Genomic DNA, 41,718 nt, shown 5'->3' with positions numbered 1-41,718 from the left:
CCACCCGCCCTACTCCCAGCACCTCCGCCCAGACCTCCGCGATCGTCCTCTCCAGGTCCGTCCGCGGCGCCCGATAACCCCGCGCACCCCCACTCCTGGGTACGTCGTCTCGTGGCGGGCCTCCGGAGCCGTTCCCCGGCGGGTTCTTGGAGTCGGTTGTTCGATCAACCGAAATATCAACCGGAATATCAACCGGAATGTCCGGTAATGGCAGTTCGGAGATTCGCGCGTCCGGCTCTGCCGCCATCGCCTCCAGCGCCTGGATCAGCGCGTCGGCCAGCCACTCCATCACGCGACTGTCGAAGGAGGCCAGGCGGTACTCGACGGTGACGGCGATCCCGGCCGGACCGCCGCCGGGCGTGTAGTCGTCCGTCACATCGACCAGCAGCTCGAACCTGGCCGCCCCGGTCCTGACCACCTCGACCCGCGACTCGACGCCGGGGAGCGCCAGCTCTGCCCGCGCGTTGTTCTGCAGTGCCAGGACGACGTCGGTCAGCGGATGCCGTCCGGGACGGCGTACCGGATCGAGGTCGTGCACCACCCGCTCGAACGGCACCTCCTGGTGCGCGAACGCGTCCAGGTCCGTCTCCCGCACCCGCGACACCAGCTCACCGGCGCGGGGATCGCCCGACAGGTCGGTACGCAGCACCACCAGGTTGACGAAGAACCCCACCAGGTCGCCCACCGCGTCCGAGGACCGCCCGGCGACCGGCGCCCCGATCGGCAGGTCGTGCCCCGCCCCCGCCCGGTCGAGCACCACGGCCAGCGCGGCCTGCAACACCATGAACAACGTCGCCCCACGCCGCCGCCCCAGGCTCACCAGCCGCCCATGCAGCTCAGGCCCGATCCTCCTCACCGCCGTGCCCGCCGAATCCACGGTGCCCGCCGAATCCACGGTGCCCGCCGTGCCCGCGCCGGGGCGGCGGGGCAGGGGGAGGGGCTCGGGCAGGTTCTTCAGTGCCTCGCGCCAGTAGGCGAGCTGGGCGGCCGTGAGGCGATCCACTCGCTCGCGCTGCCGTGCCGCATGGTCGGCGTACCGGATCGGCAGGGGTGGCCACTCGGCAGGGACGCCGTCGGCGCGGGCCCGGTAGGCGTGGGACAGGTCCCTCATCAACGGCGGCAACGACCATCCGTCGGTGGCGATGTGATGCATGACCAGCAGCAACGCGTGCTCGCAAGGCCCGATGGTGAACAGCACGGAGTGGATCGGCAACTCGGTGGCCAGGTCGAAGCGGTGCCCGGCGGCCTCGGCGACCCGCCCGTCCAGCTCGGCGGGCGCGACCTGGACGGCCAGGAAGCCTGGCCTGGCCTCACCGGCGGCCAGCACGCGCTGGGCGGGCTCGCCGTCGCGGACGGCGAAGACGGTCCGCAGCGGCTCGTGCCTGGCCACCACGTCCTCCACCGCCCCGCGCAGCGCCGCCACGTCCACCGGGCCGCTGAGCCGCACCAGCATGGGCATGTTGTACGCCACCCCGGCGTCGACCTGGTCGAGGAACCACAACCGCCGCTGCGCGAACGACAGGGGCAGCAAGTCCTCCGCCGCGGGAGCCTCGCCGGCAGGCCCGTTCTCCCGAGCCTCCAGCCCGTGGACGTGTCCGGCGATCCCCGCCACCGTGGGCGTCTCGAACAGCGTCCTGACCCCGACCTCCGCCCCCAGCTCGGCGTGGATCCTGCTGAGCAGCCTGGCCACCGTCAGGGAGTCCCCGCCCAGCGCGAAGAAGTCGTCGTCCACCCCCACCGACGGCACCCGCAGCACCTCGGCGAACAGCTCACACAGTGTCCGCTCCACCGCGTCGCGCGGCGCCAGGAAGGCGGAGGCAGGCTCGTACGAAGGCGCGGGCAACGCCGCTCGGTCCAGCTTCCCCGTCGCGGTCAGCGGCAACGCCTCCAGCAGCACGAACGCCGACGGCACCATGAAGTCCGGCAACGCGGCGGCCGCATGGGCCCGCAACTCCTCGGGACCGGCCGGGCCGCGGGGCACCACGTACGCGACCAGCCGCCGTTCACCGGGCTCGTCCTCCCTGGCCACCACGCTGACCCGGGCCACCGACGGATGGCGCGCCAGCACGCCCGCCACCTCACCCGGCTCGATCCTGAACCCGCGGACCTTCACCTGCTCGTCCGCCCGCCCGACGAACTCCAGCGTCCCGTCGCGCCGCCGCACCAGGTCGCCCGTCCGGTACATCCGCTCGCCCGGCGCCCCGAAGGGATCGGCCACGAAGCGCTCGGCCGTCGGCCCCAGCCGGCCCAGGTAGCCCAGGGCGAGCCCGGCGCCGGCGGCGTACAGCTCGCCGACCTCACCGTCCGCGACCGGCCGCAGCCGCGCGTCGAGGACGTGCACCCGCTTGCCGCGCAGCGGCGTGCCGATGGGAACCGCGACGTCCACCACCGGGCCTTCCACGGAGGTCACCGGGTGGACGGTCATGAAGATCATGCCCTCGACCGGCCCGTAGCCGTTGCTGACGCGGAGCCCGGGGTGGCGTTCGAGTGCCCGCGCGATGTGGCCGGGTGAGGGCGCCTCGCCGCCGACGATCAGGTGGCGCACGCCGGTGAGCGCGTGGGGGCACTCGTCCACGACCACGCTGAACAGGCTGCTGGACAGGTACATGCTGGTGATCCGGTGCTCGGCGACCAGCCGCGCCATCACCAGGGGGTCGGGCCGCTGCCCCGGATGCAGCACGCAGGTCCCGCCGGACAGCAGCGGCCCCCACAACTCCAGCGCGAACGCGTCCCACGACACCGGCGAGCACTGCAGCCACACCGCCTCGAAAGGGACGTACTCCTGCCCGGTCACCGTGGCCACGATCGCCCGGTGGGGTGCGGCCACCCCCTTGGGCAGGCCGGTCGAGCCCGAGGTGTACATGACGCAGGCCACGCCGTCGTGCCTGGCCGCGCGCGGGAGGCGGGCGAGCCCGCCGGCGGACAGCACAGCGCAGGCGCCCGCGTCGGCGGCCATGGCACGCAGCCGGTCCTCGGGGAAGTCCGGGTCGAGCACGAGGTACCCGGCCCCGGCCCGCAGCACGGCGAGGAGCGAGACGACCAGGTCGATCCCGCGCTCCATCCGCACCCCGACAACGCCGCCCGCCGGCACGTCGAGCGAGGCCGCGAGAGCGCGGGCCCGCGCGTCCAGCTCGGAGTAGGTCAGCCGCTCGTCCTCGCAGATCAACGCGGTTCTGCCGGGTGTGCGCGCAGCCTGCCGTTCGAAGACCTCGTGTACGCCGGGTCCAGCCGGTACGCCCATCGTCAACCCCGTAGGAGGCTCGCCGGCCGCAGATCCGTCCAATGTGTCTCGACGTAGGCCAGGCACGTGTCCCGGGGGCGCGGCTCCAGGACCACCCGCCATCCCGCGGGCACGTCGATGCCGGCCGGCCAGAGCGAGTGCTGGTTCTCGTCGTTCACCAGCACCAGGTAGGAGCCGTTCTCATCCTCGAAGGGGTTGGTGTTCATGGTCAGCCTCCCGCGGGTTGCTTCTCGAGGTCGGGCGTCAGCACGTCGATGTGGCGTACGGTGCGCCGGGCCAGGCCCCACAGGGCGGCGCCGGCGCCCAGCAGGCCCGCGATCAGCAGCATCGCCGCCATGCCGCTGCCTGGACCGGTGCCCACCAGGGGCCGCGCCAGGCCGGACAGTCCGGTGCCGGCCGCGGCCTGGGGTTCGAAGACGCGGTCGGCGAGCGGACCGGAGAAGGCCATCGCCACCGGAGAGGAGATCTGCGAGACGAACATGACGGCCCCGAACACCCGTCCCTGGCGCTCCTTGGGCACCTTGGTCTGGATGATCGACTGCATGGAGCCGTTGACGATCGGCATGAGGAGCGCGCCAAGCAGGATGGCGGCGGTCCAGGCGACGACCCCGTTCACCATGGCCATCACGATCTGCGCGCTCAGGCACATGCCGACGACGCCGAGCATCATGCCGCGCACCCGGTTCTTCGGCCCGCCCCAGGCGGCCAGCAGCAGCCCGCCGGCGATGCCGCCTGCGCCGATGCCGGCGTTGACCGCGGCCAGCGCGGAGACGTCGCTGCCGGTCCTCGCCAGGATCATCGGCTGCACCACGGCGAACCCGAACACCATCACGAGGTTGACCGTGAAGAACACCAGGATCAGCGCGCGCAGGCTGGGCTGCGCGAACAGGTACCGCAGCCCTTCCAGGGAGTCCGCGCCGAGCCGCTTGCGGTCCCCGGCCTCGCCCGGCCGGTCGTCGTCCATGCGCACCAGGCGCACGGTCACCAGCGCCACCGCGAAGCTGACCAGGTCGATCCACAGCACCGCGCCGAGCCCGCCGGTCACCACGATCAGCCCGGCCAGCGCCGGGCCGCCCACGTCCGCGACGCTCTTGGCGGTGGCGAGCAGGCCGTTGGCCCGCTGGAGTTGCTCCTTGCCCACCAGCATCGGCACCGCCGACGACAGCGCGGGGAACTGGAAGGCGGCCGCCGCGCCGAGCAGCGCGACGGTCAGGTAGACCTGCCAGAGGTGCAGGTCGCCGAGGAAGTACACCGCCGCCATCGCGCCCACGGCCACGAGCCCGCCGAGGTCGGCCAATTGCAGCGCCGTACGCTTTCTGCACCGGTCGACGATCGCCCCCGCGGTGGGGCTGAGCAACATCTGGGGCAGCAGCGCGCACAGCGAGATCGCGACCACCTGCGTGACCTGGTGGTCAACCGTCCACGCCTGGATGATCAGGGAAAACCGGAGAACGGAATTTCCGACAAGGGTGACGACCTGGCCCGACCAAACGACACCGAATCTGCCCATTCCAGCAAATCGCCGGATAAATCCATTAGATCGCTGTTCGGAGGATGAATCTTCACCCATATGTGCTCGAGGCCCTTCTGGTGAAAAGGAACCCTGAGGTGGCCTGTCCGCCCTCACTCGTACCTTCACACACGGTTTTGGGCTGAGCAATACGCTCTTTGTGGTCTAGTAATTACATCCCGTCAACGTGCGAGGTCAACGAGGCGCAGCGCCTCCGCGGCCACCGCGTGACGCAGTTCGCCGATACCCTCCCGGCCGCGTACGGGATGGACGGCGTTCGTCAGCAGCACCACGGTCAGACCGCGCGCGGGGTCGATGACGAGCGAGGTGCCGGTGAACCCCGAGTGGCCGTACGCGCCGCTCAGCGGGCCCACGATGGCCGGGTCGCCGATGCGCACGCCCAGACCGTGACGGAAGGGGGCGCCCTCGGCGCCCTGGTCGCGCGTCATCTCGGCCACGCTCTCCTGGCGCAGCATCGGCCCGCCGCCCAGCCGCAGCGCCTCCCCGAACGCCACCAGGTCCCCGGCCGTCGCGAACACCCCGGCGTGCCCCGCCACCCCGCCCAGCGCGTACGCGGTCCCGTCGTGCACCTCACCCCGCACGCATCCCGGCTCCCAGGTGGGGCTCTGGCGCTCGGGCTTCCACTCGGTGGCCGCGATCCGCGCTCGCGCCGCGGGGCGGTAGCCGGTGTCGGGCAGGTCCAGCACGCCGGTGACCCTGGAGCGCACCAGGACGTCGAGCGGCGCGCCGCCGGCCAGCTCGGCGACCCGGCCCGCCGTGATCATGCCGACGTCGCTGTAGAGGTAGGGGCCTCCGACGGGGTGGCCGACCGGGGTGTCCAGGATGGCGGCCATCCGCTCGGCCGCGCCCGAATCCGGCAGCTCCCGGTCGATACGCCGGGTCGGAGGCAGGCCCGCCGTGTGCGTGAGCAGCCGGCGCGGCGTGATCCTCGGGTCACGCCCTGGAATCCACGAGGCCACCGGCTCGTCCAGGCCGACGCGGCCCTCCTCGGCCAGCGAGAGCAGCACGACCGTGGTGAACAGCTTGCTCACCGAGGCCAGGTCGAAGATCGAGTCACGTCGTACGGGCGGCCGTACGGCGGCCAGGGTCCCTGCCGCGTCCGCACAGCGTACGAGCTCCCCGGCCGCGGCCTCCGCGACCACCACGCCCTCCGCGGCGACCATCGCCACCGCCGCGGAGCAGACCCGCGGCACCCCGTCCGCCAGGATCGCGTCCAGCCGATCGGACATCCCCATCCCCCCTCATCCCGTCCCCGTCACCCCGTTCCCCGTCATGCCGCGAGGGGTGTCAGCCGCTCAGGGCGTCGCTGAGGCGTTCCCCGTGGGACTCCAGCAGCGCCCGCGCCCCGTCCGCGTCGAGGCCGTGCTCGATCATCAGGACCGCGACCTTCGCCTGCCCGCCCGCCGCGTCCAGCGCCGCGCCTGCCGTCTCGTGGTCGGCGCCGGTGATGTCCCTGACCATGCGCAGCACCCGCCCGGCCAGCTTGCTGTTCATCGCCGACATCTCGATCATCTCGTTCCCGTAGGTACGGCCGAGCCGGACCATGGAGATCGTCGAGATCATGTTGAGCACGAGCTTCTGGGCCGTGCCCGCCTTGAGCCGGGTCGAACCGGTCACCACCTCGGGCCCCACGACGACCTCGATCGCGTGCTCGGCCGCCGCCGACAGCGGCGCGCCGTCGTTGCACGACAGGCCGACGGTGAGCGCGCCGCGCCCGGCCGCCTCCGTCAGCGCGCCCAGCACGAAAGGGGCCTGCCCGCTGGCGGACACGCCCACCACCGAGTCGAGCGGTCCCACCTCCAGGTCCTTCATGGCGGCGGCGCCCGCGTCGCCGTCGTCCTCCGCCCCCTCGACGGACCGGGTCAGCGCGTCGGGCCCGCCGGCGATGATGCCCTGCACCAGCGAGGGATCCGTACCGAACGTGGGCGGGCACTCACTGGCGTCGAGCACCGCCAGCCGCCCCGACGTGCCGGCGCCGACGTACAGCAGCCGGCCGCCCTCGCCCATCCTCGCGGCGATCGCGTCGATCGCGGCCGAGATGGCGGGGATGACCATCGCGACCGCGGCGGGCACGGCGGCGTCGGCCTGGTTCATCAATCGGGCGATCTGCGCCGTCGGCAGCCGGTCGATCTGGCTGTAGCGGGGATCGCTCTGCTCGGTGGACAGCTCGGGTAGCGGATCAATCATGACGCTAATTTCCACCCTTTACTTCTCACTTGTAAATATATTTCAGGACAATGGGTTCATGGCACTTGTGCGTACCGGAGCTGAACGGCTGGCCGCGGATCCCTCCCTCGCCGGAGGCGCCCGCCTCGGCCTCGTCACGAACCCCACCGGAGTCCTGCCCGACCTGACCCCCACGGCGGACGCCCTGTGGGCCGCGGGGCTGGGCCTGACCGCCCTGTTCGGCCCCGAGCACGGCCTGCGCGGCAGCGCCCAGGCGGCGGGCGGTGAGGCCGACACGGTGGACGAGCGGACGGGGCTGCCGGTCCACGACACCTACCAGCGCGAGGGCGAGGCGCTCGACCGGGTGGTGGCCGCCTCCGGCGTGGACACCCTGGTCTTCGACATCGCCGACGTGGGGGCCCGCTTCTACACCTACGTCTGGACCATGTACGACCTGCTGGCCTCGGCCGCCCGGCTCGGGCTGCGTTTCGTGGTGCTGGACCGGCCGAACCCGCTCGGCGGCGCGGTCGAGGAGGGCCCGCTGCTCGACCCGGCGTTCACGTCCTTCGTGGGCCGCTTCCCGCTGCCCGTACGGCACGGCAGGACGGTGGGGGAGCTGGCCCTGGCGTTCGGGTTCGACGTGGACCTGAGCGTGGTCGAGATGGAGGGCTGGCGGCGCGACATGGCGTTCGCCGAGACGGGGCTGCCGTGGGTGATGCCGTCGGTCAACATGCCGACCGTGGACACCGCGCTGGTCTATCCGGGCACGGCCCTGTTCGAGGGCACGAACTTCTCCGAGGGACGCGGCACCACCAGGCCGTTCGAGCTGGTCGGGGCGCCGTACGCCGACCGGAGGTTCGCCCCGGCGCTGGCCGCGCTCGGCCTGCCGGGCGTGCGGTTCAGGGAGACGTGGTTCACGCCGACGTTCCACAAGCACGCAGGCATGCCCGTACGCGGCGTGCAGGTGCACGTACACGACCGGGAGGCGTACAGGCCGGTCCTGACCGGCCTGTCGATGCTGCACGTGGCCCGCACCCTCTACCCGGACGACCTGCGCTGGCAGGGCCCCGGCCTGTTCATGGACCACCTGTGGGGCTCCGACGCGCTCACCCGGTGCCTGGAGGCCGGCGACGACCCGCGCGAGCTGTGCCCGCCGCCCCGCCCCCCGCAAGGAACGCTGCTCTACGGTGACGGCTGAACCTGCGCGTGACATCACGCCAGATCGCGCCGGTAGAGCCAGAAGACGCGCTCCGCTCGCGCGCCGACCACGCGCGAGTAGAACCGCAACGGCCCGACCCACCCGATCTGGGCACTGGTCTGGCCGGCGGCCCGCTGGTCGGCCAGGCACCTGCGCAGCAGCACCCCGCCGATGCCGAGCCCGCGGGCGTCAGGCGCGGTCCCCGTCGGCCCGAACCAGCCGGGCCGCGACCCCCAGGCGGCGAAGGCCAGGACGCGGCCGTCGCGCTCGGCGTAGTGCAGCCCGTCCGCGTTGGCCGCCTCCCAGGCCCAGGACTCGTTCCAGTGCTCGGCGACGAACGCGACCACCCGCTCGCGGTCCGAACCCGAAGCGCCCGAAGCACCCGCAGCGCCCGCAGCGCCTGAAGCGTCCGGCGCGCCCGCGGCGCGCACGGCGACGCCGGCCTTCTCCAGTCGCAGCAGGTCTTCATCCACGGACAGGTCCGCGGACGACAGGTCGGCGGTCATGTTCCAGGCGACCTGGTATTGCTCGTAGCCGAGGCTCTCGGCCAGGCAGGCGGCGGCGGTGTAGCGCACGTCGATGCCGGGCCAGGCGTAGCACGGTGGGTTCCCGGCGAAGCGGGCCTGCCGCGCGCCCTGCTGGAGCAGCCACTCCTCGGCCGCCCGCACCAGCGCACGCCCGCGCCCCTGACCCCGCGCCGACGGATGCACGGCGAGCAGGTCGACGTGGCCGACGTCCGGATCCTTCGTGGACACGGAGGCCATGACGACCCCGCCGTCGGTCGCCAGCGCAGTCCACCGCCGGTCGGCGGGCGGCCGCGACAGCCACCCGACCAGCGCGGACGCCTCGGGGTCGAGCGTCAGCGCGGCCCCGGCGACCCGTGCCGCCTCCTCCAGCCCGGCGGCCCCCACAGCGTGGGACATCACACCTCGCTCATCGGCCGGGCGATCACGCTGCGGCGCTCGGGGTAGAAGCACGCGTGCTCCTGCGGCAGGCCGTCGGCCACCTGCAGCAGCGGCCGCTCGCTCGTGCACCGCTCGCCCCGGAACGGGCAGCGGCCGGCGAACAGGCAGCCCTCCTCGGACTGGTCCTGGTCCAGGGGCTCCAGCGGCGTCACGGGGTGCTCGCCCGGCTGCTCCAGCCCGTGCAGCACGGGGATGGCCGACAGCAGCGACTGCGTGTACGGGTGCACGGGGTCGGCGATGATCGTGTCCACCGCGCCGCGCTCGATCACCTGGCCGCGGTAGATGACGTACAGCTCGCCGTCGTCGCCGATGTAGCGGGCCGTGGCCACGTCGTGCGTGATGAACAGCACGCTCACCCCGAGCCGCTCGCGCAGGTCCTTCAGCAGCGCCAGGATGCCGAGCCGGAGCGACACGTCGATCATCGAGACGGCCTCGTCCGCGACCAGCATCTCCGGGTCGACGGTCAGCGCGCGGGCGATGACCACCCGCTGCCGCATGCCGCCGGACAGCTGGTGCGGGTAGCGCGCCAGCACCGAGCCGGGATCCAGCCCCACCAGCGACAGCACCTCGGCCGCCCGCTCCTCGATCCACGACTTCGAGCGCCCGGTCTGCCCGGCCCGCAGGCTCAGCGGCGCGTGCAGCGTCTGGTGGACGGTCCTGGTCGGGTTGAGCGCCGAGTAGGGGTCCTGGTGGATCATCTGGATCTTGCGGAAGTGCGGCTGGCGCTGCTTGGGCTTGAGCGACGACATGGCGACGCCGTCGATGGCGATCTCACCCTCGTCGTACGTCTCCAGCCCCGCGATGATCCGCCCCAGCGTGGTCTTGCCACACCCGGACTCGCCGATGAACGAGGCGGCCCCGCCCTTCGGGATCGAGAAGTCCACGCCGCGCAGCGCCCGCACCTCCCGCGCGCCGAGCACCTTGCCGCGCTGCTTGTACGTCTTGACGACGCCGGTTCCGTTGATCACGCGTGCTCCTTCACGGTCACGGCGTGGCAGGCCACCAGCCTGGTTCCATGCGAGACGGCCTCGGGGTCCACCGTGTCGCACACGTCCATGCGCAGCGCGCAGCGCTCCCTGAACACGCAGCCCTCCTTCGGCACGGTCGCCAGCGTCGGCGGCCGTCCCGGCAGCGCCTGCGCCTCCGCGATGTCGCCGACGAGCCGCGGAATGGCCTTGATGAGTCCCTTGGTGTACGGGTGCCGCGGCGCGCCCAGCACCTCCCTGGTCGGGCCCTGCTCGACCAGCCGCCCGCCGTACATGACGGCCAGCCGGTCGGCGACCTCGGCCACCACGCCGATGTCGTGCGTGATGACCAGCGTGGTCAGGCCGCGCTCCGCGTGCACCGCGCGGACGATCTTCAGGATGTTCGCCTGCGTGATCATGTCCAGCGCGGTCGTCGGCTCGTCCAGCACCACGAGATGGGCGTTGAGCACCAGCGCCAGCATGATGCCGACCCGCTGGCGCATGCCGCCGGACAGCTCGTGCTGGTGCGAGTCGAGCACCCTGGCCCCGTCGAGGCCCATCCGGCCGAGCAGCTCCTTGGCCTCGCGCACCAGGCCGCGCAGATCCTCCACGCCGTGCGAGCGGCCCAGGTCGAGCAGCTGCTTGCCGACCGTCTTGAGCGGGTTGAGGGAGTTCTGGGCCGCCTGGAAGACGTATCCGACGTGCTTGCCGCGGGCCTTGCGCAGTTGCTCGCCACGGAAGCGGGCCATGTCACCGAGCCCGTCGATCTCGACGGTGCCCGCGGCGATCCTGCCGGGCGGCTGCACCGCGTTGAGCAGCGACAGCGCCAGCGTCGACTTGCCGGAGCCGGACTCGCCGACGATGCCGGTGATCGTGCCGGGCTCCAGCGTCAGGGTGACGTCCCTTACGGCGGGCAGCTCGCCCGCGGGGGTCTTGTAGACGACCGTGAGGCCGTCGATGCGCACTCCCGGCGCTTGCTCTGCCACGTTGCTACTCCTCGCGCAGCCGGGGGTTGAAGATCTCGTCCATGGCGTCCACCACGAGCACGATGGCCAGCGTCAGCAGCAGGATCGCCAGCAGCGGCCCCAGCAGGAAGCCGAGCGCGCTCGGAATGGTCAGGGCGCCGGAGCGGAACACGGCCGTGTTGAGCATCTGGCCCCAGTTGTTCGACTCGTACGGCAGCACGCCCAGGAAGAACAGGCCGACCTGCGAGTAGACGCCGCCGGTGATCGCGATGAGCATGTTCATCGCGATGTACGGCGCCATGCTCGGCAGCAGTTCCTTGCCCACGATGTGCGTCGTGGACAGTCCGAGCCCGCGCGCCGCCTCGATGAACCCCCGCTCGCGCAGCGACAGCGTCTGCGACCGCACAGCCCGCGCCACGCCGCCCCAGCTGAGCAGCCCCAGCACCAGGCCCATCTGCACGGCGCTGTTGAACTTCCACACTGTCGAGAGCACCAGCAGCAGCGGCAGCCCCGGGATGGTCAGCTTCATGTCGGTGAACCGCATGAGCACCGTGTCCCAGCGCCCCCGCTTGAAGCCGGAGAACAGCCCGATGCCGGTGCCGAGCACCACCGTGATGACGGCGGTGACCAGGGCGGCCAGCAGCACGTAGCGGGAACCGGTGACCACCAGGGCGATCACGTCCCTGCCCTGGTCGTCGGTGCCCAGCCAGTGCTGCCAGCTCGGCGGCCGGGTGAGCTGGCCGGGATCGCGCGGCAGCGGGTCCGGATAGAACAGCGGCCCGAACAGGCCCATGAAGACGAAGCCGAGCATGAGCACGGCGCCCACCAAGCGGGTGGGCTTGCGCCTCATCACCCGCCACACGCCCGTCCAGAAGTTGCGGCGCATGGCGGCGCTCGTCGAGGAACCCTCCAGCAGAACGCTCATGAGGACACCTCCTCCCCGCTGCGAACTCGTGGGTCGATGACGCTGTAGAACAGGTCCGCGACGATGTTCGCCACGATGATGGCGGCGGTGATCAGCAGGAACGCCCCGCCCATCAGCGCGTAGTCGCGCATCGTGATGCTGTCGATGAGCAGCAGCCCGAGCCCCGGATAGTTGAAGATCCGCTCGATGAACACCGCGCCGCCCAGCAGCAGGCCGAGCGACAGCGCCAGGATCGTGAACAGCGGCAGGATGGCGTTGCGCGCGATGTACCTGAAGATGATCGAGCGCTTCATCCCGCGCAGCTCCGCGGCCAGGATGAAGTCGTCGCCGAGCACCGTGACCACGCTGGACTTCATCGCCAGGATCCACCCGCCGTACGCGGCCAGCGCGTACGTCGCCACCGGCAGCACCGCGTGATCGAACAGCGAGGCGATGTAACCGGCGTTGAACCCGGGCTCGAACAGGATGTCCACCGGGCCGTCGGCCGGCAGGATCGGGATCAGCGTCGCGAAGATCGCGCTCAGCAGCAGGCCCAGGACGTACTGCGGCACGCCGTGCAGCAGCGAGCCGGAGATGGCGAGGACGTCGCCGAGCTTGCCCGAGCGCTTGATGGCCGCGTAGACGCCCATGATGATCCCGACCAGGAAGCTCAGCAGCGTCCCGGCCAGGACAGGTAGAACGGTCCACTTGGCCGCTTCACCCAGCACCTGGGTGACGGGCGCGCCGGCGTGGGTGACCGACTGCCCGAGATCGAAGGTGAACAGCCCCGAGATGTAGTCGATGTACTGCTCCCACAGCGAGCCCTTGGGCTGGAAGCCGTACAGCACGCGGGTCGCCTGCTCGGCCGCCTGCGGATCCATGCCCATCTGGATCAGCTTCTGCACGTTGGCCGCGACCGGGTCGCCGGGGATGCTCCTGACGATGAAGAAACTGATCGTCGCGACGACCAGGATCATGACGACCCCGCGGGCCAGGTGGCCCGCGAGTCGCCGTGCGATGACCGTCATAGGCTCTTTCTCTACTGCTTCTTCTTGACCATGCCGAGCTGGATCCAGACCCCGGCGGGCAGGCGCAGCAGGTCGCTGTCCTGCGCGGGCCAGCCGGTGAACCGGCTGGTGTTGGTGAACTGGGTGTTCACGTAGTCCCACAGCTGGATGACCGGGAGGTCCTGGTTGGCCGCCTTGGCGAGCTGCGCCATGATCGGCTTGGCCTCCTCGGGACCGGCCGCGTTGAGCTTCGCGGTGAGCTCACCCGGGTTGATCTTGCCGACGCCCTCGACGTCGATCTCCTCCGCGCTGCCCATCCAGTTGCCGCTCTTGCCAGGTGCGCTGTGCTTGACCTGGCCGGCGACGTTGGTCCAGCCGTTGGAGGTGCCGTAGAGGCGCTGGAAGATGTCGTACGGCGCCGGGCCGAGCGCCATCAGCCAGAAGCCGACGTCGTACTTGCCCGCCGCGAGCTCCTCAAGGTAGATCGGGTAGTCCGCCACGGTCACGACCTCGGCGTCCACGCCGTTCTCGATGAGCTGGCTCTTGATGTTCTCCTGCGCGGAGATCCAGTCGGAGAAGCCGGACGGCGCCTGCATGGTCACCTTCCACGGTGAGCCGTCGGCCATCGCCCACTTGCCGTCCTTCTTCTGCAGGCCGGCCTCCTTGAACTCCGCCTCGGCCTTGGCCACGTCGAACGCGTACGGGTCCAGGCTCGACAGCTCGGAGCCGATCCACTCCTGCGCGGGCTTCTGGTGGATGCCGGACGTCGTCACGGCCGGGGTGCCGCCCTCGGGTGAGGCGACCTTGGTCACCTGGGCGCGGTCGATCAGGTGGGCCAGACCGCGGCGCACGTGCACGTTGTCGTACGGCTTCTTCGACTGGTTGAACGCCATGCCGACGGCGACCGGGGAGAAGCCCGTGATCAGCTGGGAGCCGGGGGCCTGCTTGATCCGGTTCATCACGTCGGTGGGTGCGGCGACGAAGCCGGAGTGGTCGAGCTTGCCGGCGCTCAGGTAGTTCCAGATCTGCTCGTTGCCGCTGAAGTTGAGGAACTTGACCTGGTCGGGCGCGACGTTCGCGGCGTTGTAGAAGTTCTTGTTCTTCAGCAGCAGCGCCTCGCCCGGGTTCACCCGCTCCAGGGTGAACGGGCCGGCCGAGACGTCCTTCGGCGGAGCGAAGGCGAGCACCTTCTGGCCGATGGCGAGGATCTCCTCGCGGGCCTTGTCGGCGGCCTCGCCGGTGCCCCTGGAGGTCTTCAGCTTGTCCCAGAAGTCGGCGGGCAGCAGGCTGCCCCAGACGTGCGCGGGAACGACCCAGTTGTCGATCACGCCGCGCGCGAACTTGGAGCTCGGGTTGGTCATGTCCTGGGTGACCTTGACCGTCTTGTCGTCCACGACCTCCACGTCGGCCGCCGCGCCGGCCGCGCCCGGCGTCAGCGCGAACGCGGTGCTGCCGGTGGTGTAGGCGAGGCCGATGGAGAGCCTGACGTCCTCTGCCGTCACCGGCTTGCCGTCGGACCACTTGCCGTTCGGCTGCAGATGGAGGGTCACCGAGGAGTTGTCGGGCGCGATGTCCCAGCTCGCCGCGATGCCGGGGTAGAACTGGTTGGGATCGGTCACGTGGTTCTTGACCCAGCCCAGCTTCATCCCGTTGTAACCGAGGTAGGAGTTGCCCTTGGGAGCCCAGGGGTTGGCCGGCCCGCTCGGGTCGAGGCCGGGCCGGGCCACGTCGATCGTGGTGAAGAGCCCGCCGCCACCGCCGCTCGAGCCGCCGGGCTGGTTGGTGGCACCACCACTGCATGCCGCAGTCGCGGTGGCCAGGCCCAGCAGGGCCACTACCGCTGCCAGTCGCTTCATTTGCCGCTCCGGGGGATGTCGGACCTCGAGAGGATCTGTAGGGAGTTGACCGGACACTACGATCGCGCCAGGCCAGCGTCAATAATCTCCACAGGTTGTGAAGCTAATGTAACTTTCCTTCATGAGTGTACGTAGTGATGCTAAGCGCCACCAACTGTAAATTAAGCCATGACCAGCACCGCAGCGCCGTTGACCCGGCCGGCGGCCAGGTCCGAGAGCGCCCGGTCGGCCTCCGTGAAGGGATGAAGCTGAGTCGTCACGCGCGGCGGATGCGCGGCTGCGAGCTCCAGATAGGCCCGCCCGTCCGCCCTCGTGTTGGCCGTCACGCTGCGCAGGGTCCGCTCCTGGAAAAGGTGCCGGTCGTAGTCCAGCTCGGGGATATCGGTCAGGTGGATCCCCGCGATCGCCAGCGTCCCGCCCCGGTCCAGGGCCTCGAGCGCGGGCGGCACCAGTGTGCCGACCGGCGCGAACAGGATCGCCGAGTCCAGCGGCTCAGGCGGCCGGTCGCCCGCCGAGGCCGCGCCCAGCTCCAGCGCCAGCTCCCTGGCGGTGTGGGACCTGGTGACGACGTGCACGGTGGCGCCCTGGGCGATGGCGGCCTGCGCGGTCAGATGCGCCGAGGCACCGAAGCCGTAGATCCCCAGCCGCCCGCCCGGCGGCAGGTCGCACCGCGCCAGCGCGCGGTAGCCGATGATCCCCGCGCACAGGAGCGGCGCCAGCCGCTCGGCCGGCACCTCCTCGGGCAGCGGATAGACGTAGTCCGCGGGCGCGACGAGATATTCGGCGAACCCGCCGTCCGCGTCCCATCCCGTGTAGGTGGAGTCGGGGCAGAGGTTCTCCATACCCCTGCGGCAGTAGCGGCACCTCCCGCAGGTGGACCGCAACCAGGCCACGCCCACCCGCTCGCCGGTGCCCGCCACCCTGCCGACCGCCTGGTGGCCCGGCGTCGTGCGGGGCCGCCGCGGCGGCAGGTCGCCCTCGGCCAGGTGCAGGTCCGTACGGCACACGCCGCACGCCTCCACGCGTACGAGCACCTCGCCGGGACCCGGCTCCGGCACCGCCCGCTCGACCGCCATCAGCGGCCGGGACGCCATCGGCCCCGGCCGCTCCACCACCCACGCCCGCATCGCCGCCCCCTCGTCAGCCTGGTCGTCAGGAAGCGCCGGCGAGCCGGGAGAAGGCCAGGGAGGCGTACAGGGCGGCGCCGTCGGGCAGGACCGCGTCGTCGAACAGCGCCTCGGGGGAGTGGTTGTAGGGCGCCGTGGCTGGGTCCCGGTCGGGCGGGCACGCCCCCAGGAAGACGAACGCCCCCGGCACGGCCTCCAGCACGTACGAGAAGTCCTCCGACCCCATGATCGGCTGCGGCAGCACGAAATACCGTCCGGCGCCGAACAGGTCGTCGGCCGTCCGCTCGGCGAAGCCGGCCTCGGTGGAGTCGTTCACCGTCACCGGGTAGCCCATCCCGAACGACGCCTCCGCCCGCAGCCCGTGCGCCGCCGCGACGCCCTCGACGACCTCCACCAGCCGCCGCTTGACCAGCGTTCTGTTCTCCTCGCTGAACGTGCGCACGGTCGCGTCGAACCTGGCCTCGTCCGGGATGATGTTGTCCGCCGTCCCGCCGTGGAAGCTGCCGACCGTCACCACCACCGGGTCGAACACGTTGAACGTCCTGGTCACCATCGTCTGCAGCGCCGTCACCATCTCGACCGCGGCCTGGATCGGGTCCAGCGCCAGGTACGGCGTGGAGCCGTGACCGCCGCGCCCCTTCACCGTCACGGAGAACACGTCCGCCGCCGCCATGATCGGCCCAGGCCGCGCGGCGAACAGGCCTGGCGGCACCATCGAGGAGACCACGTGCATCCCGTACGCCGCCACGGGCCGCTCGCCCGCCGCGTCCAGCACACCTTCGCCGATCATGAACTTGGCGCCGTCGTGCCCCTCCTCACCCGGCTGGAACATGAACACGACGTCGCCGGCCAGCTCCTCCCGCCGCGCGCTGAGCAGCCGCGCCGCCCCGGCCAGCATCGTGGTGTGCAGGTCGTGCCCGCACGCGTGCATCTGCCCTGGCAACTCCGACCGGTACGGCAGATCGTTCTTCTCGGTCACCGGCAGCGCGTCCATGTCGCCCCGTAGCAGGACGGCAGGGCCTGGCCGGCCGCCCCTGAGGACGGCCGTCACGGAGCTCAGCGCCGTGCCCGTCTTGATCTCCAGCGGCAGCCCGTCGAGGGCCGCGAGCACCTTCTCCTGGGTGCGCGGCAGGTGGAGGCCGATCTCCGGAGTGGTGTGCAACGAGTGCCTGAGCTGAACGAGTTCGTCCCGCATGTCCTGCGCGGATTCAGTGAACGACATGAATTACATTCTGCGCCTACCGGACGGGAAGTCGATGAGGCGCGCTCGCTACGATGGGCGGGTGACCCAGCGTAAGCGGATCGACTCCTGGCTGTCCGACATGGACGGCGTCCTCGTCCACGAAGGGCGGCCGATCCCCGGAGCGGACGAATTCATCAAACGGCTCAGCGAGTCAGGCAAGAAGTTCAGGGTTCTGACGAACAACTCGATCTACACCCAGCGCGACCTGTCGGTGCGCCTGGCCGGCGCCGGGCTGGCGGTGCCCGCCGACTCCATCTGGACCTCTGCTCTGGCCACCGCCCAGTTCCTCGACGATCAGCGCGCGGGCGGCTCGGCGTACGTGATCGGCGAGTCCGGGCTGACCACGGCGCTCCACCAGGTGGGCTACATCCTCACCGACCTCGACCCCGACTACGTCGTGCTCGGCGAGACCCGCACCTACAGCTTCACCCAGATCACCCGCGCCATCCGGCTCATCGAGGGCGGCGCCCGGTTCATCGCCACCAACCCCGACCCCGTCGGCCCCTCCACCGAGGGCTCCCTCCCGGCGTGCGGCGCCGTCGCCGCCCTCATCACCAAGGCCACCGGCGTCGAGCCCTACTTCGTCGGCAAGCCCAACCCGCGCATGATGCGCAGCGCGCTCAACGAGATCGAGGGCCACAGCGAGACCACCGCCATGATCGGTGACCGGATGGACACCGACATCGTGTGCGGCATGGAGGCGGGGCTCTTCACGATCCTCGTCCTCACCGGTGTCACCCAGCGCGACCAGATCGACCGCTTCCCCTTCCGCCCCTCCCTCGTCGTCGACTCCGTGGCCGACCTCATCGACCTCGTATCAACTTGACCCGGCCCTGAAGGACAGGGCTTGGAGGTAGGGCACAGCCGCGGCTCGCCCGAGCGGCCCTTCAGCCGCCCCTGGCGGCCGGCCGCCGGAGGCGCTTCCGGCCTGCCGGCGGGCGGGGTGGCTTCCGGTCAGCGGCGGGCGGCGGCGCGGACCCGGCGTTCCTCCCTGCGCTCGACGAACCTGGCGGCGGTCGCGTCGGCCTTGGTCAGGAACGCGGACAGTTCCTCGCGCGCCTTCTCCCCCTCTGCGTCCAGCCCGCCCTTCTCGAACACCGCCCACTGCCGCAGCACCGGCATCAGCACGTCGTCCAGGTGCAGCCGCAGGTCGTAGATGCCCTCGTTCGCGATGATCAGCGACTTGCGGGCGAACCCCTCCATTCCCTGGCCGGGCATCTGGAAGGTGGTCACGACGTCGGTCACCGCACGCATGGTCTGGTTGGCGTCGAGCTCGAAGGCCGCCTTGAGCAGGTTGCGGTAGAAGAGCATGTGCAGGTTCTCGTCGGCGGCGATCCGGGCGAGCAGCCGCTCACAGCCCTCGTCGCCGGACGCCCTGCCGGTGTTGCGGTGCGCGATGCGGGTGGCCAGCTCCTGGAAGGAGACGTACGCGAGCTGCTGGAGCATGGTGGTGTACTCGGTGGTGAACCCGTGCTCCATGTGGTGCATGCGGGCCCGCTCCAGCGCGACCGGGTCGACCGCGCGGGTGACCGTGAGGTAGTCGCGCAGCGCGGTGCCGTGGCGGTCTTCCTCGGCGGTCCACCGGTGCACCCACGTGCCCCAGGCGCCGTCGCGCCCGAACGTGGTGGCGATCTCGTGGTGGTAGCTGGGGAGGTTGTCCTCGGTGAGGAGGTTGACGATGAGCGACACGCGGGCCGCCTCGGGGATCTTGGAGTCGCCTTCCCGCCACGCCTCGCCCCCGTAGATGCCGTCGAAGTCACGGCCCTCGCTCCACGGGATGTACTCGTGCGGGAACCACTCCTTGGCCATCTGGTTGTGGCGGTCGAGCTCCACGGCCACCACGGGCTCTAGCTCGTGCAGAAGCTCCGTCTGAGACATCGCCATAAAAGATCTTCCCCTTCAGGTTACGGTACCGTAGGTTAGATTACCGGAAGGACATAACGGTCAAATAGGGTGCCTGGGCAAACGAGATGAGCCCCCGGCGCCGGCCGGGGCTCATCTCGCTCTCACGCGCTCTTCTTCTTCAGCAACCGATCAAGCTTGATGCCGAGATCGGTCATCTCCGATCGCAGGCAGGTGAACTCCTGTGCGATCTCGGACCGCAGGCCCGCCTCCTCGCCCGGGGGCGCGGCGGGCAGTCCGCTCACCACCCGCCGGACGCCCGCGACCTCGGTGTTGACCGCCGAGAACTCCTCGCCCATCTCGATCCTGACGGTCGCGAGATCGGTCTTCAGACGCCCGATCTCCGCCTGCAGGTGCTTGGTCCGGTCGTTGATCTCGCTCAGCAGCTCGGCGTGCAGGTCCGGCTCTGCGTACCGCGGCGCCGCCCCACCGTGCCGTACGGCCGCCTCAAGATCTTCAACACGGAGTTTCAAGTCGAGAATCTCCGCCTGTACGTCCACAGACGCCTGCCTTTTCACCGACTGCAAGGGATGAGGCCCACTTCATGGGCCCGTCCGATTCTGTCATCAGTCGATTGCGGTGCGTAAGCGAACTCGAAGACTTCATGCTCGCCTGTCCTCGATCTCCCACAAGTGGTCGATGACGTGCCAGGCGGTCCTGCGCACTACGTATCGGGGCGGCCAGCCGGTCGCGAGGGGAGGCGACCAGGGGCGGGAGAGCATCTCGGCCAGTTCGGCGCGCATCGCGTCCCGGTCCGCGACCGACTTGTACGGCTTGTGCCGCACACCGGCGTACCGGGCGTAGGACCGTTCGGCCTCCTCCACGTGCGCGACGACCTTGCTCAGGTCGCGCCCGCCGCCGCGCGGGCCCTTGCGCAGCTCCTCCGGCGAGACGGCGGCCACCTCGCCGAACACGGCCCACGCCGCCCGCAACAGCGCGACCCCGCGCTCGGCCTCCGGCCCCGGCAGGGGCTCCAGATCGAGGTCGGGCACGGAATGCGGGGCGCCGAAGTCGGTGGTCATGCTCCCCGGCACCCGGGCCACCACCGCCGGCTCCCCCGGATCGAACGCCAGTCCGGCGCGCGCCGCGATGACCTCGTAGCGCGGGGCGTAGGTCATGAGCCGGTCGATCGCCGCCTCCTCGCCCTTGTCCACCCGGCACCAGCCGGGCCAGTCCAGGGTGCAGGCGAACACCTACTTCGGGCCGATCTCCAGGTAAACACGCGTCATGGCACGTCAGCCTGCCAGGTGTACCTGTCAGCGGCGGTCAGGTTCGGATGAGGCCGATTCAGCGTGATCTGTCGTGGAACCCCGGGCGTTCACCCTCAGGAGGAAACGGCGGCGCGGGAGGCCCGCCAAGGGCCGGGTGGTGCGGTGACGGCAGCGTTCATGGAGCGGCTCAGCCTGGGCGTTTCTGGTCGTCGATGCCACGCGAGGCGCTGGACGATGGTGGGGTCGCCCGCGCCTCGGTAATCACCTTGGGTGACGGAAATGGGGCGCACGGTGAAAAGGTGCGCCTTTTGACCGGGAGATGGTCTTGGACAAGCCAGACATCGGGCAGGTTTCCCGGTAACACCGGAACCCCTTGGGAGCAGAGGGTGAAAATCATCGGGATCGCCGCCAGCCTCCACGAGGGCTCGTTCATCAACAGGCTGCTGGAGGCGGCGGGCGGCGAGTTGCCCGAAGGCGTCGAGTTCACGGTGTGGCCGGGGCTGCGCGAGATCCCGCCGTACGAGGCCGGGCCGGTTCCGGCGTCCGCCCGGGAGCTGCTCAGGCTGCTCGCGGCCGGTGACGGCGTGCTGATGACCGCACCGGAGCACAGCCTGCTGCCGGCCGAGCTGATGTACGCGCTGGACTGGATGTCGGTCCGCGACGGGCTGTCGGGCAAGCACGTGGCGGTGATGAGCGCGAGCGCCAGGGCCTGCGGCGCGATGTGGGCCCAGGCCGAGCTCTACAAGCAGCTCCAGAGTGCCGGGGCCGTCGTGATGGGCGCCGAGCTGGTGATCTCCCCGGCCTGCCCGCACTTCGACAAGGACGGCCACCTCACGGCCCCCGGCCTGCGCGACCAGGTCCGCGCCGTGATCGGCCAGCTCTGCCCCGCCGAGGTCATGGAGCCCGCGCTCTCCCTCTGAGCGGGGCTTCTGAGCGGGACCTTTGAGCGGGACCTCTGAGCGGAACCTCTGAGGGAGGCTACGGTTCGCGGCGCAGGCGTTTGACGTCCGAGCGATGTTTCTTGGCCGAGATGCGGCGCTCGACCGCGCCCCGGCTGGGCTTGGTCGGGCGCCGGCGCTTGGCCGGCGGCGCGATGGCCTCGCGCAGCTTCTGCGCCAGGCGGTGGGCCGCGGCCTCGCGGTTCCTGAGCTGTGACCGGTATTCGGACGCGGCGATCGTGATCTTCTCCGCGCCCAGCCGGTCGAGCGCCCGAGCCTTCAGTGCGGGCGGCAACACGGTGCTCGCGGCGACGTCGAAGGTCAGCTCCACGCGGCTGTCCGTGGTGTTGACGCCCTGGCCGCCCGGGCCCGACGAACGTGAGAAGCGCCATTCGAGCTCGGCGTCAGGAATGACGACCGAGTCGTTGACGACGAGCGGGCCGGGCATGGGTGGGGCTCCTGTTCGGAAAGTGCCTCATGTAGGTGAGTGTCACCGTATCTGGGCGTCGTATGCCGTACGCAACGGCATTTACCACGGCGGGAATTCCGCGGCGGTGGCAGGGCCCAGGCGCTTGACGGCCGATTGCAAGCGGCGTATGCCAATATCGCGCGAGAAGATCATGCGGGGAGGCGGCGTGACGAGCATCGTCGGCGTGCACGGGATCGGCAAGTACAACTATTACCTGGAGGCCGGGCGCTCGGCGGCCGGGGCGGCCGCGGCCATGCGGGTCAAGTGGGACCGCTACCTGCACCTTGCGCTCGGGGGAGAGGCCAGACCGTACTTCAGCGAGGTCGCCTACTTCTCCCACCACCTGCACGACGGCCCGCCCGGCGACGGCGAGCCGCCGCGCTCCGCCGCGAGGCAGGCCGAGATGGAGGCGGAGATGGAGATCGCCGCCCAGCAGGTACTCGCCGACTGGGCGAGGAACCTGGGCCTGGGCGAGCACATCACGGGGGCGCTCAAGTCGTTCACCGGCTGGCTGCTCGACCGGCTGGACGGCAGGTCGGCGCAGTTCGCCAAGCTGTTCGCGCCGGAGGTGGCGGCGTACCTCACCGACCGGGCGAAGCGCGAGCGAGCCCAGCAGGCCGTGGCCGGCGTCATCAGGAAGCACCGGCCCAGGGTGCTGATCGCCCACTCCCTCGGCAGCGTCGTCGCGTACGAGACCCTGTGGGCCTGCCCCGATCTCCAGGTCGACCTGCTGATCACCCTGGGGAGCCCGCTCGGCATGCGCAACGTCGTCTTCGAGCGCCTCCTCCCTGCCCCCGTCAACGGCCGGGGCGAACGCCCCAAGGGCGTCGGACGCTGGGTGAACGTCGCCGACAAAGACGACATCGCGGCCATCCCGCCCGCCCTGTGCGACAGCTTCACCGGCGTGGACGCCGAGGAGCTGGTCAACCTCGACTGGATCGACTTCCACACCGCCCAGAAATACCTCGGGTGCCCGGCACTCGATCCGCATCTGCGACCATTCCTCGCATGACATGGATTGTTTTCGACTACGGCGGTGTCCTGTGCCTGCCGCAGCCCGAGTCCGACGCCGACGCCATGGCCCGCGCGGTGGACGCCGACCCCGAGGCGTTCAAGCGCGGCTACTGGGAGCACCGCCTGGAGTTCGACCGGGGTGCCCTGACGCCGACGGCGTACTGGTCGGCGGTGCTGGACAGGCCGGCCACCCCTACCGAGGTCGCCCGCCTGGTCGCCATGGACATCTCGAGCTGGGCCTACCCCGACCAGGGCACGATCGCCATCCTCGACGAGCTCCTCGACGCCGGCCGCGACGTGGCGCTGCTGTCCAACGCGCCCGCCTGCATGGGCGACGGCCTGGACGAACTGCCCTGGATCGCGGCGATCGGCCACCGCTTCTACAGCGGCAGGCTGGGCCTGGTAAAACCCGACAGGGAGATCTACGACACGATGGCCGGCGAGATCGGCGCCGCTCCCTCGGACATCGTCTTCATCGACGACCGCCAGGAGAACATCGAGGGCGCCGAGCGCGCCGGCATGACGGGCGTGCACTTCACCGACGCCGCCGCGCTGCGCGGCGCGTTGTCCGGCCTCGGTGAGGCGGTCCGATAATTCAACGGCGAAACGCCTTTTATGTGATCTAAGGTGACCGGGTGGAGAACGCCTTTCAAGTTGATCTGCGCGGCGTGGTCGACCTGCTCAGCCGTCACCTGTATTCGAGCCCCCGCGTCTATGTCCGCGAGCTCCTGCAGAACGCGACCGACGCGATCACGGCCCGCCGCGCGATCGACCCGGCGGCGCCCACCGATGTGCCCGCTGAGACGCCCGCCAAGGTGACCATCGACGTCGCCGGCGGGCTCGTCAGCGTGCGCGACACCGGCGTCGGCCTGACCGAGGACGAGGTCCACACGCTGCTGGCCACCATCGGCCGCTCCTCCAAGCGCGACGAGCTGGGCTTCTCGCGGCACGAGTTCCTGGGCCAGTTCGGCATCGGGCTGCTGTCGGGGTTCCTGGTCGCCGACGAGATCAGCGTCGAGACCAGGTCCGCGAACGGCGGCCACACGGTGCTGTGGACCGGCCGGTCCGACGGCCGCTACTCGGTCGAGCGGGCCCCCAGGGAGCGGGACGAACCCGGCACCACGGTCACCCTGCGGGCGCGCCACGACGCCGCGGAGTGGGTGAAGGAACGCACGGTCACCGAGCTGGCCGGCCTCTACGGGGCGCTGCTGCCGTTCGAGGTGAGCGTGAACGGGCGGCGTACCACGCTTGACGCGCCGCCCTGGCAGGAGACGCACGCCTCGCCCGCCGCCCGGCGGGACGCGCTCGACCGGCACAGCCAGGAGCTGTTCGGCTTCACCCCGCTGGACGTCGTCGACCTGAGCGTCCCGGAGGCGGGCCTCACCGGTGTGGCGTACATCCTGCCAGCCCCGGCCAACCCGGCGGTCCGCGGCGCCCATCGCGTCTACCTCAAGCGCATGCTGCTCGCCGAGTCCGCCGACGGCCTGCTGCCCGACTGGGCGTTCTTCGCCCGCTGCGTCGTCGACGCCTCCGAGCTGCGGCCCACCGCGAGCCGCGAGGCGCTCTACGAGGACGACCTGCTGGAGCACACCCGCGACGAGCTGGGCCGCCAGCTGCGCGCCTGGCTCGTCCGGCTCGCCACGACCGACCCCGACGGTCTGCGCGCCTTCCTCGCCCTGCACCACCTGGGCGTCAAGGCGCTGGCCCGGCACGACGACGACATGCTCAGGCTCGTCGACCAGTGGCTGGAGTACGAAACCAGCGCGGGCCCCATGACGCTGGCCCAGTTCAGGAGAAGCCACCCTGGCGGGCGCTTCACCTCCAGCGTGGACGAGTTCCGCCAGCTCGCGGCCGTGTCCGGCGCGCAGGGCATCGGCCTGGTCAACGGCGGCTACGTCTACGACGCCGACATCCTGTCCAGGCTGCCCAGGATCGACCCGGACGCGCGGCTGGAGCGGCTCGACCCGGCCGAGCTGGCCACCCGCCTCGGCCCCGCGGAGCCCGGCGCGGAGCTCGCGGCGCGCCCGCTGCTGGCCGCCGCCGGCCGCGCGCTCGACCCGCTCGGCTGCGCGGTGGTGCTGCGTGACTTCGACCCGGCCTCGCTGCCCGCCCTCTACCTGACCAGCCGCGCCGCCCAGCACCACGCCGACCTGCGCGAGGCCCGCGACGCGAGCGACGAGCTGTGGGCCGGTGTGCTCGGCGCGCTCGAACGCACGGTCGCGGCGGACCGGCCGACCCTGGTGCTCAACCACCGCAACCCGCTGGTCCGCCGCGTGCTCGGGCTGCCCGACCAGGCCCTGGCCGCGACCGCCGTGGAGTCGCTGTACGGGCTGGCGCTGCTGCACGGGCACCATCCGCTGCGCCCGGCCGACACCGCGGCGCTCAACCGCTCGTTCCTCGGTCTGCTCGACTGGGCCGTCCAGGGAGGCACGCGTGACTGACGACGTTCAGGCGCTGCTGTCCGAGGCCGGGTCGCTGCCGTACGGCGAGGCCAGGACCGTGCTGGTGGAGCGCGCCGTCCACGAGGCCGAGGCACGGCGCGAGCCCGGTGCGACCGTCGAGGCCCGGCTGGCGCTGATCGCGGCCTACCAGTTCGGTGGCGAGCCGGTGAAGTCGTTCGCCACGTTCTCGCGCTGCCTGGCCGACTACGACGCCGAGCCGGGCAGGTTCGAAGAGTGGCAGGCGCACCGGCTGCTCTGGCAGTACAAGTGGATCATGAGCGACCTCCGCAGGTTCCCCGAGGTGCCGCTGCCGCGCGCGCTCGACGCGCTGGACGACATGGAGCGCCGCTTCCGCCAGGCGGGCGACCTGCTGCACGCCGTGTACGCCGAGCGCTGCGCCATGGCCCTGCACCTGGGCGACGACGCGGGCGTGGCGGAGTGGTTCCACCGCTGGCGGACCGCGCCGCGCGACCGGCTGTCGGACTGCCAGGCATGCGACGTCGGCTCCCAGGCGCGCACCCTGACCGCGCTCGGGCGGGACGAGGAGGCGGTCGCCCTGGCCGCACCCGTCGTGACCGGCCAGTTCACCTGCTACAGCCAGCCACAGAGCATCCTGTGCACGCTGCTGCCCGTCTACCTCAGGATCGGGCGGCTCGACGCGGCCGCGGAGGCGCACCGGCGGGCGTACCGGCTGGTCCAGGGGCAGGTCGCGGACCTGGACGACTTCGGCGATCATCTGCGCTTCTGCGCGCTCACCGGCAACGAGACGCGCGGGCTGGAGATCCTCGAGCGGGAGCTGCCGCTGCTGGAGCGCCCGCCGTCGCCCAGCCAGGCCGCCCGGTTCATGAGCGGCGCCGCCCTGCTGCTGCGCCGCCTGGAGGAGATCGGCCACGGCACCCTGACGGTACGGCGCGGCGACGCGGACGTCCCGGTGCCGGCGTTGCGCGCGGAGATGGAGGCGGGGGCCCGCGGGATCGCCGCCAGGTTCGACGCCCGCAACGGCAACGACGTGCACTCCCGCCGCATGGAGGCCCGGCTGGCCGCCACGCCCGTGGCCGGCAGCCTGCCGTTGCTGCCGCACGCCAGGCGGCAGCCCAGTGACTCCCCGGAGGAGAGCCTGCGTGCCGCGGCGGTCGCCGCGGACCAGGAGGAGGCCGTACGCCATCTGGAGGAGGCGGTCGCCGGGTTCACCCAGCGGGGTGAGGGGCGCGGGGCCGCGCTGGCCCGGGTGGATCTGGCCGATGCGTACCTGGGCGCCGACCGCCCGCTGGACGCCGCCGAGACCGCCGAGGAGGCCGTGGCGCTGCTCGGCGCGGCGGACGCGGAGCGCCTGGCGGGGGTACGCAAGATCCTGTCCAGGGCGCTGATCGTGCTCGGTGAGAGCGAGCGCGCGCTGGAGGTGCTGCGGGAGCTGGGTGACGCGTACGCGCTGCTCGAAGCCGCCCAGGCGTTCGACGACCGCGACGAGGACCGCGAGGCCGCGGCGGCGTACGCGGCGGCGGCCGAGCTGTACGAACGCGCGGGCGACCTCCTCGGGGCCGCGAACGCGATGCGCCTGCACGCCCTGTCGATCTACTACGGCTATGACCAGGCGGAGGAGGTCACCGCCGCCTACGCGCGCGCCAGGCGGACGCTCGACGCCGCCGGTTCCATCCCCGGGGCGGCCGGTGAGCGCGCCAAGCTGGCCTACGACGAGGCCACCGCCCTGCGGTGGGCCGGCCTGCGCGAGGCCGCCGTCACGGCCTGCCAGGAGGCGATCGAGGTGTTCCTCGCCCTGGACGACGAGGACGGCGCCGGGCTTGCCCGTCACCTCCTTGACGAACTGCGCGAAGAGGACGACTGATGCTGTTCATCCGCCCTTGACGCCGCAGTCACGACGGAGTCAGCACGGCCGGACATACCTGGGAACGTGGACCGCAGAGCCTTCCTGACATCGGCGACAGCCGGCCTCCTCACCTCGCACCCGCTCATCCAGCCCCGCGCCAGAACCCTCGCCGCCGACCCGTTCACGCTGGGCGTGGCCTCCGGAGATCCCTCCACCGACGGCTTCGTCCTGTGGACCAGGCTGGCCGTCGACCCGCTGGGCGGCGCGGGCCGCGGCGGCATGCCGTCCCGCGACGTGGACGTGGACTGGCAGGTCTCGACCGACGAGCGCTTCTCCAAGATCATCAAGTCCGGTACGGCCACCGCCCGCGCGCGCGACGCCCACAGCGTCCACGTCGAGCTGAAGGGGCTGGACCCCGGCCGCGACTACTTCTACCGGTTCAGGAGCGAGGGCCGGCTCTCGCGGGCCGGCCGCACCAGGACGACGCCGGTGGGGGAGACGCCGCTCACGTTCGCGGTCGCGGCGTGCGCGCACTTCGAGCACGGCTACTACACCGCCTACCGCCGCCTGGCCGAGCAGGAGCCCGACCTGGTGGTGTTCCTCGGCGACTACATGTACGAGTACGGCCCCAGCGGCTACACCGCGCTGGCCGGGCGCGTACGCACCCACACGCCGGGCAAGTGCCGCACGCTCGCCGACTACCGGCTGCGGCACGCCCAGTACAAGAGCGACCGCGACCTCCAGGCCGCGCACGCGACGGCGCCGTGGCTGATGGCGTTCGACGACCACGAGGTGGAGAACAACTGGGCCGGTCCCGTCTCCAGCACGGGGGCGCCGGGGTTCGCCAGGCGCAGGGCGGAGGCGTTCCGCGCGTACTACGAGAACATGCCGCTGCGCCGCGCCAGCCTCCAGGGGGCGGTGCTCAGGGTGAACCGGCGCGTCTCCTGGGGGACGCTGGCCCGCTTCCACCTGCTCGACACCCGGCAGTTCCGCGACGACCAGGCGTGCCTCGACGGCGTGCGGGCCGGCTGCGACGACCGGCTGGCGGACCGGCGCACGCTGCTCGGGAACGACCAGTGGCGCTGGCTGGAGGACGGCCTGCGCGGCTCCTCCACCCGCTGGAACCTGCTCGGCCAGCAGATCATGATGGCGCAGCGCGACTTCAAGGTCGGGCCGGGCCGCGAGGTGAACCTGGACTCCTGGGACGGGTACGCGGCCGAGCGCACCCGGCTGCTGGGCTCGCTGGCCCGCACGCCCAACCCGGTGGTGCTGACGGGCGACGCGCACATGCACCACCTGGCGGAGCTCAAGACCGACTTCGACGACCCGGACTCCCCGGTGGTGGCCAGGGAACTGGTGGCCTCGTCGATCGCGAGCGACGGCGACGGGTACCGGGACCGGACGTGGATCGCCGAAGCCCTCCAGGAGAATCCGCATTTCTCCTACATCGACCAGCGGCGGGGCTACCTGATGGCGCGTCTCACCCGCGACGAGCTGTCCGTCGACTTCCGCACCCTGGACTACATCACCCGCCGGGGCGCGCCCGCCCGCACCTCACACCGCCTCGCCATCCCGTCCATCACCTCGGCCGCCGGCCAGGCCGCACCGCCCGCAGGCTGAACGTTCGCTGTGAACCCGCTGCGGATCCGCTCAACGCGGCCGGGCGTCGCGCACGCCGGGTCAGGCCCCCGGCCAGCCGCCGTCCGGGAACTCGCCGGAGGTGCCGTCCGACATGACGACCTGGTCGGTTTCCCTCAGCCCTGAGGTGATCTCGATGTACTGGTCGCCGCGCACTCCCGTCCGTACCACCTTCGCCGCGTCGTGGCCGCCTGAGCGCACGGTGACCACCTGCGTGCCGTCGGCCCTGGCGCGCACCGCCGCGGCGGGCACGTAGATCGTGTCCTGGGCCTCGTCGGTGATGATCGTCACCGAGGCCGTCTGCCCGAGCATGAGCCCGGCCGGCGGCTCGTCGAACGCGAGCGTGACCGGGTAGCGGACCAGCCGGTCGTCCACCGTCGCGGTCGGCGCGATCGCCGTCACCGTGCCCGCGTAGCCCTTGTCTCCTCGGGTGGCCAGGGTGATCCCGGCCTGCTGCCCGAGCTTGAGCCGGCTCACGTCGGACTCGGTGACCATGGCCTGGACCTGGAGCTCGTTCAGGTCGCCCAGGCTGATGAAGGTGCCGGTGCCCGCGGTGTCGCCGACCCCGCCCGCGACCGACAGCACCGTGCCCGCCACCGGGGCCGTGATCCGGGTGGCTTGTACGGCGTCGGCCGCCTGTTCGAGTGCGGCTTCCGCGCGGTCCACGTTCGCGGCGGCCTGATCCTCGCCGACCCCGCCCTTGGCCGCCGTGCCGCACGAACCCTGGGCCGGTCGGCCACCGCCGGTCGCTCTCGTGCCAGGCCACGCCGATGGCTTCCCGGCTGCGGTGGGCTTTCCCGTTGGCCTCGCGCCGGTGGACGGCTTCCCGCCGGCGGTGGGCTTGGCCGTGGGAGAGGACGTGCCCGATGGGGCGCCGGTCGAGGGCGGGCGGTCACCTGGCTGGTCGTTCGCTGGGCTCCCGGCCCAGGTGCCGCCGGTGGGCGTGGCGGTGACGGTCGCGGTGACCGTGGCCGTCACGGTGACCGTCACCGTGGGCCGCGGTTCATGATCGGTCGGCACGGGATCAGTCGGTACAGGATCGGTCGGCTCGTGATCGGTCGGCACTGGGGTCGGGCTCATCGTCGGCTCGGGGGTGGCGCTCGGCACCGGGCTCCTACCCCCTGAGCCAGGCGCCTCGGGCCCGAGAAAACCCTGGCCCGAACGGCCCGCCGCCTCCTGCCCGGCCGCCCCCGCGGTCGTCCCCGTGGTGGGTTCGGTGGGTGAGGGGCAGGTGGGGGCTGCTGCGGTGGATGCTTCTCGCAGGGCTTCCTGGGCGGCGGTCAGGTCGGCTTCGGCCGCCGTGTACGCCTCCCGCGCCGCCCGCCCGTCGATCCGGGCCAGCACCTGGCCCTTCTTCACCTTGGCCCCGGCCTTGACGTGGACCTTGGTCAGCGTCCCCGATGAGCCGAAGGACAGGTCCCTGCGCGAGCCGTCCACGGTGCTGCCCGCGGCGCTCACCAATGCCGTGACCGGCCCGCGCCCGACGGCGGCGAGCCGTACCTGGACGGTGGGCGGGGCGTCGTCGCGGAGCGCCAGCGCCAGGCCGGACCCGGCGACGAGTACGGCGAGGGCGAGCCCGCCCAGCGCGAAAGTCGCTCTCATGAGCGGCCATCCTGGCGCGGCAGCTTCGCGCCCGCCTGCGAGCAGCCTCAGAGTTACCTGAGCGCCAGGAAGGAACGGCGGGTTGTCAGCGAACGTTCAGCTTGCTCGCGGCTGCGGCGCAGCCTGGTGTGCGAGGGTCACCGCCTGTGAAGGTGTCGACAAGGCGCAGAGCGCTGATGACCAACGGAGCGCTGGCGGCGCTCCTGCTGGGCGGGGCCGCGCTCGCCTACGCCCAGCTCGGCACGGGCCGGGCGGCGGGCGAGACGACCGTGCGGACGGTCACCGCGAGCCGGGGCTCCGTGGTCGCCTCCGTGTCCGCCTCGGGCGCGGTCGAGAGCGCCAAGTCCAGAGCGCTGTCGTTCGGCACGACCGGGACGGTCGAGAAGATCTACGTCAAGCCCGGCGACAAGGTCGGCAAGGGCGACCTGCTGGCCAGGCTCGACGACGACGCCGCCCAGGAGAGCCTGTCGGCGGCCGAGGCCACGTACCAGAGCGCCGTCGACGACGGGACCGCGACGGCGCAGCTGAACGCCGCCTACATCAAGGCACGCAACGCCTACAGGGAGGCGCGGCGCACGGTCGCGGGCACCGTGCTGAAGGCTCCGTTCGGCGGCACGGTCACGGCGGTGAACGGCTCGGTCGGCGGGCCGGGTTCGGGCGGAGGCGCGGGACAGAGCTCGGGTCAGAGCGGGCAGGAGGCCGCGAGCGGGTTCGTCGAGATCTCCGACATCGGCAGGCTCCAGCTCGTCGGCACCTTCACCGAGTCGGACGCGGGCAAGCTCAAGCTGGGCCAGGCGGCCACGGTCACGTTCGACGCGCTGCCGGGAGTGAGCGCCACCGGCAAGGTCACCCAGATCGAGCCGGTCGCCGTCACCAGCGACAACGTCGTACGGTATCCGGTCACGGTGACGTTCACCGAGGTGCCCGGCCAGGTCAGGCTGGGCCAGACGGCCACGGTCGAGGTCGTGGTCGGCCAGGCCGCGGACGTCGTCACCGTCCCCCCCACGGCGGTCTCCACCAGCGGAGGCCAGACCACGGTCACCCTGTTCGAGGACGGCAGGCAGACCAGGACGCCGGTCGAGGTCGGCATCCAGGGCACGACGACGACCGAGATCAAGTCGGGCGTGTCCGAGGGCGATCGGCTCGTACCCCCGTCCACCACGGGCGGCACCACGGGCGGCGACCAGCGGCAGCTCGGCGGCGGCGGGTTCCCTGGCGGCGGCATGCGGGGAGGCGGGCGATGACCGCCCAGGACGCCCGCGTCCCCGTCCTGCGGGTCAGGGACCTCGTCAAGGAGTACGGCGAAGGCGACGCCAAGGTCCGCGCCCTGCGCGGTGTCAGCCTGGACGTCGAGCGCGGCGACCACGTGGCCATCATGGGCGCCTCGGGCTCAGGCAAGTCCACGCTCATGAACATCCTGGGCTGCCTCGACGTCCCCACCTCGGGTATGTACCTGATCGACGGCGCCGACGTGGGCCGGCTGGACGAGCACCAGCTCGCCGTCCTGCGCAACCGCAGGGTCGGGTTCGTGTTCCAGTCGTTCAACCTGATCCCGCGCATGAGCGCGCTGGCCAACGTCGAGCTCCCGCTGGTGTACGGCGGCATCGGCCAGGCCGAGCGGCGCGCGCGGGCGCTGGCCGCGCTGGAGCAGGTCGGGCTGTCCGACCGCGTGCACCACGAGCCGAACCAGCTCTCCGGCGGCCAGCAGCAGCGCGTGGCCGTCGCCAGGGCACTGGTCACCGCGCCGGCGTTGCTGCTGGCCGACGAGCCGACCGGCAATCTCGACACCGCCTCCACGAACGACGTGCTGCAGATCATGGACCGGCTCAGTGAGGCCGGCCGGACGATCGTGATCATCACGCACGAGGACGACGTGGCCGCGCACGCCAAACGGTTGATCAGGCTGGTGGACGGCGAGGTCGTCGAGGACCGCCGCCAGGCGCCGGTGGACGGCCCCCCGCCCCGCCTGAAGGAAGGGGCGGCGGCCGGATGAACCAGTTCGAGCTGCTCCGTTTCGCGCTGCGCGGCCTACTGGCCAACAAGATGCGCAGCTCGCTGACCACGCTGGGCATCCTCATCGGCGTGGCCGCGGTCATCATGCTGGTCGCCGTCGGCGAGGGCTCCTCGCGCAGCATCCAGCAGAACATCCAGCGCCTCGGCGCCAACACCCTGACCATCTCCCCGTCCTTCTCCGGCGGCGGCGGGGGCGGCGCCATGCGGGTGCCCGGCGGGGGCGGGAACACCGGGCCGCGTACGCAGGCCAGGCAGCTCAGCCTGGCCGACGCCGAGGCGCTGACGGAGAAGACGCTCGCGCCCTCCGTCAAGACCGTCTCCCCGGTCGTTAACGCCTCCTCCGCCACCGCCGCGTACGGGGCCGCCGGCCACACGATCGCGCAGTTCGTCGGCACGTACCCCAGCTACTTCGAGGCCGTGAACAAGCCGGTGGACCGGGGGACGTACTTCTTCAACGACGACGTGCTGGCCGCCAGGAAGGTCGTGGTGCTCGGCCGTACCGTGGTGGAGGAGCTGTTCGGCGCCGTCGACCCGATCGGCAAGCAGGTCAGCGTGTCCGGCGTGCCGTTCACGGTCGTCGGCGTGCTGAAGGAGGCCGGGTCCGCGGGCACGCAGGACGCGGACGACGTGGCCATCGCGCCGCTGCCCGCCGTACAGCAGAGCCTGAGCGGGTTCGGCGCGCTCAGCCAGATCGTCGTGCAGGCGACCGGGGCGGACACCACGACGACGGCGCAGTCCGAGGTCACCGCCATACTCAACCAGCGACACGGCATCACGAACGACAACCCCGACTACCGCGTTCTCAACCAGGCCACCCTGCAGGAGACCGTCAGCCAGGCGACGGGCACCTTCACCGTGCTGCTGGGCGCCGTCGCCGCGATCTCGCTGCTGGTGGGCGGCATCGGCATCACGAACATCATGCTCGTGACCGTCACGGAACGCACCCGCGAGATCGGCATCCGCAAGGCGATCGGCGCGCCCAGGAGCGCGATCCTGGGCCAGTTCCTGCTGGAGGCCACCTTGCTGAGCCTGGTCGGCGGGTTGTCCGGGGTGCTGGTGGCGTTCGCGGGGACGAGGTTCACCGTCGCAGGCATCGAGCCGGTCCTCGTGCCGTCGTCGGTCGTGCTGGCACTGGGCGTGTCGGTGGGGATCGGGCTGTTCTTCGGCAGTTATCCCGCCAACAGGGCGGCCAGGCTGAGGCCGATCCAGGCCTTGCGCCACGAGTAAGGAGAAATCGTACATGGCCCAGCTCGACTCCTCCCCGTACCCCGATGACCTGCGGGAGGAGCTCGCCGTCCAGCCGCGGGAAAGCACGTCGAAGCTCACGCGGGCGCTGGCCGCCGGCGTCGTGCTGGTGGCGGGGATCCTCATCGGCATCCAGGCGGACGATCTGTTCGGCTCCCCGGACACGCCGCAGGCGGCGGCCCAGCAGCGCCTCGCGGGCGGCGGCGGGTTCCGGCAACAGCAGGACGACCGCCCAGGCGCGGCCGGGCAGCCGAGCGAAGGTCAACAGCCGGGAGAGGGCCAGCAGCCGGGCGAGGGCCAGCGGCCGGGGGCGGGGCGGCGGATGGGCGCGGCGGGCGGCACCATGGGCACCGTCGAGAAGGTCGAGGACGGCAAGATCTATGTGAAGACCACGGACGGCACCACCGTCACGGTGACCACCACCGACCAGACCACCGTGCGGATCTCCAAGCCCGGTAAGGTGTCCGACCTTGAGACCGGCACCACGATCGTGGTACGCGGCCGGCCGGGCGGCGACGGTGCGGTGACGGCCGCGTCGATCACGCAGAGCGCAGGTGGAGGAGGACCGCGGTGAGTGAACCCGAGGCCAGGTTGCTGGTGGTCGACGACGAACCCAACATCAGGGAGCTGTTCTCGGCCAGCCTGCGCATGGCCGGGTTCGAGGTGCTGACCGCCGCCGACGGCAGGCAGGCGCTGCGGGTGGCCGAGGAGAGCTCGCCGGATCTGGTGATGCTCGACGTGATGCTGCCCGACCTGGACGGCCTGGCGGTCGCGGGAAGGCTGCGGTCCCGCGGCCGCCGGGTCCCTGTGCTGTTCGTGACCGCCAAGGACGCCCCGGAGGAGCGCCTCGCCGGGCTCGGCCTGGGCGAGGACTACGTGACCAAGCCGTTCAGCCTGGAGGAGGTCATCGCCAGGATCCGGGCCGTGCTGCGCAGGACCCGGCGCGGCGTGCCGCCGCCGAACCGGCTGCGGGTGGCCGACCTGGAGCTGGACGAGGAGAGCCACGAGGTGTGGCGGGACGGCGTCGCGGTGGCGTTGTCGCCGACGGAGTTCAGGCTGCTGCGCTACTTCATGCTCAACGTGGGCCGGGTGCTGTCGAAGACGCAGATCCTCGACAACGTCTGGAACGGCGACTGGCGCACCGACGTCGGCCTGGTCGAGTCGTACGTGTCGTACCTGCGCCGCAAGGTGGACACGGGCGAGGACAAATACCTGCACACGCTGCGCGGGGTCGGCTACATCCTGCGCGCCCCGCGCGAATGAGCCCGTCGCCGCGGGGTTTCGCGAGGATCCGGCCGGTCGGGCGCCTCGCGGTGCGCAAGCATCTCGCCAGGGCGCCGCTCTGGCTGCGGCTGGTGTCGGCCACTCTGCTGCTGGTCACCCTCGCCATCACGCTGACCGGCCTGGTCGCCGTACGCCTGCTGCGCGGCTACCTCGTCGAGCGGGTGGACCATCAGCTCCACGCGGCCACCGTGCCGTTCAGGGACGCGCCGCAGCCGGCGGAGCCGCCGCGTCCGGGCGCGCGCCCGCAACGCTTCTTCGGCCTGTTCGACTCGATGCTCCTGGACCCGGGCGGCGCCACGATCAGAACGCTCAGCGAGTCGACGGACGAGCACACCCCCGCGCTGCCCCGGCTGGCCGCGGCCGACGTCCGCGCGCTCAGGGGCCGGCCGTTCACCGTCGAGTCGCGCGCCGCGGACGGTCCTGACTGGCGGGTCGTCGCCGTGCCCGTCCGCGCTGGCCAGACGCGGGTGATCGCCGTCAGCCTGGGCGACATGGACGCCACGGTCTCCCAGCTCGCCCTCATCGTGGCCGTCGGCGGGGGTGGCACGCTGGTCGTGCTCGGATTCGCCTGCTACTGGCTGGTACGCCGCAGCCTGCGCCCGCTCGGCGAGATCGCGCGCACGGCCAAGGACATCGCGGGCGGCGACCTGTCGCGTCGCGTGCCGCTGTGGGCGGGCACCACCGAGGTGGGCAAGCTCGGCCGCTCGCTCAACGCCATGCTGGCCCAGATCGAGGTGGCCGCGCGCGAGCGGGAGGCGGCGGCCGAGTCGGCCCGCGCATCTGCGACGGCCGCCCGGCGGTCGGAGGAGCTGATGCGCCGGTTCATGGCCGACGCCTCGCACGAGCTGCGCACGCCGCTGACTTCGATCAGGGGGTTCGCGGAGCTGTTCCGGCTGCGGGAGGAGAAGGACCTGGGCGAGGCCGTACGGCTGCTGAGCCGCATCGAGGGGCAGGCCGCCCGCATGGGGCTGCTGGTGGAGGACATGCTGCTGCTGGCCAGGCTCGACCAGCGCCGCGAGCTGGCGATGCGGCCCGTGGACCTGCTCAGCCTGGCGGCCACCGTCGTGATCGACGCCCAGACGCTGGCGCCCGACCGGTGCATCGAGCTGGTGCGGCTGTTCGGCGGGGAGGGCGAGGTGGTGGTGACGGGGGACGAGTCGCGGCTCGGGCAGGTGCTGAACAACCTCGTCACGAACGCCCTCACGCACACCCCGCCGGGCACGCCGTTCCAGGTACGGGTGGGCGTGGACGGTGATCGGGCGGTGGTGGAGGTGGCCGACGAAGGGCCCGGGTTCTCCGCGGAGGTGGCGGAGCGGGTGTTCGAGCGGTTCTACCGAGCCGATCCCGCGCGCGGCGCGGGTGGGTCCGGGCTGGGGTTGTCGATCGCGGCGACCCTGGTGGAGGCACACGGCGGCATCGTCATGGCCGAGGGAGATCCCGGCAAGGGCGCCCTGTTCAGAGTGATCCTCCCCGTGGCACAGCCTTCGGCGTGAACGCGCCGGTCGGGTTGAGGGTGCCGGCCGGGTTCGGGGTGCCGGTCGGGTTGGGGTGCCTGCCGCAGTGGCTCAGCCGAGGGCGTAGCCGTACAGGCCGGAGCCCTTGCCGAGGCGGCGTACCTTGCCGAGCCGCAGGCCCGGCTCGCGGCGCCCGGGCGCGTACATGACCAGGCCCTGGTCGGGTGAGGCCACCACGAGCCCGTACACCGGGGGGCGCGCGGACAGCGACCGGTAGCGCTCGCCCTGCGCGGGCAGCGCCGCCACCGAGGCGCCGAAGTCGCGGCCCTCTCCCTTGACCAGCAGGTTCCCCACCCGCGTCAGCCCGCCCGCCGCGCGTCCCGCCAGCACCTGGACCGCCTTCTCGCCGGGCACGCCGACGGCCAGGTCGGCCTTGCCGTCGCCGTTGAAGTCGCCCGCCGCCAGCGAGGCGCCGAACCGGTCGTAGTAGCGCGGCACGCCCTTGAGCGAGTTCTGCGACCACGCCTCGGTCCTGTCGGTCCGCAGGCCGTTCCGCGATCCGTACAGGACGTCCACGGTGCCGTCGCCGTAGTCCATGGCGCGCTGGTTGGCGGTGAGGCCCTCGCCGGGGACGCCGATGGCCAGGTCGGCTTTGCCGTCGCCGTTGAAGTCCCCGGTGGCCAGTGCCGCCCCGAACCCGTCCCACTTCTCGGCCGCGCCGTGGATGCCGGGGCTGCTCTGCGTGAGCTGCCGTGCCCGCCGCTCCCGTACGTCGATCACGGTGACCGAGCCCTGCCCGTCCGCCCGTACGCTGTCGGCGGGCGCCCCGGCGACCAGTTCGTCCCGCCCGTCGCCGTCGAAGTCCCCGGTGGCCAGCGCCGCCCCCCACTGGTCGGTCACCTGCGCGGCCTGCCGCACCCACGGCGTCTTCTGCGTGATCTGGACGGGCTCACGCCCCTTCATCCAGTAGACCGTCAGTGACCCGCCCGACCGGTGACTGGGCGCGCCCACGACCAGCTCGTCCCGCCCGTCCCCGTCGAGGTCGCCCGCCGCCAGCGACGCCCCGAACCGGTCGCTCGACGGCTTGGCCAGAGCCAGCTCCCTCCCGGCGACCAGCCCATCCGGCGACCCGTCGAAGATCTGTACGACCCCGTTCCCGTCGCCCCCGGGCACCCGCTCCCCGGCGAACTCCTCCGACACCCCCACGGCCAGGTCGGCGCACCTGTCCCCGTTGAAGTCGCCCACGGCCAGGGCCGACCCGAACGAGTCACCGGGCTCCGCGCCGTCCTGGGTGAGCTTCACCTGCCTGCCCGACCCGTACAGCACGGTCACCGAGCCGGCCCTGGAGTCGTCGTAGGGCGCGGCCACGGCCAGGTCCGGGCGGCCGTCGCCGTCGAAGTCGAGCGGGTGCCCGCCGCACGAGCGGGCCAGGGCGGGGGCCGTACCGGAAGTCAGGGGAAGAACCAGGCAGGCGGCGAGCAGAACCTTCATACCGGAAGTAATGACCGGGCAGGTCGAACCAGGCCTGAACGGCACGAGAACGGGCCAGGAGGGTCGAATGCACATCGGCCTCCGGCGGACGGATGAGCGCGCCGTCCGGGCTGCCCGCGGAGGAGCGGGAACGTGCCAGGATAGTGCGGTGGACATCGATCTCGCCGATCTGGACTTCTGGCGCAAACCCCCCAAAGAGCGTAATGAGGCGTTCGCGCGGCTCCGGCAACTGGAGCACCCGGTGTTCTTCCCGGAGAAGAAAGTGCCGCTGCTGCGCTCAGGCAAGGGCTTCTACGCCCTCGTACGCCACGCGGACGTGGTCGAGGCCAGCCGCAACGCCAAGCTGTTCTCCAGCGAGCCCGCCGTGACCAACCCGGAGCCGCCCGGCTGGGTGAAGCAGGTGTTCGGCGAGTCGATGGTCAACATGGACGACCCGCGCCACGCCCGCCTGCGCAGGATCGTCACCCGCTCGTTCAGCCCCCGCATGCTGGCCAATCTCCAGGGCGACATCGAGGCGGCCTGCGCCCGCATCGTGGACGACGTCGTCAGGGACGGCCCGAAGGACTTCGTCGCGCAGGTGGCCGCCCGGCTGCCCATCCACGTCATCTGCGACATGCTCGACATCCCGCACGACCTGCGGGAGAGGGTCCACGAGCACGTCGACGTCTCCACCGCCTACACCGGCCTGCGCCCCAGCCTGGCGCGCAGCGTGCAGATGGCCGGCCAGAACATGCTGGCCCTGCTGGCGCTGCAGCGCATGGTCATCAAGCTCGGCCACGAGCGCGTCGCCGATCCCGGGAGCGACCTGGTCTCGCTGCTGGTCAACGCCAACCCGGACGGCGAGAAGCTCACCGACAGGGAGCTCGGCTCGTTCTTCGCGCTGCTGCTGGTCGCCGGCAACGAGACGGCCCGCAACACGATGGCCCACGGCATCAAGCTCCTCACCGACAACCCGGCCCAGCGCGAGCTGCTGATGAGCGACTTCGACACGCACATCAACGGGGCGATCGAGGAGATGGTCCGCTACGTCTCACCCATCATGCAGTTCAGGCGCACGGTGACGCAGGACTGCTCGCTGCGCGGCCTGGAGCTGAAGCAGGGCGACAAGGTGGTGCTCTTCTACGGCTCGGCCAACCGGGACGAATCGGTGTTCCCGCACGCGGACACGTTCGACATCACCCGCGACACCAAGCCGCACGTCGGCTTCGGCGGCCCTGGCCCGCACTTCTGCCTCGGCGCCAACCTGGCCAGGCAGGAGATGCGGACGATGTTCCGCGCGCTGCTGACCAGGCTGCCGGACATCCGCTCGGTCGGCGAGCCGGAGCTGCTGCTGTCCAACTTCGACAACAGCGTCCGCAGTCAGCCGTTCACCTGTTAATCCTCGGCCGCCAGCACGTTGGTCCTGATGGTGAAGAACGTGATCAGCGCCGACACCACCATCATCCCGGCGCTGATCAGCATCGCCATCCTGAACCCGGCGTCGAACACCGGCGGATTCTGGAACGCATCGCCCACCAGCCCGACCAGCGGCGGAACCGCGGCCACGGCCAGGAGGCTGCCGGTGCGCGCCACGGCGTTGTTGACGCCGCTGGCGGTGCCCGCGTGCCGTTCCTCGGCCGTGGCCAGCACGGTCGCGGTCAGCGGCGCGACGGCGCCCGACAGGCCCAGCCCGAAGACCGTCACCGCCGGGAGCACCTGCAGCGGGTAGGACGCGCCGAAGCTGATCGTGCTCATCCAGAGGAAGCCGACGCCGGCCACCAGGATCCCGAACGTCATCGGCCAGCGCGGGCCGAAGCGCTTGGCCACCTCCCCGGCCTGGGCCGACAGCAGCATCATGAGGATCGTCGTGGGCAGCATCGCCAGGCCCGCCGCGATGGGCGAGAAACCGGACACCACCTGGAGCTGCACGACCAGCAGGAAGAACACCACGCCCATGGCCGCGTACATGATCAGCGTCACCACGTTCACGGCCGTGAAGACCCGGTCGCGGAAGATCTCCACCGGCACCAGCGCGTCAGGGGACCTGCGGATCTGCGTCACCACGAACGCCGCCCCCAGCAGCAGCCCCGTGACCAGCAGGAGGGGCGCCCCCTTCTCGATCAGTCCGTACGTGATCCCGGCCAGCGCCAGCGCCGCCAGCACCGCCCCGAGCACGTCGAACCGCCCGGCCGCCTCCTCGTCCTTGCTCTCCGGCACGTGCCGCAGCGTGATGAACAGGATGACCAGCGCGACCGGCAGATTGATCAGGAACGCCCACCGCCAGCCGGCGGTCTGCACCAGCCAGCCGCCCAGCAGCGGCCCGATGGCGCTGGCCACCCCGCCGAGCCCCGACCACGCACCGACCGCCCGAGGCCGGTCGTGCCGGACGAACGACGCCTGGATGATCGCCAGCGACCCCGGCGTCAGCAACGCGCCGCCGATGCCCTGCAGCGCCCGCGCCCCGATCAGGAACTCGATGTTCGGCGACAGCCCGCACAGGGCCGACGCGACGGCGAACCAGAGGATGCCGATGAGGAAGACGTTGCGCCGGCCGTAGCGGTCGCCCAGCGAGCCGCCGAGAAGGATCAGGCCGGCCAGCGTGAGCGTGTACGCGTTGATCGTCCACTGCAGCCCCGCCATGTCCGCGTCGAGCTGCCTGCCGATGAACGGCAGCGCGACGTTGACCACGGTGCTGTCCAGCAGCGCGATCCCGGACCCCAGCACGGTCGCCACCAGGACCCACCGGCCGCGGGCGGACTTGAGCCGGAGGTGGGTGTCGGCCTGGAGCTCTCCCGGCCCCTGCGTCATGCGCCGGCCCCGGCGGTGCCGAGGGCCCGCAGCACGAACTCGGACACCAGCGCCGCGGCCCGCTCCACGGTCACGTCGCCGCTGATCAACGGGACCCGCTCGGCCCCGATGACGGCCAGAATCATCCGGGCCGTGGCGTCGACGTCGATCACCCGGAAGTCCCCGGACTCGATGCCGCCTTCGAGGATCTCCACCAGGACCCGCTGCATGGGCGCGACGTGCTCGGCGAGCTGCTGGTAGGCGTCGGGCCCGAGGGAGGCGGTGAGGTCGGCGGCGCCCGGGTGGGGATGCGCGAGCAGGCCCGCGAGCTGCAACCGTACGAAGGCCCGCAACCGGTCGGCGGGCGAGGCGCCGGCGGGCAGCTCCCGCTCGTAGCTGTCGATGAAGTAGTGGGTCACCCGCTCGGTGAAGGCGAGCAGCAGGGCGGCCTTGTCCGGAAAGTAGTTGTAGAGCACCGTACGGGTGATGCCCGCCTCGCCTGCCACGTCGGTCATCGAGATGGCGTCGATGCCGTGCACCCGCGACAGCCGTGAGACGGCCTGCAGAATGCGATCGCGCGTCTGGGCACGATGCTCGCCGATGGTGGCGGCGGAGATTCGGGGCATGCGTTCATGGTAGGCCCGGACGCTCGAGCCTCCCTGACGCCCGTCATATTCCAAAGGAATCCTTGACATATCGGGCGGTGCTCCCCATGATTCACAGCATGTCCTGGGAATCTTCGGGAAGGCGCCCGCGACGGCTGCTCGACGATCCGGCGGCGATGCGGGCCTTCGCGCATCCCGTGCGGCTGGCGCTGCACGAGTCGCTGCTGCGCGCGGGCACGCTGACCGCCGCCGACGCCGCGCGCGAGGTGGGGGTCAGCCAGGCGCTGGCCTCGTACCATCTCCGGCAGCTCGCCAAGTACGGCTTCGTGGAGCAGGCCGAGGCCAAGGACGAGCGCGAGCGGCCCTGGAAGGTGACCGAGAGCACCCAGGAGTGGGACGAAGGGACGCGCCCGGACCAGGTGGCCGCTCGCGGCCTGCTGGAGCAGGTCATCGTCGAGCGGGCGCTGGCCAGGCTCGTCGAATGGCGGCAACGGCGCGCCGATGAGCCCGCCGCGTGGAAGGGCGCCGGCGGGGTGAGTAACACGTACCTGTACGCCACCCCTGAGGAGTTCGCGCAGCTCACCGAGTCGGTCGAGGCCCTGCTGAAGCCCCTGAGGGCCCGCGTCGACGACCCGTCCGCCCGCCCCGGCAC

37 protein-coding genes are annotated in these 41,718 nt (G+C 71.6%); 16 read left to right on the top strand and 21 right to left on the bottom strand.

Annotated features, from left to right (window positions below):
• From ITP53_RS59405 to murQ, 5 genes are all read right to left on the bottom strand, one after another.
• A partial coding sequence (locus ITP53_RS59405; protein ID WP_195898126.1) for a condensation domain-containing protein occupies positions 1-3,241 on the bottom strand: 3,241 nt, incomplete at its 3' end.
• Between the two features lie 2 nt (positions 3,242-3,243).
• On the bottom strand, positions 3,244-3,447 hold the full coding sequence (locus ITP53_RS26325; protein ID WP_195898125.1) for an MbtH family protein: 204 nt from the start codon (positions 3,445-3,447) through the stop codon (positions 3,244-3,246).
• A 2-nt stretch (positions 3,448-3,449) separates the two neighbouring features.
• A complete protein-coding gene (locus tag ITP53_RS26320) occupies positions 3,450-4,751 on the bottom strand; it encodes an MFS transporter (RefSeq protein ID WP_195898124.1) in 1,302 nt (433 codons plus the stop codon).
• 182 nt (positions 4,752-4,933) lie between these two features.
• On the bottom strand, positions 4,934-6,001 hold the full coding sequence (locus tag ITP53_RS26315; protein ID WP_195898123.1) for a serine hydrolase domain-containing protein: 1,068 nt from the start codon (positions 5,999-6,001) through the stop codon (positions 4,934-4,936).
• Between the two features lie 58 nt (positions 6,002-6,059).
• Entirely contained in the window at positions 6,060-6,959 is a 900-nt protein-coding gene (gene murQ / locus ITP53_RS26310) for an N-acetylmuramic acid 6-phosphate etherase (protein ID WP_195898122.1), read from the bottom strand.
• Positions 6,960-7,017: 58 nt separating this feature from the next.
• Between murQ and ITP53_RS26305 the strand changes: the two genes are divergently transcribed.
• On the top strand, positions 7,018-8,136 hold the full coding sequence (locus ITP53_RS26305; protein ID WP_195898121.1) for an exo-beta-N-acetylmuramidase NamZ family protein: 1,119 nt from the start codon (positions 7,018-7,020) through the stop codon (positions 8,134-8,136).
• 14 nt (positions 8,137-8,150) lie between these two features.
• On the opposite strand, the gene ITP53_RS26300 is transcribed toward ITP53_RS26305, so the two are convergent.
• From ITP53_RS26300 to ITP53_RS26265, 8 genes are all read right to left on the bottom strand, one after another.
• Positions 8,151-9,059 carry a GNAT family N-acetyltransferase gene (locus ITP53_RS26300; RefSeq protein WP_195898120.1) on the bottom strand — a complete coding sequence of 303 codons (909 nt, stop codon included), beginning with the start codon at positions 9,057-9,059 and terminating at the stop codon, positions 8,151-8,153.
• Positions 9,059-10,069 carry an ABC transporter ATP-binding protein gene (locus ITP53_RS26295; RefSeq protein WP_195898119.1) on the bottom strand — a complete coding sequence of 337 codons (1,011 nt, stop codon included), beginning with the start codon at positions 10,067-10,069 and terminating at the stop codon, positions 9,059-9,061. The genes ITP53_RS26300 and ITP53_RS26295 overlap by 1 nt, the downstream gene beginning before the upstream one ends.
• Entirely contained in the window at positions 10,066-11,052 is a 987-nt protein-coding gene (locus ITP53_RS26290) for an ABC transporter ATP-binding protein (RefSeq protein WP_328815790.1), read from the bottom strand. Before ITP53_RS26290 ends, ITP53_RS26295 begins: the two co-directional genes overlap by 4 nt.
• 4 nt (positions 11,053-11,056) lie before the next feature.
• Complete coding sequence (locus tag ITP53_RS26285) at positions 11,057-11,956, bottom strand: ABC transporter permease (RefSeq protein ID WP_195898118.1); 900 nt, start codon at positions 11,954-11,956, stop codon at positions 11,057-11,059.
• A complete protein-coding gene (locus ITP53_RS26280; RefSeq protein ID WP_195898117.1) occupies positions 11,953-12,963 on the bottom strand; it encodes an ABC transporter permease in 1,011 nt (336 codons plus the stop codon). The genes ITP53_RS26285 and ITP53_RS26280 overlap by 4 nt, the downstream gene beginning before the upstream one ends.
• An 11-nt stretch (positions 12,964-12,974) precedes the next feature.
• Positions 12,975-14,798: an ABC transporter substrate-binding protein gene (locus ITP53_RS26275; RefSeq protein ID WP_195898116.1), complete on the bottom strand. Its 1,824-nt coding sequence runs from the start codon at positions 14,796-14,798 to the stop codon at positions 12,975-12,977.
• 161 nt (positions 14,799-14,959) lie between these two features.
• The gene (locus ITP53_RS26270) at positions 14,960-15,925 is read right to left on the bottom strand and encodes a zinc-dependent alcohol dehydrogenase family protein (protein WP_195898115.1); all 966 of its coding nucleotides are present in this window, start codon (positions 15,923-15,925) and stop codon (positions 14,960-14,962) included.
• 25 nt (positions 15,926-15,950) lie between these two features.
• Entirely contained in the window at positions 15,951-17,147 is a 1,197-nt protein-coding gene (locus ITP53_RS26265) for a M20 metallopeptidase family protein (RefSeq protein WP_195898114.1), read from the bottom strand.
• Positions 17,148-17,208: 61 nt separating this feature from the next.
• Between ITP53_RS26265 and ITP53_RS26260 the strand changes: the two genes are divergently transcribed.
• Positions 17,209-17,994 carry an HAD-IIA family hydrolase gene (locus ITP53_RS26260; protein ID WP_195898113.1) on the top strand — a complete coding sequence of 262 codons (786 nt, stop codon included), beginning with the start codon at positions 17,209-17,211 and terminating at the stop codon, positions 17,992-17,994.
• A 128-nt stretch (positions 17,995-18,122) separates the two neighbouring features.
• Here the strand turns inward: ITP53_RS26260 and ITP53_RS26255 are convergent, their stop codons facing one another.
• The 3 genes from ITP53_RS26255 to ITP53_RS26245 form a co-directional block, all read right to left on the bottom strand.
• The gene (locus ITP53_RS26255) at positions 18,123-19,046 is read right to left on the bottom strand and encodes an acyl-ACP desaturase (RefSeq protein ID WP_456238104.1); all 924 of its coding nucleotides are present in this window, start codon (positions 19,044-19,046) and stop codon (positions 18,123-18,125) included.
• A gap of 128 nt (positions 19,047-19,174) precedes the next feature.
• Positions 19,175-19,543 (bottom strand): hypothetical protein, encoded by a 369-nt coding sequence (locus tag ITP53_RS26250; protein ID WP_195898111.1) that lies wholly within the window; start codon positions 19,541-19,543, stop codon positions 19,175-19,177.
• A gap of 129 nt (positions 19,544-19,672) precedes the next feature.
• The gene (locus ITP53_RS26245) at positions 19,673-20,263 is read right to left on the bottom strand and encodes a hypothetical protein (protein WP_207756438.1); all 591 of its coding nucleotides are present in this window, start codon (positions 20,261-20,263) and stop codon (positions 19,673-19,675) included.
• A gap of 404 nt (positions 20,264-20,667) precedes the next feature.
• On the opposite strand from ITP53_RS26245, the gene ITP53_RS26240 reads away from it, so the two are divergent.
• Positions 20,668-21,201 carry an NADPH-dependent FMN reductase gene (locus ITP53_RS26240; RefSeq protein ID WP_195898110.1) on the top strand — a complete coding sequence of 178 codons (534 nt, stop codon included), beginning with the start codon at positions 20,668-20,670 and terminating at the stop codon, positions 21,199-21,201.
• Between the two features lie 58 nt (positions 21,202-21,259).
• On the opposite strand, the gene arfB is transcribed toward ITP53_RS26240, so the two are convergent.
• Positions 21,260-21,667 (bottom strand): alternative ribosome rescue aminoacyl-tRNA hydrolase ArfB, encoded by a 408-nt coding sequence (gene arfB, locus ITP53_RS26235; RefSeq protein ID WP_195898109.1) that lies wholly within the window; start codon positions 21,665-21,667, stop codon positions 21,260-21,262.
• Positions 21,668-21,854: 187 nt separating this feature from the next.
• On the opposite strand from arfB, the gene ITP53_RS26230 reads away from it, so the two are divergent.
• The 5 genes from ITP53_RS26230 (at position 21,855) to ITP53_RS26210 (ending at position 28,588) form a co-directional block, all read left to right on the top strand.
• The gene (locus tag ITP53_RS26230; protein WP_195898108.1) at positions 21,855-22,700 is read left to right on the top strand and encodes a hypothetical protein; all 846 of its coding nucleotides are present in this window, start codon (positions 21,855-21,857) and stop codon (positions 22,698-22,700) included.
• The gene (locus ITP53_RS26225; protein WP_195898107.1) at positions 22,697-23,296 is read left to right on the top strand and encodes an HAD family hydrolase; all 600 of its coding nucleotides are present in this window, start codon (positions 22,697-22,699) and stop codon (positions 23,294-23,296) included. Before ITP53_RS26230 ends, ITP53_RS26225 begins: the two co-directional genes overlap by 4 nt.
• Before the next feature lie 41 nt (positions 23,297-23,337).
• A complete protein-coding gene (locus ITP53_RS26220) occupies positions 23,338-25,143 on the top strand; it encodes an HSP90 family protein (protein ID WP_195898106.1) in 1,806 nt (601 codons plus the stop codon).
• Positions 25,136-26,986, top strand: coding sequence for a hypothetical protein (locus ITP53_RS26215; RefSeq protein ID WP_195898105.1), 1,851 nt, complete (start codon positions 25,136-25,138; stop codon positions 26,984-26,986). Before ITP53_RS26220 ends, ITP53_RS26215 begins: the two co-directional genes overlap by 8 nt.
• A gap of 66 nt (positions 26,987-27,052) precedes the next feature.
• Positions 27,053-28,588 (top strand): alkaline phosphatase D family protein, encoded by a 1,536-nt coding sequence (locus ITP53_RS26210; protein ID WP_195898104.1) that lies wholly within the window; start codon positions 27,053-27,055, stop codon positions 28,586-28,588.
• A 60-nt stretch (positions 28,589-28,648) separates the two neighbouring features.
• On the opposite strand, the gene ITP53_RS26205 is transcribed toward ITP53_RS26210, so the two are convergent.
• The gene (locus ITP53_RS26205) at positions 28,649-30,208 is read right to left on the bottom strand and encodes an efflux RND transporter periplasmic adaptor subunit (protein ID WP_195898103.1); all 1,560 of its coding nucleotides are present in this window, start codon (positions 30,206-30,208) and stop codon (positions 28,649-28,651) included.
• Between the two features lie 176 nt (positions 30,209-30,384).
• On the opposite strand from ITP53_RS26205, the gene ITP53_RS26200 reads away from it, so the two are divergent.
• The 6 genes from ITP53_RS26200 to ITP53_RS26175 are packed head-to-tail and all read left to right on the top strand — an operon-like array spanning position 30,385 to position 36,243.
• Positions 30,385-31,452 (top strand): efflux RND transporter periplasmic adaptor subunit, encoded by a 1,068-nt coding sequence (locus tag ITP53_RS26200; RefSeq protein ID WP_195898102.1) that lies wholly within the window; start codon positions 30,385-30,387, stop codon positions 31,450-31,452.
• A complete protein-coding gene (locus ITP53_RS26195; RefSeq protein WP_195898101.1) occupies positions 31,449-32,201 on the top strand; it encodes an ABC transporter ATP-binding protein in 753 nt (250 codons plus the stop codon). Before ITP53_RS26200 ends, ITP53_RS26195 begins: the two co-directional genes overlap by 4 nt.
• Positions 32,198-33,448, top strand: coding sequence for an ABC transporter permease (locus ITP53_RS26190; RefSeq protein WP_195898100.1), 1,251 nt, complete (start codon positions 32,198-32,200; stop codon positions 33,446-33,448). The genes ITP53_RS26195 and ITP53_RS26190 overlap by 4 nt, the downstream gene beginning before the upstream one ends.
• 13 nt (positions 33,449-33,461) lie before the next feature.
• On the top strand, positions 33,462-34,040 hold the full coding sequence (locus ITP53_RS26185; RefSeq protein WP_195898099.1) for a hypothetical protein: 579 nt from the start codon (positions 33,462-33,464) through the stop codon (positions 34,038-34,040).
• Positions 34,037-34,729 (top strand): response regulator transcription factor, encoded by a 693-nt coding sequence (locus tag ITP53_RS26180; RefSeq protein WP_195898098.1) that lies wholly within the window; start codon positions 34,037-34,039, stop codon positions 34,727-34,729. Before ITP53_RS26185 ends, ITP53_RS26180 begins: the two co-directional genes overlap by 4 nt.
• Before the next feature lie 50 nt (positions 34,730-34,779).
• A complete protein-coding gene (locus ITP53_RS26175; RefSeq protein WP_328815779.1) occupies positions 34,780-36,243 on the top strand; it encodes a sensor histidine kinase in 1,464 nt (487 codons plus the stop codon).
• Positions 36,244-36,315: 72 nt separating this feature from the next.
• Here the strand turns inward: ITP53_RS26175 and ITP53_RS26170 are convergent, their stop codons facing one another.
• Positions 36,316-37,695, bottom strand: coding sequence for an FG-GAP and VCBS repeat-containing protein (locus ITP53_RS26170; protein ID WP_195898096.1), 1,380 nt, complete (start codon positions 37,693-37,695; stop codon positions 36,316-36,318).
• Positions 37,696-37,843: 148 nt separating this feature from the next.
• Between ITP53_RS26170 and ITP53_RS26165 the strand changes: the two genes are divergently transcribed.
• The gene (locus ITP53_RS26165; RefSeq protein ID WP_328815776.1) at positions 37,844-39,073 is read left to right on the top strand and encodes a cytochrome P450; all 1,230 of its coding nucleotides are present in this window, start codon (positions 37,844-37,846) and stop codon (positions 39,071-39,073) included.
• On the opposite strand, the gene ITP53_RS26160 is transcribed toward ITP53_RS26165, so the two are convergent.
• Positions 39,070-40,482: an MFS transporter gene (locus tag ITP53_RS26160; RefSeq protein ID WP_195898094.1), complete on the bottom strand. Its 1,413-nt coding sequence runs from the start codon at positions 40,480-40,482 to the stop codon at positions 39,070-39,072. The two genes, ITP53_RS26165 and ITP53_RS26160, sit on opposite strands and share 4 nt — an antisense overlap.
• Positions 40,479-41,087 (bottom strand): TetR/AcrR family transcriptional regulator, encoded by a 609-nt coding sequence (locus ITP53_RS26155; RefSeq protein WP_195898093.1) that lies wholly within the window; start codon positions 41,085-41,087, stop codon positions 40,479-40,481. Before ITP53_RS26155 ends, ITP53_RS26160 begins: the two co-directional genes overlap by 4 nt.
• Before the next feature lie 98 nt (positions 41,088-41,185).
• Here ITP53_RS26155 and ITP53_RS26150 point away from each other — a divergent pair.
• Positions 41,186-41,718 (top strand): helix-turn-helix domain-containing protein (locus ITP53_RS26150; RefSeq protein WP_195898092.1); only part of this gene is annotated, 533 nt, incomplete at its 3' end.

Source organism: Nonomuraea cypriaca, assembly GCF_015645445.1.
GTDB lineage: Bacteria > Actinomycetota > Actinomycetes > Streptosporangiales > Streptosporangiaceae > Nonomuraea > Nonomuraea cypriaca.
The sequence above is the reverse complement of the archived record's forward strand: the minus strand, read 5'-3'. Positions and strand labels throughout refer to the sequence as shown.

What these genes read in the sequence shown, in the direction of transcription:
- ITP53_RS26270 (WP_195898115.1), bottom strand. Translation starts at nt 15,925, where the DNA reads ATGCGGGCGTGGGTGGTGGAGCGGCCGGGGCCGATGGCGTCCCGGCCG.
- ITP53_RS26305 (WP_195898121.1), top strand. Translation starts at nt 7,018, where the DNA reads ATGGCACTTGTGCGTACCGGAGCTGAACGGCTGGCCGCGGATCCCTCC.
- ITP53_RS26185 (WP_195898099.1), top strand. Translation starts at nt 33,462, where the DNA reads ATGGCCCAGCTCGACTCCTCCCCGTACCCCGATGACCTGCGGGAGGAG.
- ITP53_RS26225 (WP_195898107.1), top strand. Translation starts at nt 22,697, where the DNA reads ATGACATGGATTGTTTTCGACTACGGCGGTGTCCTGTGCCTGCCGCAG.
- ITP53_RS26255 (WP_456238104.1), bottom strand. Translation starts at nt 19,046, where the DNA reads ATGTCTCAGACGGAGCTTCTGCACGAGCTAGAGCCCGTGGTGGCCGTG.
- ITP53_RS26160 (WP_195898094.1), bottom strand. Translation starts at nt 40,482, where the DNA reads ATGACGCAGGGGCCGGGAGAGCTCCAGGCCGACACCCACCTCCGGCTC.
- ITP53_RS26280 (WP_195898117.1), bottom strand. Translation starts at nt 12,963, where the DNA reads ATGACGGTCATCGCACGGCGACTCGCGGGCCACCTGGCCCGCGGGGTC.
- ITP53_RS26275 (WP_195898116.1), bottom strand. Translation starts at nt 14,798, where the DNA reads ATGAAGCGACTGGCAGCGGTAGTGGCCCTGCTGGGCCTGGCCACCGCG.
- ITP53_RS26325 (WP_195898125.1), bottom strand. Translation starts at nt 3,447, where the DNA reads ATGAACACCAACCCCTTCGAGGATGAGAACGGCTCCTACCTGGTGCTG.
- ITP53_RS26315 (WP_195898123.1), bottom strand. Translation starts at nt 6,001, where the DNA reads ATGTCCGATCGGCTGGACGCGATCCTGGCGGACGGGGTGCCGCGGGTC.
- ITP53_RS26320 (WP_195898124.1), bottom strand. Translation starts at nt 4,751, where the DNA reads ATGGGCAGATTCGGTGTCGTTTGGTCGGGCCAGGTCGTCACCCTTGTC.
- ITP53_RS26195 (WP_195898101.1), top strand. Translation starts at nt 31,449, where the DNA reads ATGACCGCCCAGGACGCCCGCGTCCCCGTCCTGCGGGTCAGGGACCTC.
- ITP53_RS26300 (WP_195898120.1), bottom strand. Translation starts at nt 9,059, where the DNA reads ATGTCCCACGCTGTGGGGGCCGCCGGGCTGGAGGAGGCGGCACGGGTC.
- arfB (WP_195898109.1), bottom strand. Translation starts at nt 21,667, where the DNA reads ATGCCCGGCCCGCTCGTCGTCAACGACTCGGTCGTCATTCCTGACGCC.
- ITP53_RS26200 (WP_195898102.1), top strand. Translation starts at nt 30,385, where the DNA reads ATGACCAACGGAGCGCTGGCGGCGCTCCTGCTGGGCGGGGCCGCGCTC.
- ITP53_RS26205 (WP_195898103.1), bottom strand. Translation starts at nt 30,208, where the DNA reads ATGAGAGCGACTTTCGCGCTGGGCGGGCTCGCCCTCGCCGTACTCGTC.
- ITP53_RS26285 (WP_195898118.1), bottom strand. Translation starts at nt 11,956, where the DNA reads ATGAGCGTTCTGCTGGAGGGTTCCTCGACGAGCGCCGCCATGCGCCGC.
- ITP53_RS26265 (WP_195898114.1), bottom strand. Translation starts at nt 17,147, where the DNA reads ATGTCGTTCACTGAATCCGCGCAGGACATGCGGGACGAACTCGTTCAG.
- ITP53_RS26170 (WP_195898096.1), bottom strand. Translation starts at nt 37,695, where the DNA reads ATGAAGGTTCTGCTCGCCGCCTGCCTGGTTCTTCCCCTGACTTCCGGT.
- ITP53_RS26190 (WP_195898100.1), top strand. Translation starts at nt 32,198, where the DNA reads ATGAACCAGTTCGAGCTGCTCCGTTTCGCGCTGCGCGGCCTACTGGCC.
- murQ (WP_195898122.1), bottom strand. Translation starts at nt 6,959, where the DNA reads ATGATTGATCCGCTACCCGAGCTGTCCACCGAGCAGAGCGATCCCCGC.
- ITP53_RS26155 (WP_195898093.1), bottom strand. Translation starts at nt 41,087, where the DNA reads ATGCCCCGAATCTCCGCCGCCACCATCGGCGAGCATCGTGCCCAGACG.